The organism is Amycolatopsis sp. NPDC059657 (genome assembly GCF_042734395.1).
Classification (GTDB): domain Bacteria; phylum Actinomycetota; class Actinomycetes; order Mycobacteriales; family Pseudonocardiaceae; genus Amycolatopsis.
Window position 1 is genome coordinate 1 of sequence record NZ_JBHWEB010000050.1, and the last position, 57,671, is coordinate 57,671.

The window sequence follows — 57,671 nt, forward strand, 5'->3', positions numbered from 1 at the left end:
CACGATGGGCAGCCTCGATCTTGTACTCGGCCGTGTACGAACGGCGCTTGCGAGGAGGCATGAGGACATCCTTTCAACAGGACGACTGGTCCTGCTAACTCGGTGTCCACTACCCGGGGTGAACCTCAACAGCGGTAGTAGCGAGTCCTGCACAAGCGGTGGAGACGTGCGGTGAGGCGCAAGTGTGCTTCTACGTGGACAAGAACTTCCAGGGATTCAGAACTCGTTTCTGGGATGACCAGAACCAGTTGAACAGGAAACTTGACTTCAGGGCGAACTCCGAGTCGCGCACTGTGTCGTCGATCAAGAACCTCACCCCTTACTACTTCAGGATGTGGAACTCCAAGGGACAGAACCGCTGCATCGCACCGAGCTTCCAATCGGCGAACCTCGGCCGGTGGGAAGACGACGTGAAGTACATCGGCTTCTATACGAAGTGCTGACCAGGTAACCAAAAACCCCCGGGTCGCGCGGCTGCTCTCGCGTCGCGCGGCCCGGTTTCCACCGGGCACGGCCAACTCCGATGTCAGGTCGATCAGAAGAGCGGAGAGTTGCAATGCATCAGCGAACTTTCGCGCAGCGAGCGGTGACCGCCCTCATGACGCTTCTGGCGGTGGCGGGTACGACCGCGATCGCCGCACCGGGCGCGGACGCGGCGGCGAACCGCCGTGTTTGTGTATACAGCAAGGTCGACGCGAAGACGGACGCCAAAGGTGGGCGCTCCAACTTCCAGTGGGCGATGAACTACAAGAAGGCCGGCGGCTGCCCCACCAACAACAATCGGGCCTCGCTCCAGTCCACCGCGAGGGCCACGGCGTACACCAAGGTCACGTGCGAGGAGTACGCGATGTGGGTCAGGGTCCACTACGACCCGTGCCCCACTATGCAGGTGGACTCGCTCTACTACATCGAGTGGCACGAGAACGGTGGGACGACGTTCTCGAACCGCGGGCACTACTGACGAAGTCCTGCCGGAGGGGAATGGGAAGGGGTGGACCTTGGGTTCACCCCTTCCCGTGCGCCGCCTGCTTCGAGAGGTTGGGACCGCGGCTACGGGCGCCCCGATTTCCCAGCACGGCCGGTTGACGCGTCAGCGTTGCGGTCGAGTCGTTCCACCGGCGCGGAAGACGTAGGTGGAAATGCTTTGCGCAGGCAGGCTCAGCGAGGCGACGTCAGCCGAGACGGACGGCAAACCGATCGTGGCCAGGTTCTCGCTGGCGCTGGTGCGGTAAGCGCCGCTCGCCGAAATGCCACTGGAAGGCAGTCGCACGCTGACGGACTGGGCGCTCTTGCTCAGGTTGGTGACGACGAGTGTCCAGGTACCCCCGGAGGACGTGGCCATGATCTGCAGACCGTTCGGCGCGCCCGTCACGGGGTGGCGAACGGAGCCGGGGCGGACGAACTTGCTGTACTGGCCCAGCGCGTAGAACCGTTTGGTCAGGTAAAGGTTCTGGTTTCCGTTGCTCGCGTAGTCGGGGTCGTAGTAGATCAGCCCGTCGTTGTAGCCCTTGTCGTTGACGGTGGTGGCGCACGCCGGGCTGCTGCCAGGGCTACAGCCGATCACCTTGGACAGGGCGGTCCACCAGTGGAACGCCGAGTCATTGGCGACGGTGAAATCCCGGTACATGATGCCGGCCATCGCGAGACCGCCCGTGATGGTGGGATCGTACTGCGCGCCGTAAGCGGGGGTCGTGCTGTTGCTCCAGCAGCAGACTTCCGTCGCCCACGAGGTCTTGCCATACCGCTTGGCGAGCGCGGGTATCTTCGCGAGGGTGGCATCGTTCGGGAAGTCGTAGGTGTGGTGGGCCAGCGCTGCCACGTACCGCGAGGTGCCGGGTTGACCGATCCATTGGGGGACTTCGGAGAGGAATTTGTCGACATGGTCGGACTCGTCGGCGATGATCCGCGTGGACGGCGACCGTGACGCCAGCACCTGCCCCACCGCCCGCACGATGTCGTCACGCTGGCCGACGGGAACCAGCATGCCTTCCTGAGTGCAGGCGGAGAAGGAGACGCGCGGTTCGTTCATCGGGCTGAGGTGATCGATCGACACTCCCTCAGCCGCGAAGTGGGTGATGATGTCGGCCAGGTAGGTGGCGTACGCCTGGGTCGAGCCCGGCTTCAGGCTCCCGCCACAGCTCTTGCCGTTGCTCGTCCACGCCGCCGGAGCGCTGTTGACGAAGCCGACGATGTCCGGCACGCCGTACTGGGCGGCGTAGCGCAGGAAGGTCGTGCCGCCCGGATCCCGGCTCCAGTCGTAGCGGCCAGGTGAGATCATGAGCGACTGCGGCGCACGGTCACCCGCGGCCACACCGACCCCGCCGCCACCGATGTTGTACCGATAGGCCGACAGCTGAATTCCATCTGGCCCGAACAGGAGTTCCGCGACCCGCTGCCGGGTGGCAGGGGAAAAGCGGGCCAGATCGTTGACCCACCAGGCACCCGACGCACCGATGTTCTGGATCGTCTGTGCCGGCGTCGAAGAAACCTCGGCCACGGTCTGCAGGTCCGTGGCCGCGCCATCGGCGATTCCCGTGGCGCCGAGCACAAGGGCAGAGGCGGCCGCCATCGGGCCGAACCAGGATCCGGGTCTGGAGATCACATCGTCCTTCTTCCTTCTGAACTTGCCTGCCGAGCAGACATCACTAGCTCTCGAAGGCGCCGAGGTCCGGTGCCCGTCCACCGAAGGGCAGGCCGACGTTCGTGCCTTTGTCGATCAGGGCGCTGTTCGAAGCGAGACGCAGATGAGGCAGCACGGGCAGGCTGCCGTCTGCCTGGCGAGGCGCGTCCCAGCCGGACGTCGACACACTCCGGAACTCGGTGTCCGACAAAGTGATGTTCAGGTTCCACGAGTTGTACGCGGCGTTCGCTCCGGACATGTTCGACAGCAAGGTGCCCTTGTAGGCGATGTTGTTGCGCAGGTTGCCGAGACCGACCGCGCCGCCAATGGAATTGATCCCGAGCATGTTGAAATCGGAGTGGTTCGAGAAGCTGGTGTTGTTGAAGTAGTCGTTGGCCAGCGTGTGGTGGTTGGCGTAGACGCCCGCGGCTTTGTTGTTGAACGCCACTGACTCGCGGAGGGTGTGCTTGGCGCCGTCGCGGACATACTTGCCGCCGTAGCCGCCCATTTTGAAACCGTTCCCGTTGCCGGATGCCGTGGTCGTGCCTGGGAGGTATCCGTTGCGCCAGGTCCAGGATTTCTCGATGGTCACCGACGAGAAGGCATTGATGAGGTCGAAACCGTCGTCGGAGTTCCACCACGCGCGGCAGCCGCGGAAGATGTTACCGGGGTGGTTGGCCGAGATGTGCGCACCGAACCCGTCCGCGCTTTCGCCGGCACCGTTGGACGTACGTGGATCGTAGTTGTCATGGGAATCGGAGTTGAGCACGAGGTTGCCGCCCCCATCCTGGATGAACAAGCCGGGTCCCATGTTGTGATGCAGGTCGAGCAGCTCGAAGACGTTGTTGCTGCCCGAGATCCAGACGCCCCAGGATTCATGGTTCCGGTTGTTGTTCTGGGGTACCCCTTTGACTTCCAATCCCTTGAGGTGGATCCAGTCACCGGTCACGTCAAAACCCTTGATGCGGCAGTCGTTCCGCACCCGCGAGAAGTCGAAGACAGGCCGCTCCCCCGGAAACGCCCAGTAGCGGATCAGGTTTCCCGGACCGCCGCTCTTGTTCAGGGTGATCGCGTCCACCTTGTCCGTCTGGCTCTTGCAGTTGGCGTTCGCACCGCTGTAGGCATAGGTGCCGCCCCGGAAATAGACCGTGTCGCCAGGCCGGACCACCGCCTGAGCGTGTGCGATCGACGCCCAGGGGGCGGCCTGCGTCCCGGCGGCGCTGTCGCTGCCCGCCGGAGCGACGTAGTAGACGTTCGCGGCCGCGGGACTGCCGACGGCAACCCCGCTTCCCACCACGACAGTCGTGGTCGCTACGACCGCGGCGATCAACAGTGCACGGGTCATGACTTCGCTCCAAAATCGGGATTGGGTCTTCGCGGTCGCGCTCGGCGCCGCGCCTCAACCGAGAATCGGCGCGAGCCTGGCCGCGATCTTCTGGTGACCGCCGTCGTTGGGATGCGTACCGTCGACCGTGTCGGTGGCTTTGTTGATCCAGCCCTCGGTGTCGATGAACCGGACCTGGCTGTCGCCGGCGTTGGTGCGGGCGGCCACCGCGGCCCTCGTCTCAGCGGCGTAACGCTGGTAGAAGTTCTCCATCGCGTAGATGCGCGCGTTCGGGTACTTCGCACGGACCCGTTGCAGCAGCGTGATGTACGCACTCTGGAACTGCGATCCCGAGACGCCGTGCGACTTGTCGTTGGTACCGAGGTTGATCACCACGTCGCCGGCCTGGTAACGAGTGAAGTCCCACTCCGGCGCGCCGGCGCTCAAGCCCATTTTGAGGAACCTGTCCCGCATGCCGACACACCCGTCGGAAGCCGGATAGAGGCACGCACCGCCGACCGCGATCTGGGTGTGAGCCGCTCCCAGCTTTTCCGCGGCCAGCCAACCGTACGCGGTCAGCGCCTGCTTGGAGGATCGCTGCCCCACCGTGATCGAGTCGCCGATGAACTCGATGATCCGGGAGGGCACGCTCGGCGGCACCGTGTGCGCACCGGAATCCAGTATCACGCCCTGGAACACCGCGTCGCCGTGGTACGAACCCGCGACCGGCCGGTAGGACACTCGCATCGTGTGCGTGCCTGCCGGCAACCTGGCCGGTGTCAGGTCCACGATCCCCCGGACGTTCGTTCGCGACACCCAAGGCCCGCCGTCGATGCTGGTGAACAAATCGATGCTGTTGCGCTGACGCAGTTTCACGGTGGTGCCGGTGAAGCCGACCACCACGTAGGCGCCCGCCCACTCGGACACGTAGGCACCGGTCGACCGCGTGTCCCACCGGCCGAAGTACCTGATGTTGGCGTCGGCAGGTGATCCGTCGCCGGTGGCGGCCACCGCGGGCTGGACCGCGGTTGTCACCGCCGCCATGACGGCCACCACGAGCATCCCGATTCGCGACTTCGTATCAAACGGCATGGTATGCCTCATTCCTCTCCTGCGTGGACGTCCACTGTGGAGGCGGCGAGCGAGCGACGGATCCAGCCGTCGGTTCTCCTCGCGAAACAGGCTTCGGATTGAGCCGCGCTCGCCGGGCAACCGGCGCGGGACACGGTCATTCGATCTCCCTTGATCGACGACGTGACAGGAGGGACGGGAATCTGGGAACGTGCACAACCAACTACGCGCAGTTCCAGCAAAGATAGAACCTTATCTGAGCGGGATGCGCAACCCTTGGACGCGAACTTCTGTGAACGTGCACAGCCGTGGGCGCGGGGTGTCGCGGCTGCCCGGAGCGGCGCGCGGCAGTACTGCCGGCCCACCCCTCCGAGTACCCAGGCAAGGGATCGAGGCCGCCCGATAGGCGGGTTTCGAATGTCTTGACTGCACGGATCAAGCATGTTCGAATACGTTTTCCGAGGCGCGCTACCGGACACCCTCCCCACGGGGTGTCATAGCCTCTCGTGCCAAGCCGATCGCGCCGGACAGGCTCGTCGACAAGACGGTCGTGTCGAGCATCGGACGCTCATGCCGACGCCACGATCACCACCGCGCCCATGCGGGGCAGATCTTCTTGGATCACACCACTAAACCGGCGGAGAGGGAATGTTCATGGTTTCAAAAGCAAGCAAGATCAGACCCGCGTTTCTTGCCATCGCACTGGCGGTCGCCGCATCCATGACCTGCTTGACAAATCAAGCATCGGCCGACACCGTCAAGCCGCTGAACGCCGCGCAGATAGTCGCCGAAATGGGCGCGGGCTGGAACCTGGGAAACCAGCTGGAAGCCAACATCAACGGTGTCCCGAACGAAACGGCATGGGGTCAACCGGCAATCACGCAAGCCCTCATCGACAAGGTGAAGGCGGCCGGATTCAAATCGATACGAATCCCGGTCTCCTACCTCAACAACATCGGCCCCGGACCGGACTACAAGATCAATTCAGCCTGGCTGAACCGAGTCCAGCAGGTCACCAACTACGCATACAGCCGCGGCCTGTATGTGATGATCAACATGCACGGTGACGGCTACAAGTCCATCGGCGGCTCCTGGCTGATCTGCGATTCGTCGAACCAGACAGCGATCAAGGCCAAATATCAGAAGGTCTGGCAGCAGATCGCGACCAGGTTCCAAGGGTACGACCAGCACCTGATCCTGGAGTCCATGAACGAGGAGTTCGACGGTCAGTACGGCCGCCCGACCCAGCCTTGCTATTCCAACATCAACGCCTACAACCAGATCTTCGTGGACACCGTGCGAAAGACCGGCGGAAACAACGGATCGCGCTGGCTGCTCGTTCCAGGCTGGAACACGAACATCGACTTCACCGCGGGCAATTACGGGTTCGTACTGCCGACAGACCGATATCGGTCCACTTCCATTCCGAGCAGTGAACAAAGAATCATGATCTCCGTTCACTACTACAGCCCCTGGGACTTCGCCGGAGAGACAACCGGCACCATCACGCAATGGGGACGAGGAGCGACCAACCCGGCAAAGAGGTCGACCTGGGGACAGGAGGACTACCTGGATTCGCAACTGAAATTGATGCGCGACAAGTTCGTCACCAAGGGATACCCGGTGGTCGTCGGCGAATACGGCTCGATCGACAAGTCGTCCTTCGATTCGTCGAACAACAGGTACCGCGCGGACTTCGCGCGTGCCATCGCGGCCACCGCCAAGAAGTACGGGGCCACCACCGTCTACTGGGACAACGGCGAAACCGGCCGGTACGGGTTCGGGCTGTTCAACCGAAGGACCTTGGCGGTGACCCAGCAGGGCATCATCAACGCCATCATGAGCGGCGTCGGCGCCAGGTGAGCCGGACACTCACCCCAGCAGGCTGATCACCGCCGAGAGTACAGAGCCGAACCGCGCGACCCAAGGTCGCGCGGTTCGGCTTTTGTACGGGTCAGGCCGGCGACATCGACGACCGTGTCGTCCATCCATGCACGCGTGTCGTCCATCTGCGTACGGATGGCGTCCATCCACGTACATCGGTCGGGCCGCCGTGGCTGTGATGGGTGGGTTTGAACATGGGCCGCGACCCATTACGTGTACCTGGTCAGACGGCACGCGTGCACAGACGGACGACACGCGTACCTGAACGGACGACACGCGTACACAGAGGGGACGACACGCGTACCTGGACGGACGACACGACAGCGGTCGGCCCAGGTCACGCAGCATCGACCTATCGCGCGGGCAGTCCCGGGCCTACGCCGCCGTCATGAGGTAGGCACCGCCCGGCCGCGTGACCAGCCGGATGGTGTCGGCACCGGTTCGCGTCCATCGCACCGCTGTGCCCGTGCGCGCGTCGACTACCCGGAATGACGACGTGAAGAGGCTGTTCTTCACCGTCACCTCTCCTCCCTTGTCGGCGCAGAGCCGCAGCTCGGCCGCCTGCCCCGCTCGCCAGGTGGCACCCACGGTGAAAGCACCGCGTGCCCGCAACCCGTCCACCCGCCCGGAAGGCCAGGCCGCGGGCAGCGCCGGGAGCAGGTGCACCGTTCCGGTCTGGCTCTGCACCAGCATTTCGGCCACCGCGGCGGTCGCGCCGAAATTGCCGTCGATCTGGAACGGCGGGTGGGTGTCCCACAAATTCGGGAGAGTCTGGAAACGCAATTGATCACGCAAGGCGGCGAACGCGGAATCGCCTTTCTGCAACCGGGCCCAGAAGTTGGCCTTCCACGCCCGGCTCCAGCCTGGCGCGCTCGCGTCCGGGCCGCCTTCGCGCGCGGCCAGCGATTTCGCCGCGGCCGCCGCGAGGTCCGGTGTGGTGAGCGGGGAGATCTGCCTGCCAGGATGCAGCCCGTAAAGCTGCGAGACGTGCCGATGGGTGTCGGCGGGGTCGTCGAGGTCTTCTTTCCATTCCTGCAGCTGTCCCCAAGACCCGATGCGCAGGCCGGGATCGAGCTTCGCGCGTGCGGCCGCGACACCCGCTCGGAAGGCCTGGTCGCCGCCGAGCACCTCGCCCGCGTCGAGCAGGTTGGTGAACAGGTCCCAGATCACCTGCTGCGACATCGCCGCTCCGGCGGTGTACGGCCCGTGCTCGGGTGAGTAGGACGGCACCGCGACGAGCTTCCCGTCACGGGGATCGGCCACCAGCGTGTCGAGCCAGAACCGCGCCGCGTCACGCAGGATGGGGTAGGCCTTCTCGCGCAGGAACTTCCGGTCCTGGGTGAACTCGTAGTGTTCCCAGAGGTGCCGCGTCAACCAGGCCGCGGACTCGGGGAACCAGAACGCGGTCGGCCAGTCGTGCACGCCCGTGAAGTCGAAGGCGTTGGTTTCGTTGTGCAGCACGAAACCACCCGCGCCGAACATCGACTTGGCGGTTTCCCTGCCGCGGGGCCGCAGCCGGTCGATGAAATCGAACAGCGGCGGGGTGGTCTCGCCGAGGTTGGTGACCTCCGCGGGCCAGTAGTTCATCTGCAGGTTGATGTTGACGTGGTAGTCGGCCGACCACGGCGCCGACGGGTACTGATTCCAGACGCCCTGCAGGTTCGCCGGAAGCGATCCGGGGCGGGACGAGCTCACCAGCAGATACCTGCCGTAGTTGAAGAACAGCGCCTCCAGCGCGCGGTCCCCCGCGCCCTGCCCTCCGGTGTACGCGGCGAGCAGCTTGTCGGTCGGCACCTGGGGCATCTGCTGGCCGATGTCGAGCGCGACCCGGTCGTACAGTGCCCGGTAGTCACGCTCATGCCGGGCGAGCAGGTCGTCGAACGACCTCCTCGCCGCGGAGTCGACGGTCGCACCGACCCGCTGATGCGGGGCCTCGCCCTGATAGTCCGGGTAGTGGTGGGCGTAGTCGGTGCCCGCGGCCAGCACCAGCGTCACCGAGTCGGCACCGGCCACCTTCACCCCGGCGGCCGATTCGGTGCGAACCCCGCCCTGGTTCCGCACCAGCACCTGCGCCTCGAGCGCCATGCCGTTGTCCGCCAGCTTGCCTGCCAGCGTCAACCGGCCGCCGGCCGCGGACACGACCGCGCGCTGATGTGGCGAGGTGAGCCTCGTGGTGAATGACACCGCACCCCGCCGGTCCGCGCTGACCCGGACGACGATCGCGCCGTCCGGATAACTCGCGAACGCCTCCCTCGTGTACCGCACTCCGTCAGCCACATAGCTGACGCGGCTCACCGCGCGGGAAATGTCCAGCTCCCGGCGGTAGTCCTTGACCTCGGCCGGTTCGACGCCGTCGAGGTAGACGTCGCCGAAGGGCTGATAGCTGCCGTACGCCCGTTTCGGCTGCCCCAGCAACGCGGCCATCGCCTCTGGCTGCTGGGGACCCTTTTCCAGGATCGTCTTGCGCGCTTCCGCCAGCGCGCCGGGCCTCGGCGACTCCCAGTTGCCACCCGTGTAGGCGGGATCGGCACCGGGGCCGCCGGACCACAGCGTTTTCTCGTTGAACTGCAGGTGCTCCTGCCCGACACCGCCGAAGACGGTGGCGCCGAGCGCGCCATTGCCGATGGGCAGGGTCTGGCCCTCCCAATCGGTGGCCGGCTGGTTGTACCAGAGCACCTGCCGGTCGCGGCCGGGTGGCGTGCCGCAGACAGGCGTTCCCGCCAGCGCCGGAGTGGCAGGCGGCACGACCATGCCTGCCAGCAGCGCACAGACCAGCCATTGCCGCCGGATCTTCACCACGACACGTCTCCTTGGTTCACTCGGACTCAGCGCAGCGAGAACTTGCTGATACGCGCATCGGACTTGAACACGAGGTAGACGTCCTGCCTGCCGGTCAGCCCCGACATCGACGCCGTGGTGGTCACGTACTTGTACTTGTCACCGGTGCTCGCGATCTGCGCGGTTCCGGCCAGCCTGCCGTTCGGGCCGCCGATCCGGATCTCCACAGTGGACGTTCCGGACTCGGCGCGGGCGACCTTCGCGGTGAACGTCCTGGCGCCGGAACGGAAGTCCACGTCCTTGAACCGCAGCCAGTCCCCCGCGCCGACCCCGACCGCGTCGCCGAGTGCCTTGCTCTCGTCGACCAGGTCGACGCCCGAGTAGTCGTCGAAGTCGATCGCCCTGGTCTCACTGGTGAGGTCACGCGGCGGAATCTGCTCGCCGCGCACGGACAGCGGCGATGTCAGCCGGATGTCCGAAGCGGACGCGCCGACCATCACGTCGTGGGTGGCCGTCTCGAGCACCCACTTGTTACGGGTGACGTCCCAATGCCTGAGGTCCGGTACGGACAGCCGGACCGTCTTGGTCTCACCCGGCCGCAGGTTCACCCGTTCGAAGGCGCGCAACTGCTTGTTCGGCTGCTCGTCGCGGGAGACGCGCTGGTGGGTGTAGAGCTGGACCACCTCGTCGCCCGCGCGCTTGCCGGTGTTGGTCACCTTCACCGTCGCGTCGAACGTCCCTTGTGGACCGGGTGCGCCCAGTCGCAGGTCGCTGTAGCGGAAGTCGGTGTAGGACAGTCCGTGGCCGAAGGCGTACAGCGGATCGCCGTTGTAGTACTGGTAGGTGCGGTCACGCTTGATGATGTCGTAGTCCAGGATGCTCGGGAGATCACCGGCCGAGCGATACCAGGTCTGGGTGAGGCGGCCGGCGGGGTTCACGTCGCCGTAGAGCACATCGGCGAGCGCGTTGCCGGTCTCCTGGCCCGCGTGTGTGGTCCACACGATGCCCGGCACGTTCGCCTGCTCCCAGTTCAGCGTCGTGGGGTAGCTGTTCTCGACCACCACGACGGTGTTCGGGTTGGCCTGGCGGACGGCCTTGATCAACGCGCTCTGGCTCTCCGCCAGTGCCATCGTGGTGCGGTCGTGGTCTTCACGGCCGTTGATGAACGGCATGCTGCCCACGACCACGACCGCCGTTTCGGCGGCGCGCGCCGCGCGCACCGCGCTGTCGATGCCCGAGGTGATCCGTTCTTTGCGGAACTTGGTCGCGCCTGCCGCGTCCGGGGAGCCCAGCGTCAGCGTGCCGTCCGCGGCGACGGTCAGATAGTTGTTCGGGCCGTCCCAGCCGTTCGAGGTCTCGTAGCCGGTGTACTTGATCACCACCGTGCCGTCACCCGCGTCCTCCAGCTTGAACTGCTGGTGGGCGAACCAGCCCCGCGGCTGCGGCGCCTGGTTCGCGAACGGGCTGGTGGCCGCGCCCAGTTCCTGCCGCTCGACATACTTGCCGTTGGCCACGTTGCGCAGAGTCAGCACGCCCTGGCCCCAGTCGAAGGTGTCGAACTGCTCGGTCGCGCCCGCGGTGGTGGCACCGGCCTTGAGCACCGCACCGGCGTCGCCTGCCCCGCCGCTGAGGTACTTGCCGGTCGCGGCTTCGCGCAGTGCGATCCGGTCGACGGCCTCGGTGTCGGTGACCTGCGCGCCGCCGCCCAGCCGCGCCTTGATTCCGTCCAGCGGGGTCACCGAGTACGGCAGCCCGCCGGAGTACCAGTCGGTGTACTGGGTCTTCTCCAGCGGCCCGATCACCGCGACCGCGCGCTTCGGGTCCAGCGGCAGGACGCCGCGGTCGTTCTTCAGCAGCACCATGGCTTCACCGGCCGACTTGCGGGCGAGTGCCCTGGCCGCCGGGCTGTTCACCACGTCCTTGCCGATCTTGGCGTACGGGCCGCCGTCCGGGTCGAAGTCACCGAGCCGGAAACGGACGCTCAGCACGTGCTTCACCGCGTTGTCGATGTCCGATTCGGCGAGCAATCCCTTGGACAGCGCGGAATTGATGATCTCGATAGTCGGGCCGGGACGGAAGTCGTCGACCGTGAAGCTGTCGAGCCCGGCCTTGAGCGAGGCGGCGAAACCTTCCTCGTTCGTCCCGAAGTACTGCTCGGAACCGGTCAGGTTGTACGGCGCGAACGCGTCGCTGACGTTGTACAGCGGCTTGTCCGTCCAGGACCGCACGGCGTCGTCGAGGTCGGGGTTGACGGTCGCGGGGCGGCCGTTGACGAGGTTGTACGAGGCCATCACCCCGGTCGCGGCGCCGGCGGAGATCGCGGGCTTGAACGCCTGCTGGTCGTACTCCCGCAGCACGCGAGGCCGCAGGTTGGACGACGTGGTGGAGCGGTCGACCTCGTTGTTGTTGGCCAGGTAGTGCTTGAGCACGGGAGCGGCCTTCAGGTACTTCGGGTCATCGCCGGTCATCCCCTTGCCGTACGCCGTCGAGATGGCGCCGGTCAGCATCGGGTCCTCGGAGTAGCCCTCTTCGTTGCGTCCCCAGCGCGGGTCACGCAGCAGGTTCACCACCGGTGCCCACAACTGCAGTCCCCAGAAGCCGGGGTCCACCGAGTGGTAGCCGCGGGCTTCGTCGCCGACCACCGAACCGACCTGCTTGATCAACGCCGGATCCCAGGTGGACGCCAGCCCGACCGCCTGCGGGAAGACCGTGGCCTTGGCGGTCACGACGTCGCCCTTCGTCCGCTCCGTCGTCCAGCCGAGCCCGTGCAGCGCTTCGGTGCCGGTCTTGAACTCGGGAACACCCAGCCGCGGGATCGCGGGCTGGAACTGGTGCAGCAACGACACCTTCTCCGCCAGCGTCAGCCGCTGCACCAGATCGTTCACGCGCGCGTCGAGCGGCAGTGCCGGATCGCGGAACGGATAGTCGTCCAGGCTCTCCGCGGCCGCCGGCGAGGCTAGCCCTGCCGAGAGGGCGACCGTCATGGCGAACATGCCAATACGGCGCAGCCTGCCAATGAGACTTGTTCTGCTCATAAGTACTCCACAGCTCAAGAAATCGAAGCGCTTCGACGCTGGCCAGACCTGGTTACCCGGCTGGTTTTCGGACGGTGGCGTGCACTGGACGACCGAACAGGAAAAGATCAACCGCTGATACGTAATCGGCTCCGTGTTACGGCGATGTTAGCTGAGCTCACACGGCGGGACAATGGCCCTTTTCCAGGGCAGGGTCGTCTCGGAAGGCGCTTTCCCGGCCATCACCCGGCAGGCATGCGATCGCCGACCAGTGCCAGGCATTGGATGGCGGCCAGCCCATATTGCGCGGTCGCGTTGGTCGACACCCAGGTGGCTTCGTCGACCGGGTTCAGCACCGACGGCCCGGTGACCTTCGTGCTCCGCCACGGTGACGACGCCGGATAGCCGGCCTCCCCTTTGGCGAGTTCGGCCCAGGCGCGCGCCGCCAGCGCGGGGTCGTTCTTCTTGGCGGCTGCGTACGCGGTGAGCCGGGAATGCGCCTGCTTGAGGTTGAGGCTGCCGAACGACTGCCCGACCGCGGCGATCTGTTCCTCGGCCGTGCCGTTGTACAGCGTGCAGTACTGCAGCCACGCGCGCTCGAACTCGGGCAGGTTCGCGGCGGCGATGATCTCGCTGCACATCTCGACCAGCCCGAACACGGAGCTGAGATGGGAGACCGACACCGCGACCGTGTCGGTCGCGAACGTGCCCGTGGTGAGGTCGTACCGGCCCTCACCGGTGATGAAACCGTTGCGCAGCTTGCCGATCGCGGTCGCCGTGTTCAGCAGTTTCGTCTTCGCGACCGGGTCGCCGCCGCGCTCCCATTCGGTGAACCAGGCCGCCGCCAGCGCTCCCCAGTCCGTACCCAGCCCGATCGCCAGCGCGTGGGGATCGGGTTCATACGGCTCGGTGCGGATCTTGCGCAGCGGGTCGAGCGCCAGGAACGTCTTGTCGGCGTCGACCAGGTCGTGCATGAGATCGCCGATCCGCTCGTCCGCGGTGAGGAAGTAGAGGAACCGGCGGTTGGCCGCCGTGCTGATCCGCAGTTGCTTGGCGCTGTCCGCCCAGTGCTGCACGCCGTGCCGCGTGCCGAGGTCCGCGTACTTCCCGATGTGGTAGACGTCCACCTCGCCGGTGTGCCGGGTCATCGCCTCCGCCATGCGGAAGACGTCGGCACGGCCACTGCGCAGATAGCTGTACCAAAGCCACAGGTCGGTGCTCAGTTCCGAGTTGTCCCAGGCGTATCCGCCGACGTCGTAACGCCACTCGTGCCGGTCGTTGTCGTAGGTGTGCATGACGTCGCCGTAGTTCCAGAAGCCATACCACCGCCGTTGCTCGACCTGGTCGCGATAGAAGCCGAAGAGGAAGTCGAGCCGGTCTTCGAGCTGTGCCTTGGCCGGGGTGGACCGGTCGACCGGCGACCAGTCGCCGAAGACACCGGCGTCGCGCATCCACTGAGGTGTGGTGACGAGCAGCGGCGCGGACCGCACGACCGCGGCTTGGGCCGCGAGCCGCTCGGCCGACGGCGTGGCGCCCAGCGCCCAGAACGTCAGCTCGCTGGTGCGCGCGACACCGTACGGGTTCCCGAACCCCGGTTCGTAGTCCTCGTAGGTGATCTCGAGGCCTTCGAGCTGCTCGGGATAGGTGTCCATGCCCATGCCGTCGTGGTAGAAGCGCAGATCCATGGGCTGGGCGTCCGGCGACCACAACCACAGCGTGACCTCGGCCGACTCCCCCGCCGCGCCGCGGATGTCGAGCTGGGTGGGATGCAACTGCCAGAAGTCACGCATCCCGAAGGCGAAACCGCCGCTCACCCCGCCGACATAGCCGAAACCACCCGCGCGAGCGCCCGCGGCGGCATGGACCCAGCCCCGGCCCGCCTTGGTCCGCTTCCGGATGGCGTAGCCGTCGGCGGTCAGCTGGCTGAGGCTGTAGTCACCCCACGCGGGGATCAGGTTCAGCCGCGTGCTCACCCTGGTGTCCCATGTGGACACCTCGGGCGTGCGCCTGCCAGCGACCTGTGCCGCCCGCACGGCGGCGCCGGGGTCGCGGCGCAACCCGGTGATGCCGCGCACCGCTTCGGTGAACAGGCCGCCATCCGCGCTGGCGAACCGGACGTGGCGGTTATGCGGCTCGTCGGTCAGCGGTACCCGGAACCGCACCCCGAGGCCGCGGATGAAGTCCTTGTCGGCGTCTCCGTCGAAGACGAAGCTATGCACCATCCGGAAGTTCTCGGCGCCAGCGTGGAAGTACAACCGGATCGTGAACGGCAGCCATTCACGGCCGCCGCGCTCGGCGCGGTGCTTGCCCTCGATCCGCACCACCGCGCGCACCGGCCCGCTCTGCTCGACCGTCACCCGGTGCACCTCACCGCTGTAACGCTCCTGCCTGGGCACGCCCCCGTCCAGCTCGCCGGTCTCGTTCTGGCGCACGCACACCAGCTCGCCCGTCCTCGCCGTGACCCGGCCACCACGGGCGACCTCGTCGATCAGCACCTTGCCGTCGGTGTTGAGCACGCAGCGCAGCACACCGGTGTCCACGACGATCTTCCCGTACCGCCTGGTCACGGTGACCGCACTGGCCGGTGCGGCGGCAGGCCCCGGAGCCAGCCGGTACCGCTCGGCGGCCGGTGCGCCCGCGGGCACGGCGTGCGCGCTCCACTTCAGCGAACCATCCGGCCAGTAGCCGATCGGCCAGCTCTGCACCGGCACCTCGACGCCGCCGGAGGTACGCAGGCCGAATGACTGCCCCGGCTGGATCCGCCCTTTCGGCCAGGGCACTCCCCAGGTCACGCCGACCGGCTCGCCGGGAGGCCTGCCGTCGAGCCAGCGGATCTCGGCCGGTGCGCCGGGATCCGCCACGGCCTGGGCGGTGACGGCCAGCGGCAGCGCGGCCCCCGCCCCGGCGGCGACGCCGCTCTTCAACAAGGTCCGGCGGGTGAGCGGGGACATGCCTTGCCTCCAAAGGAATTCTGACGGAGAAGCTTGGATGGCCGAGTGCGCCTCATCGGCCGGTCCTCGTCGAGCTGAGGATCGAAGCGATTCGATTTCACGGTAGAACCCAGTCCCGGCAAACACAACGCCTTGGCCGAAACGGCCGTGAGTGGTATGGCCGGTTAAGGCCCCGGCTTCCCGCGTGGGAACCGGTCCCGGGGTCGAGCGTGCGCGTTTTGGGCCGCCCAACGTCCCAGAACGCGCACGCTCGGTGCGAGACTCAGCCGGCTATGACGAGCTCGAGGCCATCGACGGAGAGATACCCGTTTCCGCTCGCTGCCCGGATGGTGACGGTGGCGGCTCCGGCGGCCGGTGGGATGCCCGCGAGTTCGCGGCGCGTCCAGCCACTCGACGCCGGGATGGTGAGCGTGCGGGTGGTGCCCGCGGCGTCGGTGACCGTCACCTGCGCGGCGCTGAGCTGACCGGAGGTCTTGGCTGACACGGCCAGCTTGTAATTGCCCGAAATCGATTGAGCCGGTCGCGCCAAGGTGCCACCTTGTCACTGCTCGAAAACGCCGAGATCCGGCGCACTTTCGTGGCGAGGAAGAGGCAGTCGCCGCTCCGCTGCCCTCGTGGCGACCGGCGGCTGGACGACGACACGGACTCCCCCAGCGGGCACCACGACGTACCCGTCGACGCTCTCCCCCGTGAGCAGTTCCGCGCCTCGCGCGGCGACGGGAACGGTGACGTCCGCATCGGTGTGGTTGATCATGAACAAGTACCGGCCGTCGACGCCGTCGCGTTCGACCACTTCGACGTCACGGGGCAGGTCGGACGCGGAGAGCCCGGCGTCCGGCATCGCCTCGGAGAGCACGGCGTCGAGGCCGTCCGCGTCCAGGCACGCCGAGACGTACCAAGCGTAGCCACCGCCGATCGAATTCCGGGTGACCGCGGGCCGCCCGGCGACCGGACCATCCACATAGGACCACACCGGCACGGCGCCACGGAGCGTGAGGTACTCCGACCACACGCTCGCCGTCGTCCCGTTGTCGATCCGGATCCGCTCACCGGCGCGTAGCGGGGCGAACTCCTCCACCGTCAGTCCCAGCACGTCACGCAGCGCGCCGGGGCACGGTCCGGGATGGACGGTGTCACGCTCGTCCACGATTCCTGAGAAGCACGAGACGACCAGCACCCCGCCCTCCTCGACGTACCGGCGCAGGTTGGCGGCGGCGGCCTCGGTCATGACGTACAGCGCGGGCACGACGACCATCGAGTAGGCGCTCAGATCGGCTTCGGGGTGGGCGAAGTCGAGCGTCAGATGGCGGTCGTACACGGCGGCGTACCACGCGTCGGCGCGCTCGCGGGCGTCGAGATCGATGCTGGGCCGCCATTCCAGCCGCTGCGCCCACCATGACTCCCAGTCCCACAGCATCGCGATGTCCGCGCGCACCCGGCTGCCTCGGACGGGGGCGAGCGCGCCGATGTCGCGACCGAGCCGCACGACCTCACGCCAGGTCCGGCTTTCCGTGCCCGCGTGCGGGAGCATCGCCGAGTGGAACTTCTCAGCGCCGAAGCGGGACGCGCGCCACTGGAAGAACATCGCACCGTCCGAACCGCGTCCCACGTGCGCCAGGCTGTTGCGGGCCATCTCGCCGGGGCGCTTGGCGAGGTTCCGCGGCTGCCAGTTCACCGCGCCGGTCGAGTGCTCCAGCAGCAGCCATGGCTCCCCGTTCGCCAGCGAGCGGGTGAGGTCCGCGGTCATGGCGAGGTTGACGTGGGTCCGCTCGGCCTCGGCGACGAGATAGTGGTCATTGGTGACGATGTCGACCTCGCGCGCCCAAGCCCAGTAGTCCAGTGACTCACACTGCGACAGCGCCGTCATGAAGTTCGTGGTCACGGGGATGCCCGGCGACAGCCGGTGCAGCACGTCCCGTTCCCGCTTGAAGTTCTCCAGCAGCGCGTCGCTGGTGAACCGCGCCCAGTCGAGCTGCTGCGCCGGGTTGCACGCGGTCGGGGTGAGCCGCGGTGGCTGCACCTGGGTCCAGGAGTTGTAGACCTGGCCCCAGAATACGGTGCCCCACGCCTCGTTGAGCTCCTTGACCGTGGTGTAGCGGGCGGTCAGCCAGCGGCGGAACGCGGCCGCGGCGTCGTCGCAGTAGCACGCGCTGACCGGGACGCCGTACTCGTTGTGGACATGCCACAGCGCGACGGCCGGATGCGTGCCGTACCGGCCGCCGAGCTGCTCGGCGATCGAGACGATGGCCCGCTGGTACGCGGGATTGCAGTGGCAGATCGCCCCACGGCCACCGAACGCCAGGCGTACGCCGTCGCGCGTGACCGGCAGCGCGTCGGGGTGCTGTTCGTAGAACCACGCGGGCGGCACGACCGTCGGCGTCGCCAGGTCGACGCGGATGTCGTTCGCGTGCAACAGCTCCAGCAGGTGGTCCAGCCAGCCGAAGTCGTACTGGCCCGGCAGGGGCTCGACGAGTGACCAGGTGAAGATGCCGACACTGACCATGGTCACCCCGGCCTCACGCATGAGGCGCACGTCCTCCTCCCACACCGGCTTCGGCCACTGCTCAGGGTTGTAGTCGCCGCCGAACGCCAGTGCGTCCAATCCGGCAGGCCATTGCCACGCCATTCGCACCCCTGTTCCCGTGATCGTGCACAGTGAATTCTCATCACCTTTACCCAGGTAACCGCATGAGCAGCACTCTTGACAAGAGTTGCATCGGCGACCGTACTGTGAGCGTGCACAGTCACCAGCCCACCTTTCGCCCTCGACCCCGGAGGATCGGATGCAGCGCCGCGTCCCTCTCGCAGCCATCGCCCTGATCGGCTCGCTGACTCTGACCGCGTGCGGCGGCGACCAGCCCGCCACGGTGAGCGGGCCGGTCGAACTGACCGTGTGGTCGTGGGCGCCCAATCTGGACAAGGTCGTCGAGCTGTGGAACGCGGGTCATCCCGACGTCAAGGTCACCGTGCAGAAGCAGGCAGGCGGCGACGACATGGTCCCCAAGGTCATCACGGCCGAGCGGGCGGGCACCGGGCCGGACCTCGTGCAGGCGGAGTACCAGATGGTCCCGGCGCTGGTCTCCAACGACGTGCTCACCGACATCACGCGGTACGCGGGCGCGGCGAAGGACAAGTTCTCGGAGAACATCTGGAAACAGGTCACGCTGGGCGGGGACGCGGTGTACGCGATCCCGCAGGACACCGCCCCGCTCGCGCTGTTCTACCGTGACGACCTCTTCACGCGGCTCGGGCTGCGGGTGCCCACGACCTGGCCGGAGTTCGCCGACACCGCACGGGCGCTCAAGCAGAAGGACCCCGGGCGCGTGCTGACCACCTTCTCCAGCAACGACGCCGGCCTGTTCGCCGGACTGACCCAGCAGGCAGGCGCGACGTGGTGGACGACCTCCGGCGACACCTGGAAGGTCGCCGTCGACGACGAGCCGTCCCGCAAGGTCGCCGAGTTCTGGGGTGCCGCGGTAGCCGGCGGCGTGCTCGACAACCAGCCGATGTACACGCCGGCGTGGAACAAGGCACTCAACGACGGCACACAGATCGCCTGGGTGAGCGGGGTCTGGGCGCCGGGAACGCTGACCACCGCCGCACCGGACACCAAGGGCAAATGGAAGATGGCCCCGCTGCCGCAGTGGACGCCGGGCGCGGCCAAGACCGGCAGCTGGGGTGGCTCGGCCACCGGCGTCACGGGCAGCGCGGCGAAGCGGGGCAAGGCCGAAGTGGCCGCCAAGTTCGTCACCTGGCTGAACACCGCCCCCGAGGCGGTGACCGCGCTGGTGAAGGAAGCGGGCATCTATCCGGCCGCCACCGACGCGCAGACCGGCGGCGCGCTGACCACACCGGAGTTCTTCGGCAACCAGCCCGAGTTCTACCGGCTCGCCGCCGACATCGCCAAGGGCGCCGCCGCGGCGAGCTGGGGTCCCAACGTCAACGTCGCCTACTCGGCGTTCAAGGACACCTTCGGCAAGGCCGCGCAAGACAAGTCGGACTTCCTCACCGCGCTCACCGCCGTGCAGCAGGCCACGGTCGGCGACATGCGGAAGAACGGTTTCAAGGTCGAGGGCTGAGGGGCCATGGCGTCTCCCCGTACCACCAGACAGCTTGCGCCGTATGGTTTCCTCTCGCCCGCGATCGTCCTGTTCGGACTCTTCTTCGCACTGCCGATCGGCTACGCGATCCACCTGAGCCTGCACACCGTGCGGGTGAAAGGCCTCGGCCTCGGCACAAAAGCCCGCGAGGAGGTATGGGCCGGCCTGAGCAACTACTCGTCCGCGCTCACCGATCCCGAACTGCTGGCGGGCGCGGGCCGGGTGCTGCGCTACGGGGCGCTGCTCGTGCCCTTGATGCTCGGACTGGCGCTGCTGTTCGCGTTGCTGCTCGACACCGCGCGGATCAGGTTCCGCGCGGCGTCCCGGCTGGCGATCTTCCTGCCGTACGCGGTGCCCGGCGTCATCGGCTCGCTGCTGTGGGGCTTCCTGTACCTGCCGAGCATCAGTCCCGGTTATTTCCTGCTGCGGGCGGTGGGACTGAGCGGACCGGACCTGCTGAGCGGCGGCGGGCTGTACCTGGCGCTGGCCAATATCGCGGTGTGGGGCGGCACCGGCTTCAACATGGTCGTCCTCTACACCTCGCTGCGGGCCGTCCCGGCCGAGCTGTACGAGGCGGCCAGGCTCGACGGCTGCTCGGAGATCCAGATCGCGCTGCGGATCAAGGTCCCGATGGTGCTGCCCGCGCTCGTGCTCACCTTCTTCTTCTCCACCATCGCGACGCTGCAGGTGTTCGCCGAACCGATGACGCTGAGCCCGCTGACCAACTCACTGAGCTCCACCTGGAGCCCGCTGATGAAGGTCTACCGCGACGCCTTCGTCCAAGGCGGGTTGCATTCGGCCGCGGCGACCGCCGTGGTGATCGCGGTGACGACGCTGGTGCTGTCCTTCGGGTTCCTCAAGCTCGTCAACAAGCGCACCAGCGAGCCCACGTCATGAGCAAGGCGCGGACTCGCCGGACCGCCTGGTTGCCGACCGCGGTGTTGCTGCTGGGCGCTGTCTACTGCCTCGTCCCCGTGCTGTGGGTGGTCATGGCCGCCACGAAGAGCAGAGACGAGCTGTTCAGCACGTTCACCTTCCTGCCAGGCTCCGGCTTGCTGGACAACCTGGGCGACCTGACCGCCTACCGCGACGGGGTGTTCTGGCGCTGGATGGCCAATTCCGTCCTGTACGCCGGGGTGGGCGCGCTGCTGTCGGCGGCGGTGTCGGCGGTGAGCGGCTACGCGCTGGCGAAGTTCCGGTTCCGTGGCAGTGGCGTGATCTTCACGGTACTGCTGGCCGGTGTGCTCATGCCGCCGATCACTCTGGCCGTTCCGCAGTATCTGCTGCTGGCCAAGGTGGGGATGGCGGGGACCTACTGGTCGGTACTGCTGCCCAGCATCCTGAGCCCGTACGGCGTCTACCTCGCCCGTGTCTACGCCGCGGCCGCGGTGCCGGACGAGGTGCTGGAAGCGGCGCGCGTCGACGGCGTGCGCGAGCTGAGGCTGTTCACGTCGATCGCGCTGCCGATGCTGCGGCCGGGGCTGGTGACGATCTTCCTCTTCCAGTTCGTCGCGATCTGGAACAATTTCCTGCTGCCGTACATCATGCTCGGCGACGACCGGCTGTTCCCGGTCACGGTGGGCCTGTTCGGTCTCCTGCAGCAGGGTGCCGGTATTCCGGCCCTCTACACGCTCGTGATCACCGGGTCGCTGCTGTCGATCGTTCCCCTGATCGCGCTGTTCCTGGGCCTGCAACGCTACTGGCGCGTCGATCTGCTGTCCGGGGCCGTAAAGTCGTGACCACGGGTGACGACAGATGAGGAACCGATGACGGAGACGACGCCGCACAGGCGGACACGGGCACGCGGGAAGCGCCCGCCGACGATCCACGACGTCGCGGCGCAGGCCGGTGTCTCCCGTGGCACCGTCTCACGCGTTCTGCAGGGCGGGCACAACGTCAGCCCCGCCGCGCAGGAGGCGGTCAACGCCGCCATCCGCAAGCTCGGCTACGTGGTGAACCGGGCGGCACGCAGCCTGGTGACCCAGCGCGCGGGTTCGGTGGCGTTCCTGCTCTCGGAGACGCAGGACCGGTTCTTCCAGGACCCCACCTTCACCACTTTGCTGCGCGGCTGCACCGAAGCGCTCGCCGAGCACGACCTCCCCCTCGTCCTGATCACCGCGGGCACCGACGCCGAACGCCGCCGCATCTCCCGCTACCTCTCGGCGAGCCCCGTCGACGGCGTGCTGCTGATCTCCACCCACCGGGACAACCCGATGATCGAGCAGCTGCGCCAGGCCGAACTGCCGTTCGTGTGCTGCGGCAAGCCACTCGGCCAGCGCGGCACGGTGTCCTACGTGGCGGTCGACGAACGCGAGGGCGCCAGGGACATGGTGCGCCACCTGCTCGAGTCCGGCCGCAAGCGCGTCGCGACCATCGCGGGCCCCGAGGACACCCCCGGCGGGCTGGAACGGCTGGTCGGCTATCGCGAGATGCTCGCGGAGCACGGCATCGCCTACGACGAGCGGCTGGTGGCGACGGGTGACTACAGCTGGGCGAGCGGCGAGTCGTGCATGGAACAACTGCTCGAGCGCGTGCCCGACCTCGACGCGGTGTTCGTCGCCTCCGACCTGATGGCAACGGGTGCGTTGACAGCGCTCGATCGGGCCGGCCGCCGGGTGCCCGCCGACGTCGCCGTCGGCGGGTTCGACGACGCACCGCTCGCGCTGACCGCCCGTCCCCCGCTGACCACGATCCGGCAGCCGTGGAATCGCATCAGCGAGGTCATGGTGCGCCAGCTGCTCGCACAGATCGACGGCGAGGGGCCCGCCACGGTGATACTGCCGACCGAGCTCGTCGTTCGCGACTCGACGTAAAGCGCAGGGCGCCTGGGGTTGTGGCCGGCATCGGCGGCTGGAAACCGGCCGATACCGCCCACACCCCCACCAACCGGACGGCTGAGTGGACCCTCACGCCGCGTTACTGTGTACGTTCACACAGATAGCGCATTGATCAGAGATCCTACTTAAGGTTCTATCTGACCAGATCACACATCGCATAGTGTGTACGTTCACACCACTCGTGCAGAGCCCTGCCTCGCTTACTCGATCAAAGGAGATCGAATGACGGCGTTCGGGATATCCGGCCACACCCATCGGGCAGGTGGCCGACTTCGCCGCCGCGGGGAAAACCGGACGCGTTCAGCCGCAGCGCCATTTCCTGGTCCTTTTCGCATTCCTCACCAAGGAATCTGCCCGGCCATGGACTGGACCGGCTCCTGCTTGCGTGAAAAGCGGGGCACAGAAAGGAACTTGCCATGAACGAAACGGACCGGACGATTCCAGGCGGGCTCTCCAGGCGCAGCGTGCTGATCGGCGCGGCCGCGGGCGCGGGCGCGCTCGCACTGGGCTCGAGTGTGCTGGCGCCCCCGGCGTCGGCCGCGACCTTCGTCAAGGGCGCCGACATCAGCTGGATGCCGCAGATGGAGGCCAACGGCTACTACTGGCTCAACAAGTCCGGCCAGCGGCAGGACCTGTTCACCATCCTCAAAAGCTACGGCATCACCGCCATCAGCCTGCGTACCTGGGTGAACCCGTCCAACAGCCCCACCGACGGGCACTGCAACATCCAGGAGACCGCCAAGATGGCGCAGCGCTGCCGCGACGCGGGCCTGGACGTCATGCTCGGGTTCCACTACGGCGACACCTGGAACTCCGTCGGCAAGCAGAATCCGCCCAGGGCGTGGGCGAGCATGAACTACAACCAGATGCGTGACGCACTGCGCAGCTACGTCGACGCCTCGTTGAAGGTCCTCAAGAACGCCGGTGTGACCCCGGCCTGGGTGAAGAACGGCAACGAGACCAACAAGGGCATCTGCGGCGCTGTCGGCAGCGTCAGCAGGGGATCCCAGATGACTGGCCTGTTCAACGCCGCCTACGACGTGTCCAAGCAGATCTTCCCGACGACACCGGTTCTCGTCCACCTCGCCCAGCCGCAGAAACTGGACAGCGTCCGCACCTTCTTCAACGCCTACCGCGGCAACGGCGGCAAGTGGGACATCACCGGCCTGTCCTCCTACGCCCAAGGGTCCAACGTGCCCGTCATCCTCGGCGCCATGAAGACCATCCAGTCCAGCTACGGCAAGCCGATCATGCAGGTCGAATACGGCGGCCCGATCGGCAACGCCAACCAGGTTCGCGACTCCTTGCGGCAGCTCATCACCGGCCTCAAGGGCATGGGCGGCCTCGGCACCTTCTTCTGGGAGCCCGAGGGCTACTCACCGTTCACCGGCTACAACATGACCGCATGGGGCAGCAACCGACGCCCGACGGCGGCCATGGACGGTTTCCTCAACGTGTGACAGGAGAATCATGTCCCTCAAGCGCTTGGCACTCCTCGCGGCCGCGGTGAACGCGGCCGCACTGGTCCCGATTCCCGCCGCGGCGGCACCGACGGCGTTGCCGCCGCAGTGCTCGGGCACCGCGCCCATCACCTGCAGTTTCAGCGTCGCACCCGGCAACTACACCGTGACAGTGGATATCGGCAGCTCCACCAAAGCGGCCAACACCTCGATGTCGGTGGAGGCGCGCAGGCAGGTGTTGTCCGCCGTCTCCACCACCGCGGGCCAGGTCGTCCGCACCACGGCGACGGTCAACGTCCGCAACCCCGAAGGCCAGCCGACCGGCCAAGGCGGCACCGGGACAGCGGGCCTGCAGATCACGTTCAGCGGCAGCGCACCCGCGATCGGGGCGCTGACCGTGACCCCGGCCAGCGCCCCGCTGGTCGCCTACCTCGCGGGTGACTCGACAGTCTGCGACCAGCCCACCGCCCCCTACACGGGGTGGGGCCAGATGCTGCCCGCCAGGATCCGGAGCGGCGCGGTGGTCGCGAACTACGGGGACTCCGGCGAAAGCTCGGGCAGTTTCCTGTCCAACAGTGCGCTGTTCCCGAGAATGAAGCCACTGATCAAGAGCAAGGACCTGGTCTTCATCCAGCTCGGGCACAACGACAAGACCACCACCGCGTCGGCCTTCCGCGACAACCTCACCCGCCTGGTCAACGGCGTGCGCGAGCGCGGCGGGATCCCGGTCTTGATGACCCCGCCGGTCCGAAGGCTGTTCAACGGCACCAAGCTCACCTCGACCGCGTTGCACGTCAACAGCGTGGGCGTCGACCTGCCCTCGGTGATCAGGGCACTCGGCAAGAGCGCGAACGTCCCCGTGATCGACCTGACCGCGAAGAGCAAGGCGCTCGTCGAGTCGATGGGGCCGTCGGCGTCGCAGGCGCTGTACCTGACCAAGGAGGCCAACGACAACACCCACTTCTCCGTCCACGGCGCGACGGAGATGGCGAACCTCGTCGTACAGGGCGTTCGGGAGCTGAACCTGTCGCTGGCCGGGTTCTTGCGCTGACGCCGGGGATGGCGGTTCGCCCACATCAGGTGAGTTGATCTTCGCGAGAGGAAGAATCCGGCCGCTCAACGTCCGGATTCTTCCTCTCGCTTCATGCTGGGCTCGCGTAGGCGCTCTACCTGGCACAGCTAGGTTTCGCGCCGGCCTGGGCGGGTGGTGACTTTGCTGCATCCAACGCAGCAGAGGTTCCACTCGCTCTTGCCGGTGAGGTCAGACTCTCGCGGTGGTCGTGGCGCGATGGCTTTGCGGCGTTGGACGACGCAAAGCCATCGCACCGGCCTTCGATGCCGCAGCCAGAGCAGATGAGGGCCTAGTTCACCACACCTTTGCCCTTCCACTCAAAAAGCCAGGGCCCCTCCGCCGAGCTCGGCGGAGGGGCCCTGTCAGCGAGCCCGAGTACCTGTCACTTGAGCAAGTTCGCGAGCGGAATTCCCTGGGTGCGCAACGCCTTCGCCACGACACCGGCGATCTGCCGGGCTCCTGCCGCCTCGAAGTGCGTGTGGTCGTTGCAGAAGAAGGCGCCGACGGCGCCCTTGGTGTAGTCGCCGTTGTTGGGGCACAGCTTGAGGGTGTTGTAGAGCGTGTAGCTCAGTTTGTGCAGATCGATGACCGGAACCTGGTTCGCCTGGCCGGCGTCCGTCGTCTCCTTGAGGAACCCGCGGTTGCCGACGGCCGTGCCGCCGTTGCAGGTGATCGCCGCGACAGGCGTCAGGAAGATCGGGTGAACGCCTCTGTCCTTGGCCGCCTTGGCCATCATGGTGAGCAGCTCGCGGTAGCGGGCGGGGCCGACATGCCGAGGGCAGTTGCGGTCGCCGTCGTTGATGCCGAACTGGATCATCAGGTAGTCGCCCGGCCGCATGCCGGTCGGCGCGAGCATGTCGCGCCAGCGTGGGGCGAATGTCTTGGGGCTCACCACGCATTCACCGGCCGAGTCCTTTGTCTTCGTCACGTTGGACTCGTACAACCAGGTCTGGATACTCCGGCCGGCCACCGCGTTGTTGACCACCGTGACGGGGTCGGTGAACAGCGCGTCGAACTGGCTCCCCCAGCCGACCGGGCAGCTGGATTGCGGATTGGACATGGTCGAGTCGCCCGCGAGCCAGACCTTGACGGTCGCGGCACGCGCTTGGCCCGTGGCGGCAGCGGCGGAGCAGGGTCGCTGCTTCGCCGTTGCCGCGCCGACCATGGTGGTCATCGACAGCACGACGAGCGCGGCCAGTGTCAGTACTCGTTTTCTCATGGATGTCTCCAGACTGCTCTTGGCTGGAAAGTCGAAAACGTGCTCACGTGGGCACAGAAGCCGGCGGCTAACCCTTGCGGTAAGCGCGGAAGTAATCCACCACGAATTCCTTCGGCCTCGGGTCGGACGGATCAACGGATCCGGTCCAGCCCGCGTTCTCGTAGATGCCCAGCAGGAACGCCGACGCGTAGGCAGGCGAAGCGTTGATCGTCTTCTTCAGTACGTTGTCGACGTAGAGCTTGAGCTGGGTGGGTGTCCACTCGAGTGCGTAGATGTGCATCTCGCTCGCCAGATCGAACCCGACACTGATCGAATGGTTGACTTCCGGGACGTTCGGGTCCGACCACTTGTGCAGGCTGAAGTTGAAGTTCCGCGGCGTGCGGCCAGGGTGCTCCATGATGTCGACCTCGGCTCGCTGGGACGGCGTGTCCTGCTTCCCCGCTGTCCAGAACGCGGCATGGAGCCCGCTTCTCGCGGAGGTCTTCGCCCGGATCTCGAAATAGCCGTACTTGGGCGCGTACTTCCAGACGTCGGGAATCGAGTGATCCTGAGGCGATGTCTTGTGCAGACCGGTCTTCTGACCTGTCTGGATACTGGACACCTTCATCCGGTCGCCGTTGGCGTAGTAGGTCGGCTGGTCATTGTCGATCCGCAGTACGAGTGCGTTGTTCCTGAAGCCGTAGCGTGCCCTGGAACGCCATTCCGCGGTCCTCGACTCGAGGTAGTTCGTGATCCAGAGCGCCGGGTCGAGGCTGCCGTTGAATTCGTCATGCCGATCGAGGATCCAGCCTGGTTTGTTCAGCGGGTTCGCCGGTATGTCGGCGGCGCCGGCAGGCTGGGCTGAACCGACACCGAGTAGCACCGTGGTGGCCAGGACGGGCCAGATCGCGACCGTTCTCGTCACTCTTCGAATACCTGAACGCATTCCGCTCATCGCTACCATCTCCTTGGAATTGTCTTCAGAAGCTGCCGGCCTGCGGGTCGAGTAGCCGGGACATCACCACGGATGTCCCTCCACATAGGATTCGAGGCGGTCCCTGTCCCATGCGCCGTCCGCGATCACGACGCGGTAGCGCAGCTTCAGGGTGTCCCCCGGAACGAGTTCGAGGGGGTCGAAGAACGCGAAGGACGGGTTGACCGCGGGAAACGGGGTGTTGCGCAGGAACCAGTGCGTGCTCTTGTTGTCAGGGTGGTCCATGAACAGCATCGTCGAGGCATGGTCGACCTCGTCGTGGTGACCGATGTAGGCCAGCCAACGGGCAGGCTTGCCCATGATCTCCGGGCCGCCGAGCCCGTCGGCCCCGATCACCTCACCGTCGGTGAACGCCCGCGGACCACGCCAGAACAAACCGGTGTACCCGGCCATTTCCCGCCCGTTGGTCGTGGGACTGCCCAGTACCAGCGGCTCGGCGCGGGTGTTCGTCAGCGCCGTGCCGAATTCGAGCGCCCACGTCCCGTCGTCGACGTCGCGGACGACGAGCTCGCGTACCTCGTCCACCCAGTGCTCGCCCGCTTGGGTGTGCCAGGTCAGCCGCTCTTCGAAGCTGACGCGCGCGGGCCCTTGTTCGCCGATGACGAAGTCCTCGTGCCGCATCGACCCGACGTTCGGCAGTTCCACATAGCCCTGGTCGCGGACATAGGTCACGCCACCCCAGAAGTTCTGCCCTGACACGTCGGTCGCCGTCAGCTGGATGCCCTTGTGCCACCGATGATCGTTCGGCCGATAGGCCGTGACCACGTGCCCGGCGAGTGTCCGGACGGGATGCAGGTACGGCTTGGAGCCTTCGAACGGAATCGTCTCCGGCCGATAGACGTACTCGAGGATCTCCACTTCGCCCGCACTCACCACGAGCGCTTCGTCATCGCGGCGGGTAATCGCGAGGTTCACTGCCACGGCGCGCCGGTCCCTTCCATCGACTTGTAAAACGGATCGCCAGGGATGATCTCGCCGCTGGAGACGGGCTTCGCCGTGAAGGCGGACGCGTAGAGCGCGGCGACGAACTCCATGGTGTTCCGCGCGTCCGCCAGCCCGACCGGTGGCACCTCGTCACGGTCCACCGCGTCGTACAGGGCCTCGATCTGGCATCCGTGACCGCTGACCAGATCCGATTTCTCTTCGTCCCACAGCGAAAGGAGGTCGCCATGACCGGCGACCGGGTGCACGGACCAGTCCGCGTCGGTGTAGCCGTACAGGTGCTCCACCTCGACGGTGGCGTACTCGTAGTCGAACCGCAGCATCGAGGTCTCCCGTGGCGATACGACGGAATTCACGACCGTCGCCACGGCACCGCTCGCGAAGGTCACCACCGCCATGGAGACGTCCTCGGTCTGCACGTCACGCGCCCGCCGGGCGGCCAGCGCGCGAATCTCCCGCCACGGACCGAGTATCGACAGCATCAGGTCGAACTGGTGGATGCCGTGCCCCATGGTGGGACCGCCGCCTTCGCTGTCCCAGGTCCCCCGCCACGGCACGGCGAAGTAGTCGTCGTCGCGGTACCACAGCGTGGCGCAGCTGGCCAGCAACGGCCTGCCGAGCCGGCCATCGGCCGCCAGCCGCCGCAGCCGGACCGCCGCAGGACCGAACCGGTGCTGGAACACGGTCGCGACGTGTCCGGTGGAGGCCCGCTCCGCTTCGATGAGCTCGTCCATCTCGGCGAGGGACAGCGAGGGGGGCTTCTCCACGAACACGGTCACGCCCGCGGCAAGGCACTCGAGTGCGATGGGCGTATGGTGCCGCGGCGGCGTACACAGGTGGACCACGTCGAGGATCTCCCTGTCCAGCAGCGCACGAGTGCTCGCATAGCTACGAGGGACGCCCCATTTGGCCGCGAACGCGCTCGCCCTGTCCATGTCGACGTCGACCACCGCGACCAAGATGACCCTGTCTCCGGCAGCGCGCAAGGCCGTCATATGAGCCTCCGCGATCGCACCCGTCCCGACGATGGCGACGCGATGAGTGCGGTTCATCGGGCGGCGTCCACTTCGGACTGGAGTTCCTTGATGAACGCCGTCGCCGCCTGCTCGGGGGTCGACCGGCCGAAGAGAACGTTCTCGGTGTGCCGCTTGAGGATCGCCTCGATGGTGCTGGCACCGTTCGGTGTCACCCTCGGCGGATCGCTGACCGGGAGCTTGTCAAGGAACTCGGCCGCGATCTTGTCGGTTTCCTTCAGTTTGTCGTTGATGGCCGCGCGAAGCTTCTTGTTGGCGGGCACACCGCGCTCGGTGAGCAGGACATTGGCCGCTTCTCCGTTGTTGCCGAGAAAGCTCACGAACGCGGCGGCCTCGGCCGGGTGCTTGGAGCGGGCCGAAACCGACCAGAACATGGATGGCTTGTAGTACGCCGAAGGCGCCTTGGCCTGCGCCTCGCCTGGCAGCCTGAGCAGCTTGAGCTTCGCGCCACTGGCCGCCGTCACAGCCGTCAGCTGGGTGTTCCACCATGCGCCGAACGCGGCCGTATTGGTCGCGGTGGCGGACTGGGGCAGCCCGGCGGAGGCCTTCTCGACGGTCACCGGCGGCGGCGGCGCGATCCCGTTCTTGGCGAGGTCGAGCAGGTAGGACCAGTAGTCCTGGAGAACCTTCGGCGGCACGACCACCTTTCCCTTGTCGTCGAACAGGGACGCACCGGCCTGACGAGCCCAGATGTTCAGTCCACCGGCGTCGTTGAACCCGAAGGACTGGATGCCCCACACGGTGCCGCCGCCCGCCTTGGAAACCTGCTCGCCCGCCTTGCGCAGGTCTTCCCACGACCACTTCGTGTCGTCGGGCAGCGCCACGCCGTACTTGGCCAGCAGGTCGGTGTTCACCACGATCGAATACGCGGAAAGGCCGACCGGCAGCGCGTACTGCTTGCCGTCGATGGCGCCGGTGGCCAGCGCCTTGCCGTCAAAGCCTGCGGTGTCGAGATGTTTGCGCGCCTCGTTGAGGTCCAGCAGCGCGCCACGCTCGGCATACGAAGCCAGATAGAGCTCGTCCATCTGGATGATGTCCGGCGCGTCGTTGGCGGCCACGGTCGTGGCGAGGCTGTCCCAGTACCCGTTCCACTCCTTGAATTCACCGCGCACGGTGATGTTCGGGTGCTGTTTCTGGAACAGCTCGATGACCTGCTGGGTCCGCTTGTGCCGGTCATCCGAGCCCCACCAGGTGAAGCGCAGGGTCACCGGTTCGGCGGACAACTCCCGCCCGGCGTCGGAGCCGCCCGAGCAGGCCACCGGCAATGCGGCCGATAGCGTTAACATGGACGCCAGCATGAGCCGGCGGATCACCTTGGTGCGCATGGCGAAGAAGCTCCCTTCCGGCTACTTGCCGCCGGTTGTGGCGATTCCCCTGACGAGGTATCGCTGTCCGAAGAGGAATGCCAGGAAAATAGGGACGAGCGACAGTACGTTCATCGCGAACAGCGAACCCCACGACGTCGAAACGGTCGAGTCGACGAACGTCCGCAGTGCGACGGGCACGGTGTACATGTCCGGGTCAGTCAGGTAGATCAGCTGGCTGAAGAAGTCGTTCCACGTCCAGATGAACGTGAAGATGGCGGTGGTCGCCAGTGCGGGTTTCATCAGCGGCAGGATGACGCGCAGGAAGATACGGGGATGACCGCAGCCGTCGATGCGCGCGGCCTCGTCCAGTTCCCTCGGCAGGCCGCGGATGAACTGCACCATCAGGAAGACGAAGAACGCGTCCGTGGCCAGCAACTTCGGCGCGATCAACGGCAGGAAGGTGTTCACCCAGCCGAGCTGGGAGAACAGGATGTACTGCGGGACGATGATCACGTGGATCGGCAGCATGATCGTGCCGAGCATGATCCCGAACCACCACCGCTTGCCGGTGAACTCCAGGCGCGCGAAGGCGTAGGCGGCCATGGAGCACGACACGAGGTTGCCGATGATGCAGCCGACGACGACGATCGTCGAATTGACCAGGTAGAGCCCGAACGGCGAGGACAGCGCGTTCCAGCCCTGCGTGTAGTTCTCGGTGCGCAACGAGTCGAGCACCAAGCCGGGCGAGCGGAAGATCTCGTCGTCCGGCCGCAGCGAGCTGACGACCATCCACAGCACCGGGTAGAGCATCACGATGCCGAGCAGGATGAGGCCGAGGTGCTTGGCTGGCGTGGAAAGCCGCCGCATCGGTCGCATGAGGTCAGTCGTCATAGAACACCCAGAATTTCGCGGCCCAGAAGTTGATGGCGGTGAACGCGCCGATGATCAGGAGCAGGAACCAGGCCAGCGCGGAGGCGTAACCCATGTCGAACCGGCTGAAACCCTGCTGGTACAGGTAAAGCGTGTAGAACATGGTCGAGTCCGACGGCCCGCCGGTTCCGTTCGAGACCACGAACGCCTGGGTGAACGACTGGAAGGCGTGGATGATCTGCAGCACCAGGTTGAAGAAGATGATCGGCGACAGCAGCGGAAGGGTGATGTGCCGGAAACGGGACCACCTGCCCACTCCGTCGATCGCCGCGGCCTCGTAGTAGGCGACCGGTATCTGGCGCAACCCGGCCAGGAAGATGATCATCGGCGCGCCGAAGGTCCAGACGTTGAGCACGATGAGCGTCGACAACGCCGTGTCCGGGTCGGAGATCCAGCCTTTTCCCTGGATGCCGAAGAAGCCGAGCACGCGATTCAGCAAACCCTCGGCGCCGAAGAGCTGGGTCCACAGCACCGCGATCGCGACACTCGACCCGAGCAGTGACGGCAGGTAGAACGCCGAACGATAGAACGCCAGCCCGCGCAGGCCCCGGTCGAGCAGCATCGCGACGCCCAGCGCGAAGGCCAGCTGCAGCGGCACCGACACCAGCACATAGGTGAAGGTCACCCGCAGTGCGTTGTGCAGCCGCTCGTCGGTGAAGATGCGGGCGAAGTTGTCCAAGCCGGTGAACTTCGGCGGCTGGATCAGGTTGTACTTGGTGAAGCCGAGGCCGAGCGAGGCCACGACCGGGCCCGCCGTGAGAAAGACCAGCCCGGCGGACCAAGGCGCCAGGAACCAGAACGCGGCCTTGTTGTCACGCTTGCGGCCCTTGGCGCCGTCTCGCCGTAGCTTGCGGAACTCGTTGAGCGCGGTCATATCACCCGCGCCCGGCGGGAGGTGGCCGGAGAGCTGAGTGGCCGTTCGGACAAACCATGATCACAACTCCGTGAATCAGGTATCTTGGAAAACGCTTTCCACCCTGGCATTCGTATTTCTCCGCGTCAAGTGTCGGTCTGATCACCGTGCGCATGACACCCGTTCTGCGGAATTTTCTTGCTACTGACCTGCGCCTGCGTACTCCCACGGAGGTTGTCGCAGCATCGGCGTCCCGATGATCTCGTGACTCTACCCTGGCAGGCAGGTAGCCTGTCGACGTATCAGTGGAAAACGTATTCCTCATCCGGCCGGCAGCTGACGGCGACCCGGATGGTCAGACGGGGGAAGACACGCGTTCGGGGCGCCTGCCCCGCGTCACCACTCGGGCGAGCGCGAACCGGCCGGACCCGATCACCGCGATCAGGAGCAGCGCCCAGCAGAACATGATGGCCGCTTCACCACCGTTTTCGAGCGGCCACAACGCTTTCGGCTGGTGCGCGACAAAATAGGCGTACGCCATCGAACCCGACCCGAGTATGGCCGCGGGCCTGGTGAAGATCCCCAGGAAGATGAGCGCTCCGCAGACCAGCTGGATCATCGCCGCCCACCAGCCGGGCCAGGTGCCGACCGGCGTCGCCGCCTTGGCGCCCAGCAGGCCGAACACCGTCTTCACGCCGTGACAGGCGAACAGAAATCCCACAACGATGCGATAGAGCCCGATGACGTGCTCTCGAGCGGCATCCAGCCGATGCACGGTACCTCCACGGCGAACATCGAGGCGATAGTGCCCCGCGGACAGAAGAAACTCCGGCCACCGCTCGGCACAGACGCGGGAAAGCCGGTCACATTCGAGTAACGCGCGACGGATACTGCCGCTGACGCTCCGCCGGAGGATCCTCCAGCGGAGCAACACTTCCCCGGTTGCCCGGTCCGACCGGCCATCTCGGCGGCAGCCACGGAGCGAGCATTGGGAACGTTCCCAGAGACATCACGATACCCGGGAGGCGGTGCCGTGTAAACAAATCACGCTGATCCGGTCAGAGTTCATCGAGCGCGGCAGGACGCACCCGGAAGCGGTGCTGCCCGCACTCGCCCACTGTCCACAAAAGACAGCTCAGTCCCGGCGATAGTGGCCTATGGAGGGAAAGTCCAAAGGTGGCGTGCGAGTGGAAGCTTTGCTGCATCCAACGCAGCAGAGATTCCACTCGCTCGCGGCACGCCGAGGTCGTCGTGGGGGTCGTGAGTGTTCCCGCCGGTTCTAACCGGCCGTACCACTCACGACCCCTGGCCGTGCACCTTCGCGAAGCGAGGGTGCCCCCCGAGTGCGTACTACGCACCCAACGGTCCCCTCACCTCACACTGTCCCGTACGACCAGCCGCCCCTCGACGGTCACGTGGGTGACCGCGTCGGGTTCGCCGAGTGCGAGCCGGATCGCCTCGGTCCCGGCATACGCGAGCGGCAGCGCCACGGTGGTGAGCCTCGGCGTGACGTTGACCGCCAGCCGCGTGTCGTCGAACCCGGTCAACGACACGTCGCGCGGCACCATCACCCCTGCCTCCCGCAGAGCGCGGAGCACGCCGACGGCGATCAGGTCGTTGGCCGCGAGGATGGCGTCGGTCCCGTCCAGACCTTCGGCGGCGAGCCGGCGTGCCGCATCGAAACCGCCCTCCCTGCTCACCTCGCAGTGCACGATCCGTACGGCTGACTCCTCTACGCCGCCCGTCCGGAGTCCGTCGACGAACCCGGTGGTCCTGGCCGACTGGGCCGCCTGGCGGGCGCCCGCGATGATGGCGACCCGCCGGTGCCCCTTCTCGGCCACGTGGCGGCCGAGAACGCGAGCGGCACCGAGGTTGTCGAAGCCGACCGAGTGGAACGGCAGATCCGTGTCACCGACGATCACCACCCGCCCGCCGTCGTGCTCGTAGGCACGCAACTCCGCGAGCAGCCTGCCCGCGAGTGCGTCGGCGCTGACCCGGCCCGACGTCAGCACCAGCGCCCGCGGCCGTAGTGCGCGAACCCGGTGGATGGTCTCGAGCTGGCGTTCGGGGTCACCTCGCGTCGCCGAGACGGTGACGAACGCGCCAGCGGTGCTGGCCTCCCGCTCCATCGCGGACACCACGACCGCCATCGAAGGCGTGGTGAGGTCGTCGGCGATGAGCGCCAGCGAGTCGCTCATCCGTCGCATCGCCCGCGCGGAGGCGTCGGCCGTGTAGCGCAGCCGCTCGGCCGCGGCCCGCACCCGCTCCCGCAGCCCGGCCGCGACGGTACGGGAGCTGCCGCCCAGCACCCGCGACGCGGTCGCGAGCGACACCCCGGCCTCGGCCGCCACGTCGTGCAACGTCACGGTGCCCCGTGCCGGATGCGGCATCACTACCCCCTTTTCGAACGCGCCGACGTGGTAAGCAAGCACGGACGCGATACCGTGAAGCCCACCTCAGAAAACGCATTCCACCACCCACGGTCCGGATTCACAAGGACCTGGCTGATCAAACGAAACGAGACGGCACCTCATGACCGAGCGACGCACCGGCTCCTCCCCCACTCTGCGGGACGTGGCGACGGCGGCAGGCGTCTCCGCGGCCACGGCGTCGCGCGCGCTCAACGGGAGCACCCGCAACGTCAGCGAGGAGAAACTGGCACTCGTGCTGGACGCGGCGGCGAAGCTCGGATACGTGCCGAACCTGTCGGCACAGGCCAACGCCAGGGGATCGACGAACACGGTGGCTCTGATCGTCCACGACATCGCCGACCCGTACTTCTCCTCGATCGCCGCGGGTGCCATCGAGGCAGCCGAGGCCGAGGGGCTGATCGTGAGCATGGCGGTCACCGGCCGCTCGGCGGACCGCGAACTGGAGATCGTCTCGACACTGCGTGGCCACCGGCCGCACGCCATCATCCTGGCAGGCAGCCGGATCGGCGACGACCACGGCGCGTTGGTGGCGGAACTGCGCGAGTACGAGGCCGCGGGCGGGCGCGTGGCCGTGGTGAGCCAGCCCGGCCTGCCGTACGGAACCGTTTCGGTCGACAACCACGCGGGCGCCTCGGAGCTGGCCGCCGCACTGGTCGCGCACGGGTACCGCCGGTTCGCCGTGCTGCGCGGCCCCGACGCGCTGCGCACCTCCCGCGACCGCTCGGCAGGCTTCCTCGCAGGCCTCGCCGTCGCGAAGATCGAGGTCGACGGCCGGTTCGTCATCGAGGCCGACTTCACCGAAGACGGCGGCCACGCGGCCGCGACCGAACTTCTCGGCCGCGGCCTCGACGACGTCGACCTGATCTTCGCGGCGAACGACGTCATGGCGATCGGCGCCATGCGAGCGTTGCGCGACGCGGGCCTGGTTCCCGGACGCGATCTGGCGGTCGCCGGCTTCGACGACATCAGCGCCGCCACCGACGTGGAGCCCGCACTGACCTCGGTCGGCGTGCCCACGCGGGCCATGGGCCTGCGCGCGATCGACCTCGCGCTGAACAACAAGGACAAGGGCGAGATCGTGTGGCTGCCCACGACCGTCGTCCTGCGGGAGAGCACCCCTCGCCGGAGCTGACCGGCGCGGGTCATGGCTGGATCAGCGCGCCGGTGAGCACCGGGAGGTAGAACGCGGTGACACCGGCGAGGTTCGGATGGGTGCCGGTGCCGCCGGTTCCGGGGTAGCCGTTGACCTGGCCGTTGAAGGTGTACGCCACCCGCTGACCGTCGACGCGGGTGTCCAATGTGGTGCCGCCGAAGACGTCCGCGACCGTGATGCCCCATTTCTCGCAGATCCGCAGCGTCACCGCGCGGATCGCGAGCTGCGTGTTCCAGTCGCGGGAGCCGAGCTTGTGGACGGCGACGTAGACGATCCGCGTGGTCGGCCACTTGGCCCGCATGGCGTGCACGGTGGTCTCGAGCGAACCTGCGTAGGTGGACTTGTCGAAGGTGGCCGGGTCGAAGCCGCCCGCCATCGTGCCGACCTTGAACCGGTTGCCGTAAATGAGTTCGGCGTCGTTGGTACCACCGTTGAACACGACGCGGTCGGGCGCCCGCGAGGCGGCGCCCCGCACCTGCGTGAGGATCTGGTTGCCGCTGGGCCCGACCGACGCGCCGTTCACGGCGTACTTGTTCAGTGTCATCTGCTCACGTTCGGCCACGAGGTCCACGAAGCCGCGCGAGTAGGTGTGGCCCGCGACGATGCTGTCGCCGAAGGCGTACATCGTCCTGCCTTTCAGCCGCCCGTTCGCGGCGTTCGCCGGCGCCACGACGCGGAAGTTGTCGATGGACTGCACACCGGTGCCGAGGTAGTTGCAGGCGACCAGTTTCGCGAGATCCTTACCGGCCACACTCGCCGTGCCGGAGACCATGACCTTCGCCGCGGTCTCCTTGGTCGAGATCAGGTACTGCACCCGCTGCAACGTGAAGTCGAGGTGCAGGTTCACCGAGTACCACTTGGCGCGGTCGTAGGAGAGCTTGGTCCAGACCGGGCTGAGCGAGTCGGGAGCGGACGTCGAGCCGGACGCGGGCCCGGTCAGCCCGTAGCGGAGCTCGGCGGGGGTGCCCGCGAGTGCGAACACGAGATTTCCCTGGCTGTCGCGCAGTTCGACACCCGACCTGTGCCCGCTGCCGGTGACCGCGGTTTTCCAGTCGAAGGTCAGATCGAGGGTTCGCTCGCCCGCGACGGCCGCGCCGAACGTCTTGACGGCGGTGGTGTGGTCGCCCATCCCCTTGGTCACGTTCAGGACTCCGCCCGTCACCGCGGCTCCGGCGGGGAACCCGAAGTTCGCCGGGTTCGTCTGGGCGGTGAAGGTCTCGTCGATCAGGACGCCCGCCGCGGCTTCCGCCGGTGGCGCGAGCAGGGTGGCCGTCACCGCGACGATGGCCGCGGCCGCACGTGGCCAGAGAAGCCGTCGGGTTCGCTGTTGCTCGGCGCGCATAATGATTCCCTTCAGCGCCACCTGGAAAACGTATTCCAGCACGCTTGCGTTTATCAGTCAAGAGGCCCGATCACAGCACTGTACGGCTTCATCCTGGGATCGTGCACAGCATCTGGACGCGCGATACTTTCGTATCAACAACGATCTTCGCTTGTTTACATGTCCGATACCCACGAGTACTGTGAACGTTCACAGCAGCTGCTCGGTGTCCGCCTGCCTCATCGCCTCCGTCATCGCCGACAAAGGAGCGCATCGCAGATGCCCTTGTTCATTCAGCGCGAACCCCCGCCGCCCCAGCGCGGCCGCGAGGTACGCCGCGATCGCCCGTGCTGGTGTCACCGCACCGGCGACTCCACCCGCGTCGCGCCGAGCGTCCCCACCGAACTCCCATCTCCGACACCCCATCCCCTGCACCGAAGGAGTCATCGATGACCATGCAGCGACGGAAATTCCTCACTGTGAGCGCGGCCGGAGCGGCAGGCGTCGGCCTGACCCTGCTCGGTGCGGGGCAGGCCTTGGCCGCGGTCGGGCCGTTGGGTACGGCGCCGACCACACCGTTCGCGGTGGGTGTGCGCCAGTACAACTGGACCCGCGGCAGCCGCAAATGCACCACCTACGTCTACTACCCCGCCACCGGAACCGCCGGCGGCAACCCGGTCACGAACGCCCCGGCCGCCAACGGCGTCTTCCCCGTCTACAACTTCACCCACGGCTTCGGCAGCAGCCCACAGAAATCCCTGTTCATCATCCGGGCACTGGCCGCAGCGGGCTTCGTCGTCCCCGCCCCGTACTTCAACCACAACTTCGGCGACGTCAACAACGGCAACACCTCCAAAGACGTCTCCCAGATCCTGACCAACACCCTCGCCCTCAACACCAGCGGACCGCTGGCCGGGCACATCAACACCGGCATCGGCGTCGGCGTCTCAGGCCACTCACTGGGCGGCATGGTCACCCACGGCCTGCTGACCTCCTGGCCCGACAGCCGGATCGTCTCCGCCAACCCCCAGTCCTGCGTGGACATGGGCAACCCATCCGCCTCGGTCACCGCCAAAGTCCTGTTCGTCCACGGCGACCGCGACACCACCTGCGCCTATTCTTCGGCCCGGCAGGCGTACAACGAGATCAAGTGGCCCAAGGCGTTCCTCACCTTCGTCGGCGGCAGCCACACCAGCTTCTGGAGCGACCAGCGCTTCCCCAAAACCGTCGTCGACTGGGCCCGCTGGACCATGTACGGCGACACCACCGCACGCGACCGCCTCGCGGCCGACGCCTCCGGCACCAAAACCAAGTGGGAAGCCCAACTGGGGTGACCCACCAAGAGGGCCCGGCACAGCGGAAACGCCGCGCCGGGCCCTCTTTCAGGCGATAACCCCGTCGAGCTGGAACGTCTGCACCTGCCCTGGGGCGAAGGAGGCCCGCAGCAGCTTGCCGTCGAGACGGATGTCGGTGCGCTGGACATACCTGTCACTGCCGCTGGTCGTCGACGTGGACCACCGGGTGATCAGGCCGGTCGGCAGGGTGGTGAACCGCGTCAGGTCGAACGTGATCGGCTGGGCCGTCGTGGCCGTGTTGACCGCGACGAGTACCAGGCGGCGAGCCGAGGGGTCATAGGCGACCGCCGCGTTCCCCGCCGACGCCTCGATGACGCGCATGCCCGGCCGGATGTGCCGGGTGAACTGCGCCAGCACGTACAGCTTGTTCTGCACGGATCCCGCCCGCAGCGTATTCGGGTCGTAGTCGATCAACGCCCACGCGGGGGTGGGGTCCATCACCTGCCAGTAGCACCAGGCCGTGGGGTGCAGCCAGCGCATGTCCAGGCAGAGGTTGCTCGCCATCGAGAGCCCGGTGGTCTCCCGGTCGCCGTACTCCGAGTTCCACAGGACCTTCCCCGCCGCTTTGGCATCGGCGTAAAGCAGGTCGCGACGGCCGCCGGAGCCCTGGTAGCCGTGGACGTTGATCTGGTCAACGAGGGACTTCGTGGTGGCGTCGAAGGAGTTCCACGTGCTGTGGGCCAGGTCGTAGCTGGTCTCGTCCGACGCGGCGATGCGCGTCCCCGCCAGCCCGCGGCGGTCCAGTTCCTCCCGCAGGTACCGCAGGACGCTCCGCTGGACGGAGGCGCCGATGTGACACCCCTCCTGCTTCCCGGTCGCCGACCAGTAGGCCGAGGAGGGTTCGTTGAAGGGTTCGACCGTGCGGAACGTGACACCCCACTGATCGCGGAAGTGCTTCGCGACCTCGGCCAGGTGGACACCGTGATCGCGATAGTGCTGTGAAAGCAGGTTGTCATTGGCCGCGTTGGCCGCGCCGGACGGGTTGTGGTTGGCGCACATCCACCACACCGGCGAGTTCGAGAACAGCTCCGTCTTGGCGCCACGCGCGACCGCTTTGACCACCGCCGCCCGCTGTTTGGCGTCCGCGGTCCACTTCCACGCGGCCGAGTTCGGATCGGTGCCGCGCCAATCCTGCCAGTATGCCTCGATCTGCTTGAAGCGCGGGATGTTCGGCGAAGCGACCATGGCCTGGCCGTCGACGGAATTCCAGCTGCACGCGCCGAGGTTGTAGCGGGCGATGTTCATACCCAGGCCGGGGAGCGCCTTCCCGTTGTACACCACGGTGTTGGTGGTGAACCACAGATCCGCGAAGTCGTCGCGGTCGCCGAATACGTTGGCCCACCAAGCGAGTGAGGTCCCCCAGCCCTCCCATGTCCCATAGCCGATCTGAGGATTGACGGTGATGGTCTGGTCCGCGCGGGCGACGCCCGCTCCCATCGCCGCGGCCGCGATCGCGGCCGCGGTGCCGGACAAGACCGTTCTGCGTGTAACCATGAGTCGCTCCTGTAGCTACCAAGGTGATCACGGGGTGGCGAAACTCGCGTGGGGAGGCTGGTTGTAAGCGGTGTTCTGCCAGGCGACCGCCAGCCGGTACTGCCGGTCCTGCATGAGCGACGGACGGCTGATGCCGGTCGGTGTGGTGGTGGAGTAGATCCGCAGCGCCTTGTTGTCGGTGGTGCGCCAGATGACCTCTTCGCGCCAGTCGCCGAGGATGTCCGCCTGGAGCACGGGAGTCGACTTGGTGCCGTTGTTCGACGCCACGCCGGAACCGGTGAGCAGCCGGGTGTCACCGCCCGTGCCGTACTTGTCGATGTGCGTGCCGTCCAGCAGCTCGCGCTGGGCGTCGCCGTCCCACCAGATCACGAAGTTCTGCGAGCCGGGCTTGCGGGCCGCGACCTCGCTGCCGTTCGCGGCGCTGCGCAGCCCGCCGACCGAGCTCGACCAGATCTCGGCACCGGGGCTGCCCGCCCACACGTCCGCGGCGACCCCGCGACCGGTGTCACAGCCACACGATGGCGCCCGGTAGAGGAACTGGCCGGTGCGGGCGTCGTGCACGTCCATCGCGGGCGAGCCGGTCGACTCGTGCACCGTGAACACTTCCAGGCCGGGCCTGCTCGGTACGAGGTCGCTGACGTGGAGCGCGTCGCCGTGTCCCAGACCGGTGCTGTACATCAGCGTGCCGTTGTCGTTGATCGTCGCCGAGCCGTAGATGATCTCGTCGCGGCCGTCGGCGTCCACGTCGGCGATGGACACGTTGTGGTTGCCCTGCCCGTACGCGCCACCGCGGCCGGAGTCGTAGGTCCAGCGGTGCGTGAGCTGACCGCCGCGGAAGTCCCAGGCGGCGACCACCGCACGGGTGTAGTAGCCGCGGGCCATGACGATGCTCGGCCGCGAACCGTCCAAATAGGCCGTTCCCGCCAGGAACCGGTCGACCCGGTTACCGTAGTTGTCACCCCAGTCGGAGACGTTGCCACGCGCGGGAACGTAGTTCTCGGTGTCCAGGACCGCGCCGTCGGTGCCGCGGAACACCGTGAGGAACTCCGGCCCGGTCAACACGTAACCGCTGGAGTTGCGGTAGTCGGCGTTGACGTTGCCGATCACCTGACCGGTTCCCGAACGGGTGCCGTCGGCGGTCTTCATCACCACCTCGGCGCGCCCGTCACCGTCGTAGTCGAACACCTGGAACTGCGTGTAGTGCGCGCCCGAGCGGATGTTGCGCCCCAGGTCGATCCGCCACAACCGCTTCCCGTCCAGCTTGTAGGCATCGATGATCGTGTTGCCGGTGTAGCCGGACTGCGAGTTGTCCTTGGCGTTGGTGGGGTACCACTTCAGCACGATCTCGTACTCGCCGTCGCCGTCGAGGTCGCCGACGCTGGCGTCGTTCGCCTCGTAGGTGTAGCTGCCCGACGGCGTCGAGCCGCCCGGCGGTATCTGGAGCGGCACGTCCTTCGTGCTCGCGGTGACCCCGAGCTCGCCGTCGGCGTTGGCGGACATCGCCAGCGAGTGGCCAGCCGACGCCACGCTCCGTTGCTCCACCCCGTTCACCACCGGACGAACGACATAGCGCGCGTTCGCCGGCGCGCCGTGGTCCTCGAAGTTCGTGAGGGTGACCGGATTCGAGGTCACCCTCGTGCCGTCGCGGTAGAGATTGAACGCCGTGCCCGGAGCGTCACCGGCCAGCTGCCGCCAGGTGAGAAAGTTCCCTTGCCCCGTATGGACACTGATCAAGCCGCGGTCGAGCCGCTCGGCTGAAGAGGATGCGATGGTGTCGGCCGCTGACGGTGACGTGGCGGCCCCGGTCACGAAGGTCGCCGACGTCATGGCCACCAGCAGTGCACGCATCACCTTTGACATGTGCATGATCTATTCCGTTCGTCAGTGATGATCTGGAAGAACTGTCCACCGACTGTCCACTATGGTCATGAGCGCCGCCGGCGGTTCCCGCCTTCGCGAACTCCGACGACGAGATATCGAATCGATTCGACACAGGCGTCCGGACAGCATGACATCCAAGTCGTGGGCTGAAAAGAGACGAACGTCGGTCGGCGGCCACCGGCGGCTCCCATCCGACCCGTGCCGGCACTCGCGAGCGCCGGCACGTCTTGACCTCGACCGGAAACTCGCCTATTTTGGGAACGCTCCCACTGTTGAAACGTTTCATCCAGGAGGAGTCACGATGGCCCCACGACGACGCGTCTGTTTCATGCTCAAGGTCAAACCGGACCGCGTCGAGGAATACCGCCTGCGTCACGCGGCGGTCTGGCCGGAAATGCTCGACGCGTTACGGGAGACCGGATGGCACAACTACTCGCTTTTCCTGCGGCCGGACGGCCTGCTGACAGGCTATTTCGAAACCGACGATCTTGACGCGGCTTTGGCCGGCATGGCCGCCAAGGAGGTCAACCGGCGATGGCAGGCGGAAATGGCGCCGTTCTTCGAGGGACTGAGCGGGCAGCCAGATGAAGGGATCACCCCACTCGCCGAGGTGTTCCACCTCGACTGACGATGAGGAGCGCGTCTTGTCCAACCGCCAGGCGCTGAGACTGCCGGCGCTACTGCTCGCGTGCCTCATGCTGACGTCGTCGCCTGCCGCCGCGGTCCAGAGTAGACAGATAGCCGCTCCCTCCGTGTCATTGCTGCGCGACACTCAGCTCGATGCTTCCGCGCTGTACTTCGTTTCCTACGACGGCCTGGTGAACAACGGCTCGTTCCAGCAGGACGCGATCGTCAGCTACGCCGGTTACCAGTACGCGACCTGGTACACGGCCGACCGCAGCGTGGTGGTGGCACGGCGGAAACTGCCAGGCGGTGGCTGGGACAAGGCGGTACTGCCGCACAAGCTGAGCGTCAACGATTCGCACAACGTGATCTCGCTCGGCATCTCCCCCGCGGACGGGCGCCTGCACGTGGCGATGGACACCCACAACACCAAGGTCTTCTACGTGAAGTCCGAGGCCGGGCTGGTCTCGTCCCCCGCGTCGAAAAGCTGGTCGGCGGCCAGGTTCGGCGCGGTGCAGCGGACGCTGGACGGGGCCGACCTCGGTGCGATCACCTACCCGCAGTTCGTCCTCACCCCGGAACGGCGGCTGCAGCTGAGCTACCGCACCGGCGGCTCGGGCAACGGCACCAACGAGCTCGCCGAATACGAGGGCGGCTCGTGGCGCAAGCTGGGCAAGTGGTCGTCGGCGACCGGTTCCTGGACCGGGCCCAACGGCGTCGTCAGCACCACCCGCAACATGTACCTGCACGGCTTGACCTATGGCCCCGGCGGCAGGCTGCACGCGGCGTTCACCTGGCGGGAGGGCAACACGGGCGTGCTGTGCGCTCCGGGTGGCCTGACCAACCACGACACCGGCTACGTCTACAGCGACGACCGCGGCCGGACTTGGCGTGACAACACCGGGAAGGTGGTCGGCACGACCGGCGGCGCCCAGGTGACCGTGTCGCGGAACCTGGTGGTGGACCCGCTCGGTCCTGACCACGGCCTCATGAACCAGGAGAGCCAGGCGGTCGACTCGGCAGGCACCCCGCATGTGGTCATCAGCTACGTGCCGGGCCGGTTCACCCAGTGCGTCACCGGGTACGCGGCCGACCGCACCCGCTGGGGCCGGACCTTCCACCTGGTCCGCGCCGCGAACGGCACGTGGACCAAGCAAGAGGTGCCGATCCCGCCGAACTCGACCGGGCGTACGCGGCTCGTCTTCGACCGCGCCGACAACGCGTATCTGGTGATGCCGACCGGCCGGATCCTCTCCGCGTCCAAGGCCAGTGGCTGGACCGACTGGACGCTCGTGTTCGACCGGGCAGGCATGAACGCGTTCGGCGAAGTGACGGTCGACTATTCCCGGGTGGCGGCCGAAGGCGTGCTTTCCATGTTCTACCAGCAACGATCCAGCGGGACGACGCCTTCACCGATCCGCGTCGCCGATTTCCGGCTGGAGTAAAGGAAGTGCGATGTCGTTGAACCATCGGACAAGACGCTTGCCGGCGCTGGTCCTCTGCCTCGTCACCACGCTCGGCCTGGTCGGCGTGCCCGCCCAGGCCGCTCCGCTCGCCGAGGCGGTCAGCTCGGCCAGCAGGGAGGTGGACTTCACCCAGGGCTGGAATTTCTCGCTGGTCAACACCACGGGCGCGGACGCGCCGCAGCCCGGTACGGCGGACCCGTCGTGGCGTGAGGTCCGGCTCCCGCACGACTGGAGCATCGGGCTGGACCCGCTCGCGAGCCCGGCCACGAACGCGGGCACCGCGTTCCTGCCCGGCGGCCTCGGCTGGTACCGCAAGGCCTTCCGGCTGCCGAGGGCCATGGCGGGCAAGCAGGTGTCGATCGAGTTCGACGGCGTCTACATGGATTCCGAGGTCTACCTGAACGGCCGCCTGCTCGGCGCCCACGCCTACGGCTACACGGGCTTCAGCCTCGACCTGACCCCGTTCGCGCACACCGACGGCACGGCGGACGTCCTCACGGTCAAGGTGCGCAACCAGGTCCCGAGCAGCCGGTGGTACTCCGGCAGCGGCATCTACCGCGCCGTGCGGCTGGTGGTCACCGATCCGGTGCACCTCACCCGGCACGGCATCGCGGTGACCACCCCGGACCTCGCGAACACGGTCAAAGCCGGCTTCGCGAACGTGCACGTGGACGCGACCGCCGTCACCACGCACGGAGGCACCCAGCAGGCGCAGGTCGTCTCCACGGTCAGGGACGCGGGTGGACGGGTGGTCGGCTCGGGTTCCGCGCAGCTGGCATTGACCTCCGCGCCGGGTACGGGTGGCATGGACATCCGCGTCCCCGCACCCAACCTGTGGTCGACGGATCGGCCCTATCTGTACACAGTGGACACCGAACTGCTCGTAGCGGGGAAGCGGGTCGACCTGACCACTACCCCGCTGGGTATTCGCTGGTTCGTCTTCGACCCGGCCGAAGGCTTTTCGCTCAACGGCGAACCGATGAAGCTCCAGGGCGTCAATCTGCACCACGATCTGGGAGCGCTCGGCAGTGCCGTCAACACCGACGCCATCGTCCGGCAGCTGAAGATCATGAAGAGCATGGGCGTCAACGCGATCCGGACCTCGCACAATCCGCCTGCCCCGGAGCTGATCAAGGCGTGCGCGGAAATGGGCATCGTCATGATGGTCGAGGCCTTCGACACGTGGCGCACCCCGAAGACCAAGAACGACTACGCCCGGTTCTTCGATGCGAACAGCACCGCCGACGTCCAGGAGATGGTGCTGGCGGCGAGGAACTCCCCCGCCGTGGTGCTGTGGTCGATCGGCAACGAGATCCCCGATTCGACCACGGCGGCCGGTGTGCCCATCGCCCAGCGGCTGATCGAGAACGTCCGTGCCGTCGACACCACGCGCCCGATCGTGATGGGCTCGGACCGCTACCGCTCGGTCCCGGCGCCCGGTTCGCCGCAGGACCGGATCCTCCAGCTGCTCGACGGCGTCGGGCTCAACTACAACACGGCCGCGTCCGTCGACGCGTTGCACGCCCGCTACCCCACCAAGTTCTTCTTCGAGAGCGAATCGTCGTCGTCGACGTCGACGCGCGGGGTCTATCAGGATCCGGATCAGCTCAACACCGGCGAGAACCACACGCCCGGCAAGCGCGGAACCTCTTCCTATGACAACAACCTCGAGTCGTGGACCTACAGCGGCGAGTACGGGTTGAAGAAGGACCGCGACCGCAAGTTCTTCGCCGGGCAGTTCCTCTGGACGGGCATCGATTACCTCGGCGAGCCGACACCCTACGCGAACGACTTCCCGGTGAAGGCCTCGTTCTTCGGCGCGGTGGACACCGCCGGGTTCGCCAAGGACTTCTACCATCTCTTCCGCAGCCAGTGGTCGAGCGAGCCGATGGTGCACCTGCTGCCCATGAACTGGACCGACCACCAGCCGGGCGAGCAGGTCTCGGTGTGGGCGTACAGCAATGCCGACACCGTCGAGCTCTTCCTCAACGGCACACCGCTCGGTGCCCGGAAGTTCGACACGAAGACGACCACGTCCGGCACGAAGTACCTCGAGACGACCGAGGCGACCGGCGACGACAAGACGGTCACCACCGGCGCGTACCCCGGCAGCTACACGAGCCCGAACGGCAGTGCGGGCAAGCTGCACCTCACCTGGACCGTGCCCTTCGAACCGGGTCGCCTCGTCGCGGTGGCCAAGCGAGGCGGTGTCGAAGTCGCCAGGGACGAGGTGTCCACGGCGGGCACCCCGCGCGGCATCCGGCTGACCCCGGATCGGAAGGTGCTCGGCAACGGCACTTCCTTGGCCTTCATCACGGCGGACATCGTCGACGAGCGCGGCGTGGTGGTCCCGCAGGCGGACAACATGCTCTCGTTCGACGTCCGCGGCGGGAGGCTGGCAGGCCTGGACAACGGGCAAGAGGAAAGCGCCGAGAACTACCAGGCGTCGTCCCGGAAAGCCTTCAACGGCAAGGCACTCGCCATTGTCGCACCAGGATCGTCCGCCGGACCGGTGGTCATCACGGCACGCTCGCCAGGCTTGCGCACGGCTCTGACCACCGTCCTGTCCGGCGGTGGCGGCACAGTTGTCCGCCCGTCGCTCGGGCCGTCCGCTCCGCCGAAGGCGACCCGGCCGTCGGCGGACGCGAGCTACTCCGGGGCGGCGAACACGATCCCGGCCGCGATGCTGGACGGCAATACGGTCAGCGGCGGCTGGTCGAACTACTACACCAAGCGGGCGACCGCACTCCTGCCCGCCGTCAGCCGTGCGCACACGACCGAGTGGGTGTCCGTCTCGGGGCTGGGCCCTGGGCAGATCGGCAACGTCCAGGCCTACTTCACCACCGACACCGCACGCGCGCTACCGGCCGCGATCGATGTGTCCTACTGGGACGGGCAGCGTTTCCTGCCGGTGCGCGGTGCCCGTATCGAGTGGGCGACCGGCTCGAACCAGCCGACCAGGATCACGTTCGAGCCGGTACACGCGAGCCGGATCAAGCTGGCCATGACCAGCCGGGCACCCGGCACCGCCACGGGCTTCCTGCAGATCGCCGAACTCACCTACGGTCCCTGAAGTATGTAACGCTGAATCGCCGGGTTGGACCGGCACAACCTGATCGGGTAGCTCCGCCCTGCCGGCCGGGCGGCGATGGCGGGGCTGAGCAAGGATGCACGTGATATCGCAACTCCGAGCTCAACAACGAGGATCACCATGTCGACTACGCGCCCCATCGCGATCATCACCGGTGGGACCGGCGGCATGGGGCTGGCGACGGCAGGGCTCATGGGGCACGATCACCGGATCGTGCTGGCAGACCTTGACCGGACGCGGCTCGATGACGCGGTGCGCGAGCTGGCGGCGGCCGGAGTCGAAGCGATCGGCGTGGTGTGCGACATCACCGACAAGGCATCCGTCGGGGAGCTGTTTCAGCGCGCGGAGTCTGACGGAGGTCACGTTCGCGCGGTGGTCCACGCCGCTGGAATCAGCCCGCACATGGGTACCGCCGAACGCATCGCTCGCATCAACGCGACCGGCACCGTCAACATCGCGCGGGCATTCCTCGCGCGGGCCGCGGACGGTGACGCACTCGTCAACGTGGCATCGACCGCCGGGCACAGCATTCCCAAGCTCCTGCTCCCGCTCCGCGGTTTCCGCATTGCCGAGCGACGACCCGACGCCTTCGAGAAGGCGATCGTCAGTCGTGCGAGGTTCGTCGGCCGGAAGCTGAAACCAGGACTGGCCTACGCGATCAGCAAGAACTTCGTCCAGTGGTACAGCCGTTACCTCGCGGCCGAGTTCGGCGAGCGGGGAGCGCGGGTTGTTTCGGTATCTCCGGGAAGCTTCGATACCGCGATGGGGCGTCTGGAGGAGAACCACGGCGCCGGCGAGCTGGTGAAGTCGGCGGCGATCAAGCGATTCGGCAGGCCCGAGGAGGTCGCGGCCGTTCTCGCGTTCTGCGCCAGTGAAGCACCTGGCTACCTGACCGGGATCGACATCCTGGTCGACGGGGGAACCAAGGCCGGGAAAGAGTTCGCGAAGACTCAGCGACGACGGTGAGAAGCCTCAGCGCAGTGCCCATTGCTGGTTCGCCTGGCCGTTGCAGGCCCAGAGGATCAGCTTGGTGCCGTTCGCCGTGCCCTGGCCGTTCGCGTCGAGGCACAGGTTCGACGCGACGCCGGTGAGCGAGCCGTTCGCGTTCATGGTCCACTGCTGGTTCGCCTGGCCGTTGCAATCCCAGACGACCACTTGCGTGCCGTTGGCCGTGCCGCGGTTGTAGGCGTCGAGGCACTTGCCGTTGACCATCAGCTGCTTCGTCGCGGTGTAGGTCCACGATTGCTGGGCTTGGCCGGTGCAGTCCCACAACTGCGCCTGGGTGCCGTTGGCGGTCCCGTTCGGCACGTCCGCGCAACGGCCCGACTGCGTGCCCACGAGCTGCCGTCCGGTCGGCGCGCCGTCCGTTCCGGCGACGGTGAGCAGCACGGCCTCCCCCGCCGGCACTCCGATGGTGTAGCTCGTGGCGAAGCTGCCGCGGTCGGCCGCCGCCCAGACATCGCGCACCGCGGCGGATCCGGTCAAGCCGAGGGTCGACCAGCGGACGGTGATGTTCGCGGCCGAGCCGGTGCGGTTGAGCAGCACGACCGCGCGGCGGCCCGTGCCCGAGAGCGTCTTGCTGTAGACCTGGAGACCGGACGCGTCCTCCGCGACCTTGGTTCCCTGGCGCCCCAAGGCATCCTGGTCCACGGCGATCAGCTCGCGGTTGGTCAGCGCCGCGCGGGTGGCGGCGCTCATCTCGGTGAGCTTGTTCCCGGCCAGCAGCGGCGCGCCCGCTATCGCCCACAGGCTCAGATGGGTGCGGTTCTGCGCGTCGCTGAAGCCGTTCAGGCCGGCGACGAGCATGTCGGGATCGTTGTAGTGGCCGGGGCTCTGCGCGCTCGCGTGCTGCGCGGCGTCGAAGTTGGCCAGCACACGCGCCATGTTCGGCCGTTCGCCCCAGAAGATGATGTCCCCGCTGGTGCGCCAGAGGTTCGAGATGCCGGGCGCCCAGTTCCACGGCTGCTGGCCACCCCACTCGCACACCGAGAACACCATCGGCCGTCCGGTCTGCGCCGTGGCCCGCGCGATGGAGTCGCTGATCGCGGTGTAGCTGTCACGGGCGTTCCGGCCTTCGGCGGAACCGCCGCACCAGTCGACCTTGACGTAGTCGAAACCCCACCTGGAGAACTGGAGGAAGTCCTGGTCGTAGTGGCCTTCGCTGCCGGTGCCCGGATACGCCGGGTGCCCGGTCGGGTAGTAGTAGCCGCAGCCGTCACGGCCCGCGTCGGTGTAGATGCCCGCTTTCAGGCCCTTGCCGTGGATGTAGTCGACGATCGCCTGCATCCCGCCGGGCCACTGTGCCGTGTCGACGGCGATGTTGCCCGACGAGTCGCGGGAACCCTTCCACCAGCCCTCGTCGATGTTGACGTACTCGTACCCCGCGTCCTTCATGCCGGACGAGACGAGCGCGTCGGCCTGCTGCTTGATCACGGTGGCGTTGATCGCGCCCGCGAAACTGTTCCAGGAGTTCCAGCCCATCGGCGGCTTCGTGATCGGCGCGGCGGCCGAGGCGGACGGCGGCAGGCAGACGGCCAGCAGCCCGGCGAGCATCGCGCACAGCAGTGCGGGCAGTCGTGACATGACATTCCTTTCGGTCCAGGCCATCACGGGAGCTGCCACTTCTGGTTCGTGCCGCCATGGCAGGTCCAGATGATCAGCTGTGTCCCGTCGGCCGTGCTGGCGCCGTTGGCGTCGAGGCACTTGGCCGACTTCGTGTTGACCACGGAGCCGTTCGCACCAGCGGTCCAGTTCTGGCTGGTGGCCCCGTTGCAGGTCCACAGCCGAACGACGGACCCATCCGCGGTGCCACCGTCGGCGATGTCCATGCACTTGCCGAGCGAGCGCACCGTGGACCCGCTGACCGTCCATTGCTGGTTGGCGCCGCCGTTGCAGGTCCACTGCTGGATCTTGGCGCCGTCGGCGGAGCTGGCACCGTCGACGTCGACGCACTTGCCGCCGGCTCCGGTGATCGGGCCGGTGCGGCCGCCGCCCGTCGACGAGCCGAAGGTGAACGAGTCCAGGTCGAACAGGTAGCCAGTCCCGCTGCCCGCGAACGTGAGATACAGCGTGCCGGTCGTGGTCGGCACGCTGGTCAGCGCGGCGGAGACCTCGGTGAACGTCTCCCACCCGCCGGTCACCGGCACGGTCACCGTGGCCAGCGCCTGGCCGGTCGGCGAGCCGGTGCGCACGGTGATCGTTCCGCCCGCTCCCGCCGAGGAAACCCTTGCGGTGAAACGGTTCGCGCCGGTCAAGTGGTACGGGTCGAACGCGATCCAGTCACCGTTGTGGATGTCGCCGACCGTGCGCCCGCCCTCCGCCGGCGTCTTGTCGAACAGGCCGGTGCCCGACTGCGTCGAGTAGTGCTCGGCCTGGCGGTGCCGCGGCTGGAGGACGTACTGGGTGTGGGTGGTCGCCGGAGGCACGCCGTTCGCGCCCCGGTCGGTGTACTCGGCGTCGAAGACGGCGTACAGGTTCGCCGCCGAGTCATGCTCGCCGTCCACCGGGATCTGGATCGTGCCCGAACAGCCGGTGCGCGAGGTGATCGGGTGGCCGTGGCTGTCGTGGCCGAGTAGGTAGGACAGCTTCACCCGCGCGCAGTCGATCGTCCCGTCCTCGGGGTCGGAGACGGTGATCGAATACGGGACGTTGTCACCGAAGCTGAACAGGGATCCGTTGGCAGGCGTGTCCAGTTTGACCGTGGGTGCGGTGTTGCCGACCGTGATGACCACGTTGGTGCTGCCCGTGAGCCCGGTCGAGTCCCGCGCCGTGAGCGTCACCGTGTACTGGCCGTTGGCGGTGAACGTGTGGCTCGGGTTCGCCGCGGTGGAGGTGCCGCCGTCGCCGAAGTTCCACGCGTAGGTCAGCGAGCCGCCCTCGGGGTCGGCCGAGCCCGCCGACGAGAAGTCCACGGCCAGCGGCGCCGCGCCGGAGGTGCGGTTGGCGGACGCGCGCGCGGTCGGCGGGCGATTGCCGGTGGGGTTGTACTCGATGCGGTAGAGCGCGGAGCTGGCGTCGCCGCTACCCCAGCCGGTGCCGTAGTCCAGCACGTAGAGCGCGCCGTCCGGGCCGAAGGCGGCGTCCATGACCTGGGTGCCGCGCCACGGGAAGTCGCCGACCTCGCCGGGCGACCCGTCGGAGTCGACGTCGACGGTCTTGATCCAGCGGCGGCCGAACTCGGTGGCGAACATGTGCCCGTCCAGCGAGGCCGGGAACTTGACGGTGGACGGGTTCGCCGAGTCGTACCGGTAGACCGGCGCGCTCATCGGCGACTCCGACCCGCAGCCGAACGGGGCGAACGAGCAGTTGTCGTACTTGATCCACGCCGGACGCGCGGCGGGCAGGTTCGTCAGGCCGGTGTTGTTCGGCGAGTTGTTGACCGGCGCGGCGCAGTTGAACCTGCTCCCCGACGGCCCTGACGGGAACGTGTAGTCCACATAGGTCTCAGTGGGTGTGTTCGAACCCGTGCAGTAAGGCCAGCCCTGGTTTCCCGCCGAGGTGATCCGGTTGAACTCCACCTGGCCTCCCGGACCGCGAGCCGGGTCGGCCGAACCCGCGTCCGGCCCGTAGTCACCGAGGTAGATCACGCCGGTGGCCTTGTCGACGTTGAACCGGAACGGGTTGCGCAGGCCCATGACGTAGATCTCGGGCCTGGTGCGGGCGGTTCCCGGCGGGAACAGGTTGCCTGCCGGGATCGAGTACGACCCGTTGGCGTTCACCTTGATACGCAACACTTTTCCGCGCAGGTCGTTGGTATTGCCCGCGCTGCGCTGCGCGTCGTACACGGGGTTGCGGCCGCTGCGCTCGTCGATCGGGGTGTACCCGGCGGAGTCGAACGGGTTGGAATCGTCGCCGGTGGACAGATAGAGGTTGCCTGCCGCGTCGAAGTCGAGGTCACCGCCGACATGGCAGCACATGCCCCGGTTGGTCGGCACGTCCAGCACGGTCACCTGGCTCGACATGTTCAGCGTGAAATCCGAATTGAGGGTGAACCGGGACAGCCGGTTGACCCCGTTCCACGCGGAGAAGTCGTTCCCGGTGGACGGCGCGTCGCCGCCCGGTGTCGACAATGGCGGCGAGTAGTAGAGGAAGATCTGCCGGTTGCCGGCGAAGCCGGGGTCCGCCGCGATGCCCTGCAGCCCCTCCTCATCGTGGGTGTACACGGGAATGGCGCCGATGACACTGGTGGCGCCGCCTGCCGTGGTGCGGCGCAGTGTGCCGTCGCGCGAGGTGTGCAGCACCGAGCGGTCGGGCAGCACGGTCATCGACATCGGCTCGCCCATCTCGGGGACGCCCTTGGCCAGCTCGATCTGCTGGAAGTCGGCCGGGTTGACCGTGTGCGCGGCGGCGGGTGGCGCGGCGCCCGCCGAGATGGCGGCCGTCGCGGCCACGGCCAGCAGTGCGGCGGACAGGGCCGTGTTGAGTCTGTTTCTCATGCGGTTCATGTCAGTCCCGTGTCCACTTCTGATTGCCTGCGCCGGTACAGGCCGCCAAGTCGATCAGCGTGCCGTTTCCGGTCGCGGCGCCGATGGCGTTCAGGCACAACCCGGACGCGACTCCGGTGATCGTGCCGTTGGCGTTCGCCGTCCACTTCTGGTTGGTGCCGCCGTTGCAGGTCCAGATCACGACCTTGGTGCCCGGACTGGTGCCGCTGCCGAAGGCGTCCAGGCAATCCCCGCCATAGACGCGCAGCTCGCCGGCGCCGGTCGAGGTCCACTGCTGGTTGGCGCCGCCGTTGCAGTCCCACAGCTCGACCTGGGTGCCGTCCGTCTGCGTCGCGCCGGGCACGTCCAGGCACCGGCCGGATCCGGCGCCGACGATCGTCGTGGTGGTGCCGCCCGGTCCGCCTGCTCCCGGCGTGACGGACAGGTTGTCGAACTGGGCCGTCTGGCCCTGGCTGGTGGCGTACCCGATCTGGCCCGTGCCCCAGGTGAAGTCGTTCGCCGTCCCGGCCGTCGCGCCGTCGATGGCCGCGGTGATGGTGCTGCCGGAGAAGGTGAGCGCGAGCGTGTGCCACCGGTTGGTGCCCAGCGCCGGAACCGTGCCACGGGCCAAAGTGGACACCGTGCCGTTCGTGTTCGAGTTCAGGATCGACCAGACGCCGGCTTCGCTCACCCGCAGGTGGTAGGCGTTGAGCCCGGCCGCACCGGTGTACGACTGCGAGCTCGCCCGTCCGATGACCTCCACGTACCCGGGCTTCTCGAGCAGCACGTCGGACGAAATGGTGTAGTTGCTCCAGCTCAGGTCACCGAGCAGCGCGTGCGGATCCGTCAGCGGATCCCAGGTGATCGGGGCTTGCGCGCTCATTTGCCGCACGCACTGGCCGCCGCGGCCGCCACCGCACCCGACCGCCTCGAAGGCGCCCTGCCAGTCCTGCAGGTACTTCGCTTCGGTGCCGGAAGCGTTGGCGTCGAAGGAATCGCTGTACGGCAGCTTCAGGCTGCCCGAGGCCCGGCCCGCCGCCGTGCCCTTGCCCTGGCCCGTCGTCGTGGTGACCGTGTAGACCCGTCCCGGCTGGACGGTCAGGCTGTAGCCGCCCGCGGTCGGCGTGATGTCCGAGGCGCGCACGAAGTGGTCGGCCGGATTGGCGGAGTTCAGGTTGGTGGACCACACGTGCACCGTGCCCGCCGACAATCCACCGGTCACGCTGAAGTTCAGTGTCTGCGCGGCGGTGGCGTCCACCGTCTCGATGATCGTGCTGTAGTCGCTGCGGTTCGTGGACTTCAGCGAGACGTAACTGCCGTTGTTCCGATTCCCGCCGAGGTAGCCGCTCGAGCTGTCCAGGTATTGCCAGCCCGGAGCGGTGAACTGCGTGGTCTGCGCGGTCACCCAGGCGTTCTTGCCGATCGTGTAGTGACCGGACCACGGCTGCGCGGCCAGCGCGAGCCCCATGGTGGGCCATGGCAGGTTCGGCGTGAGCGCGGCGACCACGGGCCAGTTGAAGTACGCGGTCATCTTCCCGTCGAGATAGCCGCGGTTGATGCCGCGCGCCATCGCTTGCGCGCCGCCGTTGTAGTCATCCGAGCCGTTTTCACTCGCCCACAATGGTTTACCGGACGCTATGGCGGCCGCGGGCACGCTGCAATTGGCCTGAGACGAACGGTAGCCGCACGGGTAGTGCGTGCCGATCACGCTGACGGCGGAGGCGAAGGCCGGGTCGCGGTTGATGTCGCCGGCGATCTCCCAGCCCGAGTCGGCGCCCACGATCTTCACCGCGGCGTAGCCGCTGGAGTTGAGCGTGGAGCGCAGGTTCTTGTACCAGGCGACGTTGTAGCCGCGCTCGTTCCACCCGCCGAGGTAGTCGATGGCCAGGTTGTGCCGCTTCGCGCAGCCCAGCCAGGAGACCAGGTAGTCGACCATGTCGGCCGACCAGAAGTTGCCGCCGCCGATCCAGCCGGGCGCGCCCCAGGCCAGCCCGGCGAGCTTGATGTTCGGATTGCGGGCCTTGGCCTGCCCCGCGAGCCAGAACTCGTAGCCGACGTCGCAGTTGATGACACCACGCGTGTGCTCGATACTCGGCTCCGCGCCGGAGGTGGAGTTCGTGTCGCCGCCGATTTCGATCTTGAGCGACTGCAGCGACGCGCCGGCGCCCGGCTTGAACAGGTAGTCCAGGATCTGGCCGCGCTCGGGTTCGGGATAGTCGATCAGCAGCCGCGAATTGCCGCCCCCGCCGCTGATCGCCCCCACTCCGTCGAAGACGCGCCCGCCGGAGGAGCCATTGATCGTGATCGAGGTCGCCGCGCTCGCCGGAGTCGCGGCGACGCCTCCCCCAGCCAGTGTCAACCCGCAGAGCGCGACCGCGGCGGCTCGCAGACGTCCGAATATCGCCATGACAGCCTTTCTAGAGACGCTGGAGCTGGAATCGCTGGTTGGCGCTGCCCGTGGCGGTGTACTGCGAGATGCGTGCGCCATCGGCGGTCGACGCACCCCAGACATCCATCGCCAGACCGCTCAGCCGGTTGACGAAGCTGACGGAGTCACCTTGGCTCACCACCCGCCACTGCTGACCGGCCGCGTCGCTGTCCGGCTGCTGCGTGATGTCGGCTCCGCCGCTCGTGCCGGTCACCTGGAGCACCAAGCCGCTGTGCCGGGCCCGAATCCGGTAGTAGCCGTCGGCGGAGGCCAGGAAATCGAACTGCTGGTTCAGTCCGCTGGTGGCCGCCCACTGGACCAGCATCCCGCCCGCCGCGGTCGACGCCCCGCTGATGTCGGCGTCCTTACCGCTGTGCCCGGCGACCAAGTGGTAGTCCACCCCCACCTGCACCGGTGACGAAGGCGGCGGCTGGTTGCCGCCGAACTGGGTGAAGAACTTCCAGATCTCCGGCTTGACCCAGCTCCTGGCACCGCTCTCGCAGCCGGCGCAGCCGTCCACCGGCCCTTGCTGGTGGCCACCGTCGAACGGGGCCCACACCACCGGATAGCCGCTGCGGCATCCCGAATAGCGCGTGATGATGTGCGTGAGGCTGCCCCGAGCCGGCTCCGGCGCGTTCTGTGGCGTGCACCCGTTGTTCCGGACGAACGTGTCACGCAGCGATCGGCCTGCGCCGATGTTGTCCGACACGCCATGGATTCCCATGTACGCGAAAGGCTGGGTGCCTCCGCTGCATCCGCTGATCGTCCCGGGCGCCGCGATGGCCACGACCGCGCGGAACACGGTGGGACGGGCACACGCGAGTGCGTAACTCATGGCCCCGCCATAACTGAAACCGACGGAGAACAACTGCGTCGTGTCGACACAGAGATCGTTTTCGATCAGCCGGATCATGTCGTCGGTGAAAATTACATCTTCACCGTTCGAATTCGCCCAGCCGTTTCCGATTCCCTGCGGCGCGACGAAGATCGTCGAGTTGCCCGCTTGCGACTGCATGCCGTAGTAGGCCCACGCGGCACCGTCGCTGCCGCCGGAGGCGACCTGCTCGGAGGTGCCGCCCCACCAGTGGAACCCGAAGGCCAGCCGGTGGGGAGCGGATTTGTCATAGCTGTCAGGGATCTTCAGCGTGAAGCTACGACTCTTGCCACCGCTCTGGATCGTGCGTTTGCCGCTGGTGAGCGTCGGGGTCTTGCCACATCCGGCACTCGCGCCCGCCGCGACCTCGCCGGCGGCGGTGGTGGCGGCAGCGCTTTGCGTCGTCCCCCCAGCCAGCACGAGAAGGACCGTGACAGCCAGAGAAAACAGCTTACTTCTCACCATGCTGATGGCTCCTTTGCCATAGCAGGAAACAGGCCTGATTCGCCGACCCGCAGAGTATCCGGCCGACGCCAATAAAAAGTTATGACTTCACGACAGCAGAGTGCGCACAAGTCACTCCTGATGCACTGTCGCCCTGACGAGTACTACTCCGGGCCGATGCCGAGTGCCAGTGAAAACACCCGCTTGCCGCATTGTTCCGATGAAACTTTCTTTGCGGCCCGCCGAGTCCCGCACCAGCCGCTTGCCCGCGAGCAGGCCGGACATGGCCGCGGCGGCCTCGACCCGGTAGCGCGTCCGCCGCCGGCTGTAAGCGAATTCGTCGAATTCGCCGAGGCTGGAACTGTGCGATCTTGACCATCGATGTCCCCGATGGCACAGTCAGCAAAGCGCGCTACCACCAGCAGCCGCTCTGTTTCCTCGCACTGACGGGATATACCAGAAGAGAGGAAAGTCCATTGCGTTCAAGAGCAAGGAATATCAGCGTTGTTTTCCTTGCCGCCGTGCTGGCGGCCACCGGAATCGTGTCCAGCTGGGCGAATCAAGCATCGGCGGCCACCCAGTCGCGGCTGAGCGCGTCACAGATTGTCACCGACATGGGCGCGGGCTGGAATCTGGGCAACCAGCTGGAAGCCAACTCCAACGGATACCCCGCCGAGACCGCCTGGGGTCAACCCACGGTAACGCAAGCCCTGATCGACAAAGTGAAGGCGTCGGGGTTCAAGACGATCCGGATCCCGGTCTCCTACCTGAACAACATCGGGTCAGGCCCGAACTACCCGGTCAACGCGGGCTGGCTGAACCGGATCCAGGAAGTCGTCGACTACGCCCACAGCCGGGGCCTGTACGTGCTGATCAACATGCACGGCGACGGCTACAAGACCATCTCCGGCTCGTGGCTGATCTGCGACTCCTCCGCCCAGGACACGATCAAGGCCAAGTACCAGAAGGTGTGGCAGCAGGTCGCGGCCAGATTCCGGAACTACGACCAGCGCCTGATCCTGGAATCGATGAATGAGGAGTTCGACGGGCAGTACGGCCGCCCGACCCAGCCGTGCTACTCGAACATCAACGCCTACAACCAGATCTTCGTGGACACCGTGCGCAAGACCGGCGGGAACAACAGCTCACGATGGCTTCTCGTGCCAGGCTGGAACACGAATATCGACTACACGGCCGGGGACTACGGGTTCACGATCCCGTCCGACCGCTATCGGTCCTCCACGATTCCCGGCACTGAGCAGCGCATCATGATCTCCGTTCATTACTACAGCCCTTGGGACTTCGCGGGAGAGGAA

Annotated in this window: 41 protein-coding genes (1 of these 41 running past the window's edge); 16 read left to right on the top strand and 25 right to left on the bottom strand. The window is 67.1% G+C overall.

Translation table 11 applies throughout. The features are described 5' to 3' along the window. Positions 1-158: 158 nt before the first annotated feature. Complete coding sequence (locus tag ACFV15_RS25680) at positions 159-443, top strand: peptidase inhibitor family I36 protein (protein ID WP_378353146.1); 285 nt, start codon at positions 159-161, stop codon at positions 441-443. Between the two features lie 113 nt (positions 444-556). Then, complete coding sequence (locus ACFV15_RS25685) at positions 557-961, top strand: hypothetical protein (RefSeq protein ID WP_378353147.1); 405 nt, start codon at positions 557-559, stop codon at positions 959-961. 129 nt (positions 962-1,090) lie between these two features. Here ACFV15_RS25685 and ACFV15_RS25690 read toward each other — a convergent pair whose 3' ends face one another. Genes ACFV15_RS25690 through ACFV15_RS25700 form a run of 3 tightly spaced genes read right to left on the bottom strand, consistent with a single transcriptional unit; the run spans position 1,091 to position 5,036 of the window. Next, entirely contained in the window at positions 1,091-2,602 is a 1,512-nt protein-coding gene (locus ACFV15_RS25690; protein WP_378353148.1) for a glycoside hydrolase, read from the bottom strand. Positions 2,603-2,645: 43 nt separating this feature from the next. Then, positions 2,646-3,965, bottom strand: a complete 1,320-nt coding sequence (locus tag ACFV15_RS25695) for a right-handed parallel beta-helix repeat-containing protein (protein WP_378353149.1) — start codon at positions 3,963-3,965, stop codon at positions 2,646-2,648. Between the two features lie 54 nt (positions 3,966-4,019). After that, positions 4,020-5,036, bottom strand: coding sequence for a GDSL-type esterase/lipase family protein (locus ACFV15_RS25700; RefSeq protein WP_378353150.1), 1,017 nt, complete (start codon positions 5,034-5,036; stop codon positions 4,020-4,022). Positions 5,037-5,663: 627 nt separating this feature from the next. On the opposite strand from ACFV15_RS25700, the gene ACFV15_RS25705 reads away from it, so the two are divergent. Beyond that, entirely contained in the window at positions 5,664-6,878 is a 1,215-nt protein-coding gene (locus ACFV15_RS25705; protein WP_378353151.1) for a glycoside hydrolase family 5 protein, read from the top strand. Positions 6,879-7,274: 396 nt separating this feature from the next. On the opposite strand, the gene ACFV15_RS25710 is transcribed toward ACFV15_RS25705, so the two are convergent. From ACFV15_RS25710 to ACFV15_RS25730, 5 genes are all read right to left on the bottom strand, one after another. Beyond that, positions 7,275-9,698: a glycoside hydrolase N-terminal domain-containing protein gene (locus tag ACFV15_RS25710; protein ID WP_378353152.1), complete on the bottom strand. Its 2,424-nt coding sequence runs from the start codon at positions 9,696-9,698 to the stop codon at positions 7,275-7,277. Positions 9,699-9,724: 26 nt separating this feature from the next. Next, complete coding sequence (locus ACFV15_RS25715) at positions 9,725-12,712, bottom strand: glycoside hydrolase family 3 C-terminal domain-containing protein (RefSeq protein ID WP_378353153.1); 2,988 nt, start codon at positions 12,710-12,712, stop codon at positions 9,725-9,727. A 221-nt stretch (positions 12,713-12,933) separates the two neighbouring features. Further along, entirely contained in the window at positions 12,934-15,642 is a 2,709-nt protein-coding gene (locus tag ACFV15_RS25720; protein ID WP_378353154.1) for a Tat pathway signal sequence domain protein, read from the bottom strand. A gap of 262 nt (positions 15,643-15,904) precedes the next feature. Continuing rightward, positions 15,905-16,126: a hypothetical protein gene (locus tag ACFV15_RS25725; RefSeq protein WP_378353155.1), complete on the bottom strand. Its 222-nt coding sequence runs from the start codon at positions 16,124-16,126 to the stop codon at positions 15,905-15,907. Positions 16,127-16,183: 57 nt separating this feature from the next. Next, positions 16,184-18,268, bottom strand: coding sequence for a beta-galactosidase (locus ACFV15_RS25730; protein ID WP_378353156.1), 2,085 nt, complete (start codon positions 18,266-18,268; stop codon positions 16,184-16,186). A 157-nt stretch (positions 18,269-18,425) separates the two neighbouring features. On the opposite strand from ACFV15_RS25730, the gene ACFV15_RS25735 reads away from it, so the two are divergent. The 6 genes from ACFV15_RS25735 to ACFV15_RS25760 all read left to right on the top strand — a co-directional run bounded on the left by ACFV15_RS25735 (position 18,426) and on the right by ACFV15_RS25760 (position 25,090). Beyond that, complete coding sequence (locus tag ACFV15_RS25735) at positions 18,426-19,721, top strand: ABC transporter substrate-binding protein (protein WP_378353157.1); 1,296 nt, start codon at positions 18,426-18,428, stop codon at positions 19,719-19,721. Positions 19,722-19,727: 6 nt separating this feature from the next. Next, on the top strand, positions 19,728-20,639 hold the full coding sequence (locus ACFV15_RS25740) for a carbohydrate ABC transporter permease (protein ID WP_378353158.1): 912 nt from the start codon (positions 19,728-19,730) through the stop codon (positions 20,637-20,639). Next, positions 20,636-21,481: a carbohydrate ABC transporter permease gene (locus tag ACFV15_RS25745; protein ID WP_378353159.1), complete on the top strand. Its 846-nt coding sequence runs from the start codon at positions 20,636-20,638 to the stop codon at positions 21,479-21,481. The genes ACFV15_RS25740 and ACFV15_RS25745 overlap by 4 nt, the downstream gene beginning before the upstream one ends. Before the next feature lie 27 nt (positions 21,482-21,508). After that, a complete protein-coding gene (locus ACFV15_RS25750; protein ID WP_378353160.1) occupies positions 21,509-22,555 on the top strand; it encodes a LacI family DNA-binding transcriptional regulator in 1,047 nt (348 codons plus the stop codon). A 440-nt stretch (positions 22,556-22,995) separates the two neighbouring features. Then, a complete protein-coding gene (locus ACFV15_RS25755; RefSeq protein WP_378353161.1) occupies positions 22,996-24,039 on the top strand; it encodes a glycosyl hydrolase 53 family protein in 1,044 nt (347 codons plus the stop codon). Positions 24,040-24,049: 10 nt separating this feature from the next. Beyond that, positions 24,050-25,090 (top strand): rhamnogalacturonan acetylesterase, encoded by a 1,041-nt coding sequence (locus tag ACFV15_RS25760; RefSeq protein ID WP_378353162.1) that lies wholly within the window; start codon positions 24,050-24,052, stop codon positions 25,088-25,090. A gap of 403 nt (positions 25,091-25,493) precedes the next feature. On the opposite strand, the gene ACFV15_RS25765 is transcribed toward ACFV15_RS25760, so the two are convergent. The 9 genes from ACFV15_RS25765 to ACFV15_RS25805 all read right to left on the bottom strand — a co-directional run bounded on the left by ACFV15_RS25765 (position 25,494) and on the right by ACFV15_RS25805 (position 34,759). Beyond that, positions 25,494-26,330, bottom strand: coding sequence for an SGNH/GDSL hydrolase family protein (locus ACFV15_RS25765; RefSeq protein WP_378353163.1), 837 nt, complete (start codon positions 26,328-26,330; stop codon positions 25,494-25,496). A 67-nt stretch (positions 26,331-26,397) separates the two neighbouring features. After that, positions 26,398-27,234: a glycoside hydrolase family 16 protein gene (locus ACFV15_RS25770; RefSeq protein WP_378353164.1), complete on the bottom strand. Its 837-nt coding sequence runs from the start codon at positions 27,232-27,234 to the stop codon at positions 26,398-26,400. 93 nt (positions 27,235-27,327) lie between these two features. After that, on the bottom strand, positions 27,328-28,224 hold the full coding sequence (locus ACFV15_RS25775) for a PmoA family protein (RefSeq protein WP_378353165.1): 897 nt from the start codon (positions 28,222-28,224) through the stop codon (positions 27,328-27,330). Then, positions 28,215-29,297, bottom strand: a complete 1,083-nt coding sequence (locus tag ACFV15_RS25780; RefSeq protein WP_378353166.1) for a Gfo/Idh/MocA family protein — start codon at positions 29,295-29,297, stop codon at positions 28,215-28,217. The genes ACFV15_RS25775 and ACFV15_RS25780 overlap by 10 nt, the downstream gene beginning before the upstream one ends. Beyond that, entirely contained in the window at positions 29,294-30,604 is a 1,311-nt protein-coding gene (locus ACFV15_RS25785; protein WP_378353167.1) for an ABC transporter substrate-binding protein, read from the bottom strand. Before ACFV15_RS25785 ends, ACFV15_RS25780 begins: the two co-directional genes overlap by 4 nt. Positions 30,605-30,625: 21 nt before the next feature. Next, complete coding sequence (locus tag ACFV15_RS25790) at positions 30,626-31,477, bottom strand: carbohydrate ABC transporter permease (RefSeq protein ID WP_378353168.1); 852 nt, start codon at positions 31,475-31,477, stop codon at positions 30,626-30,628. Continuing rightward, on the bottom strand, positions 31,467-32,390 hold the full coding sequence (locus tag ACFV15_RS25795; protein WP_378353169.1) for a carbohydrate ABC transporter permease: 924 nt from the start codon (positions 32,388-32,390) through the stop codon (positions 31,467-31,469). Before ACFV15_RS25795 ends, ACFV15_RS25790 begins: the two co-directional genes overlap by 11 nt. Before the next feature lie 334 nt (positions 32,391-32,724). Continuing rightward, a complete protein-coding gene (locus tag ACFV15_RS25800) occupies positions 32,725-33,144 on the bottom strand; it encodes a DoxX family protein (protein WP_378353170.1) in 420 nt (139 codons plus the stop codon). Between the two features lie 595 nt (positions 33,145-33,739). Continuing rightward, entirely contained in the window at positions 33,740-34,759 is a 1,020-nt protein-coding gene (locus ACFV15_RS25805) for a LacI family DNA-binding transcriptional regulator (protein ID WP_378353171.1), read from the bottom strand. A 142-nt stretch (positions 34,760-34,901) separates the two neighbouring features. Between ACFV15_RS25805 and ACFV15_RS25810 the strand changes: the two genes are divergently transcribed. Continuing rightward, positions 34,902-35,933 (top strand): LacI family DNA-binding transcriptional regulator, encoded by a 1,032-nt coding sequence (locus ACFV15_RS25810; RefSeq protein ID WP_378353172.1) that lies wholly within the window; start codon positions 34,902-34,904, stop codon positions 35,931-35,933. A gap of 10 nt (positions 35,934-35,943) precedes the next feature. Here the strand turns inward: ACFV15_RS25810 and ACFV15_RS25815 are convergent, their stop codons facing one another. Next, positions 35,944-37,317 (bottom strand): SGNH/GDSL hydrolase family protein, encoded by a 1,374-nt coding sequence (locus ACFV15_RS25815; protein ID WP_378353173.1) that lies wholly within the window; start codon positions 37,315-37,317, stop codon positions 35,944-35,946. Between the two features lie 168 nt (positions 37,318-37,485). Continuing rightward, complete coding sequence (locus ACFV15_RS25820) at positions 37,486-37,635, bottom strand: hypothetical protein (protein WP_378353174.1); 150 nt, start codon at positions 37,633-37,635, stop codon at positions 37,486-37,488. A gap of 89 nt (positions 37,636-37,724) precedes the next feature. Here ACFV15_RS25820 and ACFV15_RS25825 point away from each other — a divergent pair, with 89 nt between their 5' ends. Then, the gene (locus tag ACFV15_RS25825) at positions 37,725-38,609 is read left to right on the top strand and encodes an alpha/beta hydrolase family protein (RefSeq protein WP_378353175.1); all 885 of its coding nucleotides are present in this window, start codon (positions 37,725-37,727) and stop codon (positions 38,607-38,609) included. A 48-nt stretch (positions 38,610-38,657) separates the two neighbouring features. Here the strand turns inward: ACFV15_RS25825 and ACFV15_RS25830 are convergent, their stop codons facing one another. Together ACFV15_RS25830 and ACFV15_RS25835 are read right to left on the bottom strand one after the other, a co-directional pair. Further along, positions 38,658-40,124: a glycoside hydrolase gene (locus ACFV15_RS25830; RefSeq protein ID WP_378353176.1), complete on the bottom strand. Its 1,467-nt coding sequence runs from the start codon at positions 40,122-40,124 to the stop codon at positions 38,658-38,660. A gap of 27 nt (positions 40,125-40,151) precedes the next feature. Next, positions 40,152-41,972 carry a rhamnogalacturonan lyase gene (locus ACFV15_RS25835; protein WP_378353177.1) on the bottom strand — a complete coding sequence of 607 codons (1,821 nt, stop codon included), beginning with the start codon at positions 41,970-41,972 and terminating at the stop codon, positions 40,152-40,154. Between the two features lie 334 nt (positions 41,973-42,306). Between ACFV15_RS25835 and ACFV15_RS25840 the strand changes: the two genes are divergently transcribed. From ACFV15_RS25840 to ACFV15_RS25855, 4 genes are all read left to right on the top strand, one after another. Further along, positions 42,307-42,633, top strand: coding sequence for an L-rhamnose mutarotase (locus ACFV15_RS25840; protein WP_378353178.1), 327 nt, complete (start codon positions 42,307-42,309; stop codon positions 42,631-42,633). 16 nt (positions 42,634-42,649) lie between these two features. Further along, positions 42,650-44,074, top strand: coding sequence for a BNR repeat-containing protein (locus ACFV15_RS25845; protein WP_378353179.1), 1,425 nt, complete (start codon positions 42,650-42,652; stop codon positions 44,072-44,074). Between the two features lie 10 nt (positions 44,075-44,084). Then, entirely contained in the window at positions 44,085-47,168 is a 3,084-nt protein-coding gene (locus ACFV15_RS25850) for a glycoside hydrolase family 2 TIM barrel-domain containing protein (RefSeq protein WP_378353180.1), read from the top strand. Positions 47,169-47,306: 138 nt separating this feature from the next. Next, positions 47,307-48,152 carry an SDR family NAD(P)-dependent oxidoreductase gene (locus ACFV15_RS25855; RefSeq protein WP_378353181.1) on the top strand — a complete coding sequence of 282 codons (846 nt, stop codon included), beginning with the start codon at positions 47,307-47,309 and terminating at the stop codon, positions 48,150-48,152. A gap of 6 nt (positions 48,153-48,158) precedes the next feature. On the opposite strand, the gene ACFV15_RS25860 is transcribed toward ACFV15_RS25855, so the two are convergent. Genes ACFV15_RS25860 through ACFV15_RS25875 form a run of 4 tightly spaced genes read right to left on the bottom strand, consistent with a single transcriptional unit; the run spans position 48,159 to position 56,376 of the window. Next, positions 48,159-49,769 carry a glycoside hydrolase family 27 protein gene (locus ACFV15_RS25860; RefSeq protein WP_378353182.1) on the bottom strand — a complete coding sequence of 537 codons (1,611 nt, stop codon included), beginning with the start codon at positions 49,767-49,769 and terminating at the stop codon, positions 48,159-48,161. A 23-nt stretch (positions 49,770-49,792) separates the two neighbouring features. Next, positions 49,793-52,621, bottom strand: a complete 2,829-nt coding sequence (locus ACFV15_RS25865; RefSeq protein ID WP_378353183.1) for a carbohydrate-binding protein — start codon at positions 52,619-52,621, stop codon at positions 49,793-49,795. Positions 52,622-52,631: 10 nt separating this feature from the next. After that, positions 52,632-55,016 (bottom strand): ricin-type beta-trefoil lectin domain protein, encoded by a 2,385-nt coding sequence (locus ACFV15_RS25870; protein ID WP_378353184.1) that lies wholly within the window; start codon positions 55,014-55,016, stop codon positions 52,632-52,634. Between the two features lie 10 nt (positions 55,017-55,026). Continuing rightward, entirely contained in the window at positions 55,027-56,376 is a 1,350-nt protein-coding gene (locus ACFV15_RS25875) for an RICIN domain-containing protein (protein ID WP_378353185.1), read from the bottom strand. Positions 56,377-56,876: 500 nt separating this feature from the next. Between ACFV15_RS25875 and ACFV15_RS25880 the strand changes: the two genes are divergently transcribed. Further along, on the top strand, positions 56,877-57,671 hold the 5' portion of the coding sequence (locus tag ACFV15_RS25880; RefSeq protein ID WP_378353186.1) for a glycoside hydrolase family 5 protein. It continues 366 nt past the right edge of the window; the window shows 795 of its 1,161 coding nt (coding positions 1-795); it begins with the start codon at positions 56,877-56,879; the stop codon falls past the right edge of the window.

Coding starts and splice junctions, on each gene's coding strand:
- ACFV15_RS25875 (WP_378353185.1), bottom strand. CDS start 56,376: ATGGTGAGAAGTAAGCTGTTTTCTCTGGCTGTCACGGTCCTTCTCGTG.
- ACFV15_RS25825 (WP_378353175.1), top strand. CDS start 37,725: ATGACCATGCAGCGACGGAAATTCCTCACTGTGAGCGCGGCCGGAGCG.
- ACFV15_RS25870 (WP_378353184.1), bottom strand. CDS start 55,016: ATGGCGATATTCGGACGTCTGCGAGCCGCCGCGGTCGCGCTCTGCGGG.
- ACFV15_RS25860 (WP_378353182.1), bottom strand. CDS start 49,769: ATGTCACGACTGCCCGCACTGCTGTGCGCGATGCTCGCCGGGCTGCTG.
- ACFV15_RS25835 (WP_378353177.1), bottom strand. CDS start 41,972: ATGCGTGCACTGCTGGTGGCCATGACGTCGGCGACCTTCGTGACCGGG.
- ACFV15_RS25715 (WP_378353153.1), bottom strand. CDS start 12,712: ATGAGCAGAACAAGTCTCATTGGCAGGCTGCGCCGTATTGGCATGTTC.
- ACFV15_RS25780 (WP_378353166.1), bottom strand. CDS start 29,297: ATGAACCGCACTCATCGCGTCGCCATCGTCGGGACGGGTGCGATCGCG.
- ACFV15_RS25745 (WP_378353159.1), top strand. CDS start 20,636: ATGAGCAAGGCGCGGACTCGCCGGACCGCCTGGTTGCCGACCGCGGTG.
- ACFV15_RS25840 (WP_378353178.1), top strand. CDS start 42,307: ATGGCCCCACGACGACGCGTCTGTTTCATGCTCAAGGTCAAACCGGAC.
- ACFV15_RS25790 (WP_378353168.1), bottom strand. CDS start 31,477: ATGACGACTGACCTCATGCGACCGATGCGGCGGCTTTCCACGCCAGCC.
- ACFV15_RS25720 (WP_378353154.1), bottom strand. CDS start 15,642: ATGTCCCCGCTCACCCGCCGGACCTTGTTGAAGAGCGGCGTCGCCGCC.
- ACFV15_RS25760 (WP_378353162.1), top strand. CDS start 24,050: ATGTCCCTCAAGCGCTTGGCACTCCTCGCGGCCGCGGTGAACGCGGCC.
- ACFV15_RS25850 (WP_378353180.1), top strand. CDS start 44,085: ATGTCGTTGAACCATCGGACAAGACGCTTGCCGGCGCTGGTCCTCTGC.
- ACFV15_RS25750 (WP_378353160.1), top strand. CDS start 21,509: ATGACGGAGACGACGCCGCACAGGCGGACACGGGCACGCGGGAAGCGC.
- ACFV15_RS25830 (WP_378353176.1), bottom strand. CDS start 40,124: ATGGTTACACGCAGAACGGTCTTGTCCGGCACCGCGGCCGCGATCGCG.
- ACFV15_RS25735 (WP_378353157.1), top strand. CDS start 18,426: ATGCAGCGCCGCGTCCCTCTCGCAGCCATCGCCCTGATCGGCTCGCTG.
- ACFV15_RS25795 (WP_378353169.1), bottom strand. CDS start 32,390: ATGACCGCGCTCAACGAGTTCCGCAAGCTACGGCGAGACGGCGCCAAG.
- ACFV15_RS25765 (WP_378353163.1), bottom strand. CDS start 26,330: ATGAGAAAACGAGTACTGACACTGGCCGCGCTCGTCGTGCTGTCGATG.
- ACFV15_RS25685 (WP_378353147.1), top strand. CDS start 557: ATGCATCAGCGAACTTTCGCGCAGCGAGCGGTGACCGCCCTCATGACG.
- ACFV15_RS25805 (WP_378353171.1), bottom strand. CDS start 34,759: ATGCCGCATCCGGCACGGGGCACCGTGACGTTGCACGACGTGGCGGCC.
- ACFV15_RS25740 (WP_378353158.1), top strand. CDS start 19,728: ATGGCGTCTCCCCGTACCACCAGACAGCTTGCGCCGTATGGTTTCCTC.
- ACFV15_RS25755 (WP_378353161.1), top strand. CDS start 22,996: ATGAACGAAACGGACCGGACGATTCCAGGCGGGCTCTCCAGGCGCAGC.
- ACFV15_RS25700 (WP_378353150.1), bottom strand. CDS start 5,036: ATGCCGTTTGATACGAAGTCGCGAATCGGGATGCTCGTGGTGGCCGTC.
- ACFV15_RS25865 (WP_378353183.1), bottom strand. CDS start 52,621: ATGAGAAACAGACTCAACACGGCCCTGTCCGCCGCACTGCTGGCCGTG.
- ACFV15_RS25705 (WP_378353151.1), top strand. CDS start 5,664: ATGTTCATGGTTTCAAAAGCAAGCAAGATCAGACCCGCGTTTCTTGCC.
- ACFV15_RS25695 (WP_378353149.1), bottom strand. CDS start 3,965: ATGACCCGTGCACTGTTGATCGCCGCGGTCGTAGCGACCACGACTGTC.
- ACFV15_RS25855 (WP_378353181.1), top strand. CDS start 47,307: ATGTCGACTACGCGCCCCATCGCGATCATCACCGGTGGGACCGGCGGC.
- ACFV15_RS25730 (WP_378353156.1), bottom strand. CDS start 18,268: ATGGCGTGGCAATGGCCTGCCGGATTGGACGCACTGGCGTTCGGCGGC.
- ACFV15_RS25810 (WP_378353172.1), top strand. CDS start 34,902: ATGACCGAGCGACGCACCGGCTCCTCCCCCACTCTGCGGGACGTGGCG.
- ACFV15_RS25785 (WP_378353167.1), bottom strand. CDS start 30,604: ATGCGCACCAAGGTGATCCGCCGGCTCATGCTGGCGTCCATGTTAACG.